General features: G+C 75.0%; 58 protein-coding genes and 2 riboswitches (1 of these 60 running past the window's edge). Of the genes, 24 read left to right on the top strand and 34 right to left on the bottom strand.

Going from position 1 to position 55067, the window contains the following annotated elements; genetic code table 11:
• Positions 1-978, top strand: the final stretch of a protein-coding gene (locus tag ACJTNH_RS09420; RefSeq protein ID WP_458174920.1) for a PTS mannitol transporter subunit IICBA. Its footprint begins 1101 nt before the window's first position; the window shows 978 of its 2079 coding nt (coding positions 1102-2079); its start codon lies off the left edge, out of view; its stop codon occupies positions 976-978.
• Between the two features lie 74 nt (positions 979-1052).
• Here the strand turns inward: ACJTNH_RS09420 and ACJTNH_RS09415 are convergent, their stop codons facing one another.
• Both ACJTNH_RS09415 and ACJTNH_RS09410 read right to left on the bottom strand, forming a co-directional pair.
• Positions 1053-1322, bottom strand: a complete 270-nt coding sequence (locus ACJTNH_RS09415) for a DUF2277 domain-containing protein (RefSeq protein ID WP_458174918.1) — start codon at positions 1320-1322, stop codon at positions 1053-1055.
• Positions 1323-1393: 71 nt separating this feature from the next.
• Positions 1394-2563: an acyl-CoA dehydrogenase family protein gene (locus ACJTNH_RS09410; protein ID WP_458174916.1), complete on the bottom strand. Its 1170-nt coding sequence runs from the start codon at positions 2561-2563 to the stop codon at positions 1394-1396.
• 129 nt (positions 2564-2692) lie between these two features.
• On the opposite strand from ACJTNH_RS09410, the gene ACJTNH_RS09405 reads away from it, so the two are divergent.
• A complete protein-coding gene (locus ACJTNH_RS09405; RefSeq protein WP_458174914.1) occupies positions 2693-3286 on the top strand; it encodes a TetR/AcrR family transcriptional regulator in 594 nt (197 codons plus the stop codon).
• Positions 3287-3323: 37 nt separating this feature from the next.
• Here the strand turns inward: ACJTNH_RS09405 and ACJTNH_RS09400 are convergent, their stop codons facing one another.
• Positions 3324-4334 (bottom strand): endonuclease/exonuclease/phosphatase family protein, encoded by a 1011-nt coding sequence (locus tag ACJTNH_RS09400; protein ID WP_458174912.1) that lies wholly within the window; start codon positions 4332-4334, stop codon positions 3324-3326.
• 96 nt (positions 4335-4430) lie between these two features.
• On the opposite strand from ACJTNH_RS09400, the gene ACJTNH_RS09395 reads away from it, so the two are divergent.
• The 3 genes from ACJTNH_RS09395 to ACJTNH_RS09385 are packed head-to-tail and all read left to right on the top strand — an operon-like array spanning position 4431 to position 7470.
• Entirely contained in the window at positions 4431-5555 is a 1125-nt protein-coding gene (locus tag ACJTNH_RS09395; protein ID WP_458174910.1) for a FecCD family ABC transporter permease, read from the top strand.
• On the top strand, positions 5552-6646 hold the full coding sequence (locus tag ACJTNH_RS09390) for a FecCD family ABC transporter permease (RefSeq protein ID WP_458174908.1): 1095 nt from the start codon (positions 5552-5554) through the stop codon (positions 6644-6646). Before ACJTNH_RS09395 ends, ACJTNH_RS09390 begins: the two co-directional genes overlap by 4 nt.
• A complete protein-coding gene (locus tag ACJTNH_RS09385) occupies positions 6643-7470 on the top strand; it encodes an ABC transporter ATP-binding protein (protein ID WP_458174906.1) in 828 nt (275 codons plus the stop codon). Before ACJTNH_RS09390 ends, ACJTNH_RS09385 begins: the two co-directional genes overlap by 4 nt.
• A gap of 64 nt (positions 7471-7534) precedes the next feature.
• Here ACJTNH_RS09385 and ACJTNH_RS09380 read toward each other — a convergent pair whose 3' ends face one another.
• Positions 7535-9373, bottom strand: a complete 1839-nt coding sequence (locus tag ACJTNH_RS09380) for a BCCT family transporter (RefSeq protein ID WP_458174904.1) — start codon at positions 9371-9373, stop codon at positions 7535-7537.
• Between the two features lie 212 nt (positions 9374-9585).
• On the opposite strand from ACJTNH_RS09380, the gene ACJTNH_RS09375 reads away from it, so the two are divergent.
• Together ACJTNH_RS09375 and ACJTNH_RS09370 are read left to right on the top strand one after the other, a co-directional pair.
• Complete coding sequence (locus ACJTNH_RS09375) at positions 9586-10515, top strand: mechanosensitive ion channel family protein (protein WP_458174902.1); 930 nt, start codon at positions 9586-9588, stop codon at positions 10513-10515.
• Positions 10512-11057 carry a hypothetical protein gene (locus tag ACJTNH_RS09370; RefSeq protein ID WP_458174900.1) on the top strand — a complete coding sequence of 182 codons (546 nt, stop codon included), beginning with the start codon at positions 10512-10514 and terminating at the stop codon, positions 11055-11057. Before ACJTNH_RS09375 ends, ACJTNH_RS09370 begins: the two co-directional genes overlap by 4 nt.
• Before the next feature lie 5 nt (positions 11058-11062).
• Here ACJTNH_RS09370 and ACJTNH_RS09365 read toward each other — a convergent pair whose 3' ends face one another.
• Positions 11063-12091 (bottom strand): zinc-binding dehydrogenase, encoded by a 1029-nt coding sequence (locus ACJTNH_RS09365; protein ID WP_458174899.1) that lies wholly within the window; start codon positions 12089-12091, stop codon positions 11063-11065.
• Positions 12092-12275: 184 nt separating this feature from the next.
• Here ACJTNH_RS09365 and ACJTNH_RS09360 point away from each other — a divergent pair, with 184 nt between their 5' ends.
• On the top strand, positions 12276-13337 hold the full coding sequence (locus ACJTNH_RS09360; protein WP_458174897.1) for a threonine aldolase family protein: 1062 nt from the start codon (positions 12276-12278) through the stop codon (positions 13335-13337).
• A gap of 149 nt (positions 13338-13486) precedes the next feature.
• Here the strand turns inward: ACJTNH_RS09360 and ACJTNH_RS09355 are convergent, their stop codons facing one another.
• Positions 13487-13744, bottom strand: coding sequence for a DUF167 domain-containing protein (locus tag ACJTNH_RS09355; RefSeq protein ID WP_458174895.1), 258 nt, complete (start codon positions 13742-13744; stop codon positions 13487-13489).
• Between the two features lie 46 nt (positions 13745-13790).
• A riboswitch (SAM riboswitch) is annotated at positions 13791-13907 on the top strand.
• A gap of 43 nt (positions 13908-13950) precedes the next feature.
• Between ACJTNH_RS09355 and ACJTNH_RS09350 the strand changes: the two genes are divergently transcribed.
• The 3 genes from ACJTNH_RS09350 to ACJTNH_RS09340 all read left to right on the top strand — a co-directional run bounded on the left by ACJTNH_RS09350 (position 13951) and on the right by ACJTNH_RS09340 (position 17624).
• Positions 13951-15243, top strand: coding sequence for a bifunctional o-acetylhomoserine/o-acetylserine sulfhydrylase (locus ACJTNH_RS09350; RefSeq protein ID WP_458174893.1), 1293 nt, complete (start codon positions 13951-13953; stop codon positions 15241-15243).
• 1 nt (position 15244) lies between these two features.
• Complete coding sequence (gene metX, locus ACJTNH_RS09345; protein ID WP_458174891.1) at positions 15245-16354, top strand: homoserine O-acetyltransferase MetX; 1110 nt, start codon at positions 15245-15247, stop codon at positions 16352-16354.
• Positions 16355-16517: 163 nt separating this feature from the next.
• The gene (locus ACJTNH_RS09340) at positions 16518-17624 is read left to right on the top strand and encodes a fatty acid desaturase family protein (protein ID WP_458174889.1); all 1107 of its coding nucleotides are present in this window, start codon (positions 16518-16520) and stop codon (positions 17622-17624) included.
• 118 nt (positions 17625-17742) lie between these two features.
• Here ACJTNH_RS09340 and ACJTNH_RS09335 read toward each other — a convergent pair whose 3' ends face one another.
• From ACJTNH_RS09335 to ACJTNH_RS09300, 8 genes are all read right to left on the bottom strand, one after another.
• Positions 17743-18414 (bottom strand): sigma factor-like helix-turn-helix DNA-binding protein, encoded by a 672-nt coding sequence (locus tag ACJTNH_RS09335; RefSeq protein ID WP_458174887.1) that lies wholly within the window; start codon positions 18412-18414, stop codon positions 17743-17745.
• Positions 18411-18899, bottom strand: a complete 489-nt coding sequence (locus ACJTNH_RS09330; protein ID WP_458174885.1) for a hypothetical protein — start codon at positions 18897-18899, stop codon at positions 18411-18413. The genes ACJTNH_RS09335 and ACJTNH_RS09330 overlap by 4 nt, the downstream gene beginning before the upstream one ends.
• Before the next feature lie 4 nt (positions 18900-18903).
• On the bottom strand, positions 18904-19434 hold the full coding sequence (locus ACJTNH_RS09325) for a gamma carbonic anhydrase family protein (protein WP_458174883.1): 531 nt from the start codon (positions 19432-19434) through the stop codon (positions 18904-18906).
• A 55-nt stretch (positions 19435-19489) separates the two neighbouring features.
• Positions 19490-19816, bottom strand: coding sequence for a hypothetical protein (locus tag ACJTNH_RS09320; protein ID WP_458174881.1), 327 nt, complete (start codon positions 19814-19816; stop codon positions 19490-19492).
• 31 nt (positions 19817-19847) lie between these two features.
• Positions 19848-20045, bottom strand: a complete 198-nt coding sequence (locus ACJTNH_RS09315; RefSeq protein WP_458174879.1) for a helix-turn-helix transcriptional regulator — start codon at positions 20043-20045, stop codon at positions 19848-19850.
• Positions 20046-20059: 14 nt separating this feature from the next.
• On the bottom strand, positions 20060-20464 hold the full coding sequence (locus tag ACJTNH_RS09310) for a hypothetical protein (RefSeq protein WP_458174877.1): 405 nt from the start codon (positions 20462-20464) through the stop codon (positions 20060-20062).
• An 85-nt stretch (positions 20465-20549) separates the two neighbouring features.
• The gene (locus ACJTNH_RS09305; protein WP_458174875.1) at positions 20550-21440 is read right to left on the bottom strand and encodes an NAD(P)H-hydrate dehydratase; all 891 of its coding nucleotides are present in this window, start codon (positions 21438-21440) and stop codon (positions 20550-20552) included.
• On the bottom strand, positions 21421-22173 hold the full coding sequence (locus tag ACJTNH_RS09300; RefSeq protein WP_458174873.1) for a histidine phosphatase family protein: 753 nt from the start codon (positions 22171-22173) through the stop codon (positions 21421-21423). Before ACJTNH_RS09300 ends, ACJTNH_RS09305 begins: the two co-directional genes overlap by 20 nt.
• Positions 22174-22295: 122 nt before the next feature.
• On the opposite strand from ACJTNH_RS09300, the gene ACJTNH_RS09295 reads away from it, so the two are divergent.
• Positions 22296-22877, top strand: coding sequence for a YdeI/OmpD-associated family protein (locus tag ACJTNH_RS09295; RefSeq protein ID WP_458174871.1), 582 nt, complete (start codon positions 22296-22298; stop codon positions 22875-22877).
• A gap of 77 nt (positions 22878-22954) precedes the next feature.
• On the opposite strand, the gene ACJTNH_RS09290 is transcribed toward ACJTNH_RS09295, so the two are convergent.
• The 4 genes from ACJTNH_RS09290 to ACJTNH_RS09275 all read right to left on the bottom strand — a co-directional run bounded on the left by ACJTNH_RS09290 (position 22955) and on the right by ACJTNH_RS09275 (position 26613).
• Positions 22955-23959, bottom strand: coding sequence for a C40 family peptidase (locus ACJTNH_RS09290; RefSeq protein ID WP_458174869.1), 1005 nt, complete (start codon positions 23957-23959; stop codon positions 22955-22957).
• A 132-nt stretch (positions 23960-24091) separates the two neighbouring features.
• Positions 24092-24571 (bottom strand): hypothetical protein, encoded by a 480-nt coding sequence (locus tag ACJTNH_RS09285; RefSeq protein ID WP_458174867.1) that lies wholly within the window; start codon positions 24569-24571, stop codon positions 24092-24094.
• Positions 24572-24662: 91 nt separating this feature from the next.
• On the bottom strand, positions 24663-24968 hold the full coding sequence (locus ACJTNH_RS09280) for a hypothetical protein (protein ID WP_458174865.1): 306 nt from the start codon (positions 24966-24968) through the stop codon (positions 24663-24665).
• A 202-nt stretch (positions 24969-25170) separates the two neighbouring features.
• On the bottom strand, positions 25171-26613 hold the full coding sequence (locus ACJTNH_RS09275) for a glycine hydroxymethyltransferase (RefSeq protein ID WP_458174863.1): 1443 nt from the start codon (positions 26611-26613) through the stop codon (positions 25171-25173).
• 17 nt (positions 26614-26630) lie between these two features.
• Positions 26631-26723: riboswitch (ZMP/ZTP riboswitch) on the bottom strand.
• 153 nt (positions 26724-26876) lie between these two features.
• Between ACJTNH_RS09275 and ACJTNH_RS09270 the strand changes: the two genes are divergently transcribed.
• Positions 26877-27164 (top strand): hypothetical protein, encoded by a 288-nt coding sequence (locus tag ACJTNH_RS09270; protein ID WP_458174861.1) that lies wholly within the window; start codon positions 26877-26879, stop codon positions 27162-27164.
• A 45-nt stretch (positions 27165-27209) separates the two neighbouring features.
• Here the strand turns inward: ACJTNH_RS09270 and ACJTNH_RS09265 are convergent, their stop codons facing one another.
• From ACJTNH_RS09265 to ACJTNH_RS09255, 3 genes are all read right to left on the bottom strand, one after another.
• Complete coding sequence (locus ACJTNH_RS09265) at positions 27210-28601, bottom strand: metallopeptidase TldD-related protein (protein WP_458174859.1); 1392 nt, start codon at positions 28599-28601, stop codon at positions 27210-27212.
• 79 nt (positions 28602-28680) lie between these two features.
• Positions 28681-30192: a TldD/PmbA family protein gene (locus ACJTNH_RS09260; RefSeq protein ID WP_458174857.1), complete on the bottom strand. Its 1512-nt coding sequence runs from the start codon at positions 30190-30192 to the stop codon at positions 28681-28683.
• A 76-nt stretch (positions 30193-30268) separates the two neighbouring features.
• Positions 30269-30607, bottom strand: a complete 339-nt coding sequence (locus ACJTNH_RS09255; protein ID WP_458174855.1) for a UBP-type zinc finger domain-containing protein — start codon at positions 30605-30607, stop codon at positions 30269-30271.
• A 165-nt stretch (positions 30608-30772) separates the two neighbouring features.
• On the opposite strand from ACJTNH_RS09255, the gene ACJTNH_RS09250 reads away from it, so the two are divergent.
• Together ACJTNH_RS09250 and ACJTNH_RS09245 are read left to right on the top strand one after the other, a co-directional pair.
• Positions 30773-31579, top strand: coding sequence for an MBL fold metallo-hydrolase (locus ACJTNH_RS09250; RefSeq protein WP_458174853.1), 807 nt, complete (start codon positions 30773-30775; stop codon positions 31577-31579).
• Positions 31580-31701: 122 nt separating this feature from the next.
• Entirely contained in the window at positions 31702-32169 is a 468-nt protein-coding gene (locus ACJTNH_RS09245; RefSeq protein ID WP_458174851.1) for a hypothetical protein, read from the top strand.
• Positions 32170-32231: 62 nt separating this feature from the next.
• Here ACJTNH_RS09245 and ACJTNH_RS09240 read toward each other — a convergent pair whose 3' ends face one another.
• Positions 32232-33524 (bottom strand): amidohydrolase family protein, encoded by a 1293-nt coding sequence (locus ACJTNH_RS09240; protein ID WP_458174849.1) that lies wholly within the window; start codon positions 33522-33524, stop codon positions 32232-32234.
• Positions 33525-33596: 72 nt separating this feature from the next.
• Between ACJTNH_RS09240 and ACJTNH_RS09235 the strand changes: the two genes are divergently transcribed.
• From ACJTNH_RS09235 to ACJTNH_RS09225, 3 genes are read left to right on the top strand one after another with little or no spacing between them, the layout of a single operon-like run.
• Entirely contained in the window at positions 33597-34274 is a 678-nt protein-coding gene (locus ACJTNH_RS09235) for a DedA family protein (RefSeq protein WP_458174847.1), read from the top strand.
• A complete protein-coding gene (locus tag ACJTNH_RS09230) occupies positions 34271-34951 on the top strand; it encodes an HAD family hydrolase (protein ID WP_458174845.1) in 681 nt (226 codons plus the stop codon). The genes ACJTNH_RS09235 and ACJTNH_RS09230 overlap by 4 nt, the downstream gene beginning before the upstream one ends.
• Positions 34948-35571 (top strand): alpha/beta hydrolase family protein, encoded by a 624-nt coding sequence (locus tag ACJTNH_RS09225; protein WP_458174843.1) that lies wholly within the window; start codon positions 34948-34950, stop codon positions 35569-35571. The genes ACJTNH_RS09230 and ACJTNH_RS09225 overlap by 4 nt, the downstream gene beginning before the upstream one ends.
• An 87-nt stretch (positions 35572-35658) precedes the next feature.
• Here ACJTNH_RS09225 and ACJTNH_RS09220 read toward each other — a convergent pair whose 3' ends face one another.
• The 6 genes from ACJTNH_RS09220 to ACJTNH_RS09195 all read right to left on the bottom strand — a co-directional run bounded on the left by ACJTNH_RS09220 (position 35659) and on the right by ACJTNH_RS09195 (position 43752).
• Complete coding sequence (locus ACJTNH_RS09220) at positions 35659-36852, bottom strand: IS30 family transposase (protein WP_458174841.1); 1194 nt, start codon at positions 36850-36852, stop codon at positions 35659-35661.
• 71 nt (positions 36853-36923) lie between these two features.
• A complete protein-coding gene (locus tag ACJTNH_RS09215; protein ID WP_458174839.1) occupies positions 36924-38183 on the bottom strand; it encodes an SRPBCC domain-containing protein in 1260 nt (419 codons plus the stop codon).
• Between the two features lie 210 nt (positions 38184-38393).
• Positions 38394-39251: an FAD binding domain-containing protein gene (locus ACJTNH_RS09210; protein WP_458174837.1), complete on the bottom strand. Its 858-nt coding sequence runs from the start codon at positions 39249-39251 to the stop codon at positions 38394-38396.
• On the bottom strand, positions 39248-41755 hold the full coding sequence (locus tag ACJTNH_RS09205; RefSeq protein WP_458174835.1) for a xanthine dehydrogenase family protein molybdopterin-binding subunit: 2508 nt from the start codon (positions 41753-41755) through the stop codon (positions 39248-39250). Before ACJTNH_RS09205 ends, ACJTNH_RS09210 begins: the two co-directional genes overlap by 4 nt.
• The gene (locus ACJTNH_RS09200; protein WP_458174833.1) at positions 41752-42306 is read right to left on the bottom strand and encodes a (2Fe-2S)-binding protein; all 555 of its coding nucleotides are present in this window, start codon (positions 42304-42306) and stop codon (positions 41752-41754) included. The genes ACJTNH_RS09205 and ACJTNH_RS09200 overlap by 4 nt, the downstream gene beginning before the upstream one ends.
• Positions 42307-42609: 303 nt before the next feature.
• Complete coding sequence (locus tag ACJTNH_RS09195) at positions 42610-43752, bottom strand: MFS transporter (protein ID WP_458174831.1); 1143 nt, start codon at positions 43750-43752, stop codon at positions 42610-42612.
• Between the two features lie 176 nt (positions 43753-43928).
• Here ACJTNH_RS09195 and ACJTNH_RS09190 point away from each other — a divergent pair, with 176 nt between their 5' ends.
• On the top strand, positions 43929-44723 hold the full coding sequence (locus ACJTNH_RS09190; RefSeq protein ID WP_458174829.1) for a hypothetical protein: 795 nt from the start codon (positions 43929-43931) through the stop codon (positions 44721-44723).
• Between the two features lie 75 nt (positions 44724-44798).
• Here the strand turns inward: ACJTNH_RS09190 and ACJTNH_RS09185 are convergent, their stop codons facing one another.
• Positions 44799-46133 (bottom strand): multidrug effflux MFS transporter, encoded by a 1335-nt coding sequence (locus tag ACJTNH_RS09185; RefSeq protein ID WP_458174827.1) that lies wholly within the window; start codon positions 46131-46133, stop codon positions 44799-44801.
• A 254-nt stretch (positions 46134-46387) separates the two neighbouring features.
• Between ACJTNH_RS09185 and ACJTNH_RS09180 the strand changes: the two genes are divergently transcribed.
• Positions 46388-47086 (top strand): hypothetical protein, encoded by a 699-nt coding sequence (locus ACJTNH_RS09180; RefSeq protein ID WP_458174825.1) that lies wholly within the window; start codon positions 46388-46390, stop codon positions 47084-47086.
• Here ACJTNH_RS09180 and ACJTNH_RS09175 read toward each other — a convergent pair.
• Genes ACJTNH_RS09175 through ACJTNH_RS09165 form a run of 3 tightly spaced genes read right to left on the bottom strand, consistent with a single transcriptional unit; the run spans position 47037 to position 50606 of the window.
• The gene (locus ACJTNH_RS09175; RefSeq protein ID WP_458174823.1) at positions 47037-48584 is read right to left on the bottom strand and encodes a glycosyltransferase; all 1548 of its coding nucleotides are present in this window, start codon (positions 48582-48584) and stop codon (positions 47037-47039) included. The genes ACJTNH_RS09180 and ACJTNH_RS09175 overlap by 50 nt on opposite strands.
• A gap of 37 nt (positions 48585-48621) precedes the next feature.
• Positions 48622-49131 carry a cysteine hydrolase family protein gene (locus ACJTNH_RS09170; RefSeq protein ID WP_458174821.1) on the bottom strand — a complete coding sequence of 170 codons (510 nt, stop codon included), beginning with the start codon at positions 49129-49131 and terminating at the stop codon, positions 48622-48624.
• Complete coding sequence (locus ACJTNH_RS09165; protein WP_458174819.1) at positions 49128-50606, bottom strand: purine-cytosine permease family protein; 1479 nt, start codon at positions 50604-50606, stop codon at positions 49128-49130. Before ACJTNH_RS09165 ends, ACJTNH_RS09170 begins: the two co-directional genes overlap by 4 nt.
• A 137-nt stretch (positions 50607-50743) precedes the next feature.
• Between ACJTNH_RS09165 and ACJTNH_RS09160 the strand changes: the two genes are divergently transcribed.
• A complete protein-coding gene (locus ACJTNH_RS09160) occupies positions 50744-51070 on the top strand; it encodes a PadR family transcriptional regulator (RefSeq protein WP_458174817.1) in 327 nt (108 codons plus the stop codon).
• Entirely contained in the window at positions 51067-52047 is a 981-nt protein-coding gene (locus ACJTNH_RS09155; RefSeq protein ID WP_458174815.1) for a hypothetical protein, read from the top strand. Before ACJTNH_RS09160 ends, ACJTNH_RS09155 begins: the two co-directional genes overlap by 4 nt.
• A gap of 65 nt (positions 52048-52112) precedes the next feature.
• Here the strand turns inward: ACJTNH_RS09155 and ACJTNH_RS09150 are convergent, their stop codons facing one another.
• Positions 52113-52364 (bottom strand): type B 50S ribosomal protein L31, encoded by a 252-nt coding sequence (locus ACJTNH_RS09150; RefSeq protein WP_299953223.1) that lies wholly within the window; start codon positions 52362-52364, stop codon positions 52113-52115.
• Positions 52365-52533: 169 nt separating this feature from the next.
• Between ACJTNH_RS09150 and ACJTNH_RS09145 the strand changes: the two genes are divergently transcribed.
• The gene (locus tag ACJTNH_RS09145; RefSeq protein ID WP_458174813.1) at positions 52534-53535 is read left to right on the top strand and encodes an ABC transporter substrate-binding protein; all 1002 of its coding nucleotides are present in this window, start codon (positions 52534-52536) and stop codon (positions 53533-53535) included.
• A gap of 54 nt (positions 53536-53589) precedes the next feature.
• Here ACJTNH_RS09145 and mftE read toward each other — a convergent pair whose 3' ends face one another.
• On the bottom strand, positions 53590-54285 hold the full coding sequence (mftE, locus tag ACJTNH_RS09140) for a mycofactocin biosynthesis peptidyl-dipeptidase MftE (RefSeq protein WP_458174811.1): 696 nt from the start codon (positions 54283-54285) through the stop codon (positions 53590-53592).
• Positions 54286-54342: 57 nt separating this feature from the next.
• Here mftE and ACJTNH_RS09135 point away from each other — a divergent pair, with 57 nt between their 5' ends.
• Positions 54343-54822 (top strand): pyridoxamine 5'-phosphate oxidase family protein, encoded by a 480-nt coding sequence (locus ACJTNH_RS09135; RefSeq protein WP_458174809.1) that lies wholly within the window; start codon positions 54343-54345, stop codon positions 54820-54822.
• Positions 54823-55067 lie beyond the last annotated feature (245 nt).

The following is a 55067-nucleotide window of genomic DNA, read 5'->3' as shown; positions in this document are numbered from 1 at the left end:
CTGAAGCTGGACAAGGACGACGACGGTGACCTGACCGCGGCCACCGCAGCGATGGAGGCGAACAAGGGCAAGAAGTCCTCGGTCGCCTCGTCCCTCACCGGCGGGGCGCTCACCGGCTCGGGTGCCGCCCGCACCGACGGCCCGATCCACTCGATCGTGTTCGCCTGCGACGCCGGCATGGGCTCCTCGGCCATGGGCGCCTCGGTGCTGCGCAAGAAGGTGCAGGGCGCCGGGTTCACCGACGTCACCGTGGTCAACAAGGCCATCTCCAGCCTGACCGACTCCTACGACCTGGTGGTCACCCACGAGGACCTGACGGAGCGGGCCGAGCAGAAGACCCGGTCGGCGGTGCACGTGTCGGTCTCGGACTTCATGTCCAGTCCGCGCTACGACGAGATCGTCGAGATGCTCAAGCGCACCAACGCCGGCCCCGGTGCCGCGGACGCCACCGCGGCCGCCGCGCCGGACGGCGCCGCCGTGCCCGGCCGGGAGGCCACCGCGCCCGCCGCGGCCGGGGGTGTCGCCCGGCTGAGCGACGAGGGCGCCGACGTCCTGGCCGTGGAGAGCATCGTCCTGGACGGCAGCGCCGCCACCCGGGACGGCGCGATCGCCGAGGCCGGCGAGCTGCTGGTCGCGGCCGGCGCGGTGGACGCCTCCTACGTGCAGGCGATGCACGAGCGGGAGATGTCGGTCTCGACCTACATGGGCAACAGCCTGGCCCTGCCGCACGGCACGAACGAGGCCAAGCCGGCCATCCACCGGACGGCGATCTCCTTCGTGCGCTACTCCCGCGGCATCGACTGGAACGGCAAGGAGGTCTCGTTCGTCATCGGCGTCGCCGGTGCGGGTGACGACCACCTGAAGCTGCTCGGCCGGATCGCGGAGGTCTTCGTCGACCCCGAGCAGGTCGCCCGCCTCGAGGCGGCGCAGAGCCCGGCCGACGTCCGCGCCGTGCTGGGTTCGATGCAGCCCGCCTGATCGGACACACCCCGCCTCGGGCGGGACGTCACGACACCGGCCCGGTCCCCCGCGTGGGGGCCGGGCCGGTGTCGTCAGCGGCCGTAGCGGGCGGCGGCGCGGGCGCGGGCCTGGGCGGCGAGCACCTCGCGGTCCTTCGGCGGGGCGGTGGTGACCAGGTCGGCGAGCAGGTGCTCGGTGGCGTGCGCGATCTCCTCGACCGCCCGGTCGAACGCCGCCTGGTTCGCCTGCGACGGCTTGGCCGACCCGCTGACCTTGCGCACGTACTGCAGCGCCGCCGCCCGCACCTCGTCGGCGGTGGTGGCGGGCTCCAGGTTGTGCAGGACGTGGATGTTCCGACACATGCCCCGCAGCGTAAGGGCCAAGATCGCGACTTTGGCCCTCCCTGGTCGGCCCCGCTCGCCGCCGAGTGCCCCTACGGGGCGACGGTGGTGGTGGGGGCGCCGCCGCGGGCCAGGGCCCGGCTGATCACCAGGCGCTGGATCTGGTTGGTGCCCTCGAAGATCTGCATGACCTTCGCCTCCCGCATGTACCGCTCCACCGGGAAGTCGCGGGTGTAGCCGTACCCGCCCAGCACCTGGACGGCGTCGGTGGTCACCTTCATCGCGTTGTCGGTGGCCACCAGCTTGGCGATCGAGGCCTGCTGACCGTAGGGCTGGCCGGCGTCGCGCAGCCGGGCCGCGGCCAGGTAGGTCGCCCGCGCGGTCTCGACGGCGGCGGCCATGTCGGCGAGCAGGAAGCCCAGGCCCTGGTGCTCGATGATCGGCTTGCCGAAGGTCTCCCGCTCCTGCGCGTAGGCGACCGCGTCGTCCAGGGCGCCCTGGGCCAGGCCGGTGGCGACCGCGGCGATGCCCAGCCGGCCGGCGTCCAGCCCGGCGAGGGCGATCGAGAGCCCCTCGCCCTCCTCGCCCAGCCGGCGGTCGGCGTCGACCCGGACGCCGTCGAACCGCATGGTGGCGGTGGTCGAGCCGGTCAGCCCCATCTTGCGCTCGGCGGTGTCCGCGGAGAGGCCGGGGCTGTCGGCGGGCACCAGGAAGCAGGAGATGCCGCGGGCACCGTCGTCGGAGGTCCGGGCCATCACCTTGTAGAAGTCGGCGTGCCCACCGTGGGTGGTCCAGGCCTTCTCGCCGGTGAGCACGTAGGAGTCGCCGTCCCGGACGGCGCGGGTGCGCATCGCCGCGGGGTCGGAACCGGCGTGCGGCTCGGACAGGCAGTAGGCGCCCAGCTGCTCACCGCCGAGCATCTCCGGCAACCAGCGCTGCTGCTCGGCCGTGCCGCGGCTGGCCAGGCCGAAGCAGGACAGCCCGTGCACGCTCACCCCGACACCCACGCTGGCCCACGCCGCGGCGATCTCCTCGAGCACCTGCAGGTAGACCTCGTAGGGCTGCCCGCCACCGCCCAGCTCCTCGGCGTACGGCAGGCCCAGCAGCCCGGCCCGGCCGAGGGTCCGGAAGACCTCGCGCGGGAACTCCTCCGCCGCCTCCGCCGCGGCGACCCGGGGGGCGAGCTCGTCCCGGGCCAGTTGCCGGGTGAGGTCGAGCAGGTCGGCGGCCTCCTGGGTGGGGACCAGACGGCGAACGGGCACAGCGCACCTCCGGGAGGCCCGGGACGGCGTCGTCCCGGACTGGTTGCAGTACTGCCGAACGGTACGCAGTACTGAGCCGGGTACTCAACCGCGCGCCGTTGTTACCCTCCGGTACTCCGGAGGAGGGCCATGACGTCGCTGGACACCCGCAGCACCCGCAGCGCGACGCGGCGGGCGGCGCTGCTCGACGAGCTGGTCGCGGTGTTCCTGGCCGAGGGCTTCGCCGCCTTCACCCTCGACGAGCTGGCCCGCCGGCTGCACTGCTCCAAGACCACGCTGTACGGCATCGCGGCGAGCAAGGAGCAGCTGGTCGTGGCCGCGGTGAAGCGCTTCTTCCAGCGGGCGACGACCGCGGTCGAGCAGCGGGCCACCGGCCCCGGCGACCACCGTGAGCGGATCAGCTCGTACCTGCTGACCGTCGCCGAGCAGCTGCAGCCCGCCTCGCCGGCCTTCTTCGCCGACCTCGCCGCCTTCGCCCCCGCCCGGGAGATCTACCAGCGCAACACCCGCGCCGCGGCCGACCGGGTGCAGCAGCTGGTCAGCGAGGGCGTCGCCGCCGGCACCATCCGGCCGGTGCACCCCTCGTTCGTCGGCGTCGCGGTCGCCGCGGTGATGAGCGCGATCCACCGGGGAGACGTCACGGCGGCGACCGGCCTGGACGACGCCGCCGCCTACCGGGAGCTCGCCGACCTGGTCGTCGCCGGGATCGCCCCGCCCCGTTGACCGCCGCCTCCGGGCCCGTCGTCCGACCCCCTGCCGTTCAGGGCCAGGCGAGGTACGCGACCACCGGTGAGTGGGTGCTCGCCCCTCGGTCGCCTTCCACGCTGCGCAGCGGGCGCAGGCCGCTGACCAGCACGGCGTCCACCCGGGCGACCCCGGGGCCGGGCCCGCGGGTCAGCGCCGGCCAGGTGCCCACCGCCCGGTGCACGTCGGTCAGGCCGGCGCCGGTCAGCACGTGCAGCGGCCGGTTGAGCGGTGAGGAGTTGAGGTCCCCGCCGAGCACCACCGGCCGGCCCCGGTCGACCAGCCCGGCGACGACGTCGGCGTAGCGCCGGGCCTCGGCCAGCCGGGTCCGCGCCGCCTCTCCGGTGCCGCCCGCGGGGTTGGCCTCTCCACCGGCGGGGGTGCAGCCGACGCACGGCGACGCCAGGTGCACCGAGAGCACGTCGAGCTCCCGCCCCGCGACGTCCAGGGTGACCAGGTCGGTCGGGCGGGCGCCGGCCGGCAGCCCGGTCACCCGGTCGACCCCGATGATCGGGTGCCGGGACAGGACGGCGTCCCCGTCGCCCAGCCGGCCACCGGTCAGCGGCCCGAGGTGCAGGTACGGGTAGCCGGCCAGGGCCCGCAGCTCGGCCCGCCGGGCCACGGTGACCTCCTGGAGCAGCAGGACGTCGGGCTGCTCCTGCTCGATCAGGGCGCGCAGCCCGTCCAGCGGCCGCCCGTGCGTGACGTTGTAGCCGGCCACCCGGAGGTCGACGGCGCCCTCCTCGTCGGTGAACCGGTTGACCAGGTACGGCCCCTGCAGCACCAGGACGGCGACGGTGGGCACGAGGAGTGCCGCCACGGCCCACCAGGCCCGCCGGACGGCGGCCACGACCAGGAGCACCGGCGCCGGCGCGAGCCACCAGAACGAGAACAGCGCGGCGGTGTAGGTGGCCGCCGTCCGGTCCCCGAGGACGGCGATGGCCAGGAGCAGCCCGGTGCCGGCCACCCCGTAGACCGCGGCCAGCCGCCGCCAGGGCCGCCGCGGCCGGGGGTCTGGTCGCCACACGGGACCATCGTGCTGGCTGGGGGCGGCGGGCCGGTGACATCCGCCGACCCGGTGGAGTCGGGTTCGTCACGCCCACCGTCCAGCAGCATGGGTAAGGTGAGCCTCACCAATCTCGGCCGGGACCCGGCTGACCGCCGTCCCCAGGAGTCGCTCGTGGCGCAGCGCACGGCCACCCGGCCCCCCGAGGAGGCGACCACCGCACCCCCTCGGCGGGGGCTGCTGCGGGGTGCGGTCGGCCGCTCGCTGGGCCTGTGGCTGCTGCTCCTGCTGGCCGTGGCGGTCTGCGCGCTGAGCATCACCGTGGGCACCCGGCCGATCGGCCTGGGCACCGTCTGGCAGGCGCTCACCGACGCGTCCACCCCCGGCGACGAGACGGTGATCATCCGGGAGCTGCGGGTGCCCCGCACCCTGCTCGGGGTGCTCGCCGGGCTGGCCCTGGGCGTCTCGGGTGCGCTCATGCAGGGGCACACCCGCAACCCGCTGGGCGACCCGGGCCTGCTGGGGGTCACCGCCGGTGCCGCGTTCGCCGTGGTGCTGTCCATCTCGGTGCTGGGGCTGTCCACCCCCAGCGGCTACGTCTGGTTCGCCTTCGCCGGGGCCTTGCTGGGCAGCGTCGCCGTCTTCGCGATCGGCTCCGGCCGGGGCGGCGCCACCCCGGTCAGCCTGGCGCTGGCCGGCACCGCCCTCAGTGCCCTGCTGTTCGCGCTGGTCTCCTCGATCACCATCAGCAGCACCGACACCCTCGACGCCTACCGGTTCTGGATCGTCGGGGCACTGGCCGGCCGGGACGCCTCGGTCGCCACCCAGGTCGCCCCCTTCGTCGTCGTCGGCCTGCTGCTCGCGCTGCTCAACGCCCCGGCGCTGAACCTGCTCAACCTCGGCGAGGACGTCGCCCGCGGCCTGGGCCAGCGGATCTGGGTGGCCCGCACCGTCGGGCTCGGTGCGATCACCCTGCTCACCGGCGCGGCGACGGCCGCCTGCGGGCCCATCGCCTTCGTCGGGCTGGTCGTGCCGCACGTCGCCCGGGCGGTCACCGGCCCCGACCACCGCTGGCTGGTGCCGTACTCCGGCCTGCTGGGCGTGGTCTTCCTGCTGCTGGCCGACGTGCTGGGCCGGGTGGTCGCCCGCCCCGGCGAGCTGCAGGTGGGCATCGTCCTGGCCGTCGTCGGCGCCCCGTTCTTCATCGCCCTGGTGCGCCGCCGCCGGCTGGTGACGCTGTGACGCTCACCGCGCCCACCCGGGCCCCCGAGCACCGCAGCCGGCCCCGCCGCGTCCTGCGGGTGGGGTCGTACTCGGGCACCTACCGGCTCCGCCAGCTGGTCGTGCCGCTGGCGACGGTGGTCGTGCTGCTGCTGGCCGCCGCGGTCAGCTTGGGGCGCGGTGACTACCCGATCAGCATCCCGCAGGTGCTCGGCGCGCTGGTCGGGCTGGGCGATGACACCCAGCGGTTCATCGTCACCGAGCTGCGCGCCCCGCGGATCGCCGCCGCCGTGCTGGTCGGCGTGGCGCTGGGCACGTCCGGGGCGCTGATCCAGACCTTCGCCCGCAACCCGCTGGCCAGCCCGGACATCCTGGGCGTGAACGGCGGCGCGGCGATCGGCGCGGTCAGCGTGATCGTGTTCGCCGGCACCGGCACCACCGCCGCCGGGGTGCTCGGCGGCATCGGGCTGCCGCTGGCCGCCCTGCTCGGCGGGTTCGCGATCGCCTTCGCGGTGTTCGGGCTGGCCTGGCGCAAGGGCGTCGACGGGTACCGCCTGGTGCTCATCGGGATCGGCCTGTCGGCGATGGCCAACGCGGTGGTGCAGTACCTGCTCACCCGCAGCACCATCTGGGACGCCGCCGCGGCCAACGTCTGGGTCACCGGCTCGCTGAACGGGCGCGGCTGGGACGACGTCCTGCCCCTGGCGCTCGCCCTGGCGGTGCTGGTGCCGGCCGCGCTCGCGCTGGGGCGGGTGCTGAACGTGCTGCAGTTCGGCGACGAGACCGCCCGCGGGCTGGGGGTGCGGGTGCCGCTGGCCCAGGGCACCGTGGTCGTGGTGGCCGTCGCGCTGGCCGCGTTCGCCGTCTCCGCGGCGGGGCCGATCCAGTTCGTGGCCCTCGTCGTCCCGCAGATCGCCGTGCGGCTCACCGGGGGCTCCCGGCCCCCGCTGATCGCCTCCGGCCTCCTCGGCGCGCTGCTGCTGGTGGCCAGCGACCTCACCTCGCGCACCGTGCTCACCGAGGCCTTCCCCGTCGGGGTGGTCACCGCGGTGGTCGGCGCGCCGTACCTGCTCTGGCTCCTCGTCCGCGGAAGGCGGCGATCGACCCTGTGACCGCTCTCGACAGCCCCACCGCCACCGCGCCGACGGCACCCGTGCGCCTGGCCGCCGACCGCGTCCGGCTGGCCTACGGGGAGAAGGTCGTCGTCGACGACCTGGACCTCCAGCTCACCGAGGGGTCGTTCACCGCGATCGTCGGCCCCAACGGCTGCGGGAAGTCGACCCTGCTCAAGGCGCTGGGCCGGCTGCTGCGCCCCACCGCCGGCAGCGTGCTGCTCGACGGCCGGGCGATCACCTCGACGCCGACCCGCGAGGTCGCCAAGGTGCTCGGGCTGCTGCCGCAGACCCCGCTGGCCCCGGAGGGGCTGACCGTGGCCGACCTGGTCGCCCGCGGCCGGCACCCGCACCAGAGCTGGCTGCGGCAGTGGTCCTCCGACGACGAGGCCGTCGTCGCCGAGGCGCTGCGCTGGACCGACATGGCCGAGCTGGCCGACGCCCCGGTCGACGCGCTCTCCGGCGGCCAGCGGCAGCGGGCCTGGATCTCCATGGCGCTGGCCCAGGGCACCGACCTGCTGCTGCTCGACGAGCCGACCACCTACCTGGACCTCGCCCACCAGGTCGACGTGCTGGAGCTGGTGGCCCGGCTGCACACCGAGCGGGGGCGCACCGTCGTCGTCGTCCTGCACGACCTGAACCTGGCCGCCCGCTACGCCCAGCGGCTGGTGGCCATGAAGGACGGCGTCCTGGTCGCGGAGGGCACCCCGGCCGAGGTGCTGACCGAGCAGTTGCTCGCCGACGTCTTCGAGCTGGAGGCGCGGGTCGTGCCCGACCCGGTCACCGGCACCCCGATGGTCGTCCCCGTCCGCCGCCTCCGCTGACCCACGGCCCCGGACGGCAGTGGCCCCCTCGCCGGTCGGCGAGGGGGCCACTGGGTCGACCGGGTCAGGCCCGCGGTTCCTCGGGGGCCTTCGACGAGACCACGGTCCGCGGTTGACCGTCGCCGTCCTGACTGTGCTCCACGACCAGCGCGAAGTCGTCGCCGTGCCGGGTGATGCCCTCGACCACGGCCTGCTCGACGGCCTCGTTGGCGTAGGCGCGACGCAGCACCATCGGGTCCGAGCGCAGGTCCTTGGTGAGTGCGATCGCCAGGCCGATCATCACCACCGCGAACGGCAGGGCGCCGATGATCGTCAGGTTCCGCAGGCCCTGGAGTGCCTCGTCCCCGCCGACGAGCAGCATCACGGCGGCCACGCCACCGGTCAGCAGGCCCCAGAAGACGACCATCTTCGAGGTCGGCTCGCGGGTGCCCCGCTCGGACAGCGACGCCATCATGATCGAGGCGGAGTCCGCACCGGTGACGAAGAAGATGCCCACCAGCAGCATCACCAGCACGCTGGTGACCGTGGCCCAGGGCAGCCCCTGGAGCAGGTCGAACAGCTGGCCCTCGGGCGTCGACTGCCCGGCGATGTCCTCCCCGGACCGCTGGGCGCCGATCCCGGCACCGCCGAAGACAGCGAACCAGAACAGCGTCACGACGCTGGGCACCAGCAGCACGCCGGCGATGAACTCCCGGATGGTGCGGCCGCGGCTGATCCGGGCGAGGAAGACGCCGACGAACGGCGTCCAGGAGATCCACCAGGCCCAGTAGAAGACCGTCCAGCCCGACAGCCACTCGGCCATCGGGTCGCCACCGGAGGCGTTGGTCCGGGCGGCCATCTCCGGGAGGTCGGCGAGGTAGGAACCCAGGGCGGTCGGCACCAGGTTGAGCATCAGCACGGTCGGGCCGACGACGAAGACGAACAGCGCCAGCACGAACGCCAGGACGACGTTGATGTTGGACAGCCACTGGATGCCCCGGGCGATGCCGGAGAACGCCGAGGCGACGAACGCGGCGGTCAGCACGGCGATGATGCCGACGGTGACCGCGTTGCCCACCTCACCGAGCCAGCCCAGGATCTCCAGCCCGCTGCCGATCTGCAGCGCGCCGAGCCCGAGGGAGGCGGCGGTGCCGAACAGCGTGGCGAAGATCGCCAGGACGTCGATCACCTTGCCGGCCGGGCCCTCGGCGACCCCGCGGCCGAACAGCGAGGTGAACGCGGAGGAGAGCAGCTGGCCGCGGCCGCGGCGGTAGGTGCCGTACGCGACGGCCAGGCCGACCAGGGCGTAGAGCGCCCACGGGTGCAGCGTCCAGTGGAAGAGCGTGGTGGCCATCGCGGTGGTGACGGCCGCGTTGGTCTCACCCTCGACGGTGCCCGGCGGCGGGGAGACGAAGTGCGACAGCGGCTCGGAGACGCCGAAGAACATCAGGCCGATGCCCATGCCGGCGCTGAACATCATCGCGATCCAGCTGATCGTCTTGAACTCCGGCCGTTCGCCGTCGCCGCCCAGCGGGATGCGGCCGTAGGCGCTGGCGGCCAGCCAGAGCACGAAGACGACCACGGCCGAGGCGAGCAGCACGAAGAACCAGCCGAGGTTGCCCTCGATCCAGCCGAGCGCGTCGGCGCTGGCGGTGCCCAGGCCGGTGGGGCTGATGAACCCCCAGGCGAGGAAGGCCAGCGAGACGACCGCGGCGACGCCGAAGACCGTCTTGTCCAGCTGCGGCCGGCGCTCCTCCTCGTGCGCCGGCGGCTGGGCGATCGCCGGGTGCAGGTCGCTGGGCACCTCGGGGTCGAGGACGTCGTCGATCGTCTGGGCGGGCGCATCGGGCTGGTCGGGCGTCGCGGCTGCGCTGGTGACGCCGCGCGGCGGCTGGCCGGGTGGATCGGTGGGTGTCGTGGTCACGTGGTGTGGCGCCTGGTGGGCGCCCCTCCAATCGGGTCGGCGCACAGGTCGGACGGCGGCCCCGTGACTGGGGGCGCCGTCTCCACAGGACACCGTGCGCCCTGGGGGACGCACAGCGCAAACCAGGGTGATCACGATCGCGTCTCGAGGGGTTGCGTTCCGGAGCCCCCCGGGCACCCACCGGAAGCGCCGGCAGTCCACACTGGACGGCGATGAACGTGCTCGCAGCAGGCCCGGTCACCGACACCCTCTACTGGCTCCGCGGCCCCTTCCTGGACGCGCTGCTGATCGTCCTGGGCGCCGTCCTGCTGGCCCGCCTGGTGAGCTGGGCCGGCAACCGGATCACCGACCGGATCGACGCCGCGGCGACCGGTTCCGACGCCCTGGTGCGCTCCGAGGCGGCCAAGCACCGGCACTCGCTGACCCAGGTGCTGACCTGGGCGGCGATCGTGCTGATCTGGTCGGTCGCGGTCATCTTCGTCCTCGACCGGCTGGGCCTCCCGGTCACCGGCCTGGTCGCCCCGGCCACCGTGCTCGGTGTCGGGCTGGGCTTCGGCGCGCAGCGGGTGGTCGGCGACGTGCTGGCCGGCTTCTTCCTGATCACCGAGCGGCAGTACGGGTTCGGTGACGTGGTCGCCATCCAGGTGGTCGGCGGGATGGAGCCGGCGTCCGGGACGGTCGAGGACGTCACGTTGCGGATCACCCGGGTGCGCTCGGTGGACGGCGAGGTGGTGATCGTGCCGAACGGGCAGATCGTCAAGGTGACCAACCTCTCCCGCGACTGGGCCCGGGCCGTGGTCGACGTGCCGGTGCCCTCCACCGCGGACGTCACCCGCGTGCAGGAGGTGCTGCGCGAGGTCGGCAAGCAGGCCTACGACTCGCCCCGGCTGCACAAGCTGCTGCTCGACGAGCCCACCGTGATGGGCGTGGAGAGCCTCTCGCTGGACGAGGTGAACCTGCGCGTCGTGGCCCGCACCCTGCCGGGCAAGCAGTTCGACGTCGGCCGTGACCTGCGGGCCCGGGTGGCGCTGGCGCTGTCCCGCGAGGGCGTGTCCCTGCGTGCCACCAACGCGACCGACGGCGTGAGCGTCCAGGACGAGGCGCTGGCCGAGGACCGCGCCCGCAGCGGAGGTGCCGCATGACCACGCCCTCGGACGAGCAGCCCACCACGGTGCTGCCGCAGCAGACCGCCGAGCAGCCGGCCGCCACCGCCGCGCCGGCCACCCGCCGCACCTCGGTCTGGCACCGCCACGTGCCGGCCCGGATCGGCCGGGCGCGCACGTCGACGCTGGTGATCGGCGGCCTGTTCGTGGTGCTGTTCGTGCTGAACCTGCTGCTGCCCCGCCCGGACGGCGGCACGTCGACGGTCACCACGTCGGACGGCCGGACGATCGAGGTGCCGAACTCGCTGCTGCCCAGCGACGCCCGCACCACGACGACCCCGACGCCGACGAGCACCCCGACGGCGCCGAGCTCCCCGGTGCCGCAGGACGACGGCGAGGACGAGGAGCCGGTGCCCACCCCGACGCGGACCACCAGCCGCACGCCCGCGCAGACCAGCACCCCGGCCCAGACGACGACCCGCGCGCCGGCCACGACCAGCCAGCCCACCGAGGACGACACGACGGAGTCCGAGCCGACCGGCGGCACCGACGACGGGACGACGGCCACCCCGACCGGCTGAGCGGCTCAGAACGAGGTGACGACCGCGATGCCCGGCTCCCGGCCCACGGCGGCCAGCGCCGCGCCGGCGTCGTCCAGCCCGAGCTCGCGGGTGACCAGCAGCTCGGGGCGCAGCCGCCCGGCGGCGATCAGCGAGAGCATCGCCGGGTAGTCGGCGGCGGCCATCCCGTGGCTGCCCAGCAGGGCCAGCTCCCCGGCGATCACCAGCTCCATCGGGATCTCCGGGCGGCCGAGGGACGGCGGCAGCAGGCCCACCTGCACGTGCCGGCCGCGGCGGCGCAGGCTGCGGATCGAGTTCAGGCAGGTCACCGCCGCACCGAGGGCGTCCAGCGAGACGTGCGCCCCGCCGCCGGTCAGCTCGGCGACCTCCGCCGGGACGTCGCCCGCGCCGTCCACCACGTGCTCGGCCCCGGACGCGGCGGCCAGCTCGAGCGCACCCGGGGTGACGTCGACGGCGACCACCCGCGCCCCGGCGGCGACCGCGACCTGGACGGCGGAGAGCCCCACCCCGCCGCAGCCGTGCACGGCGACCCACTCCCCCGGCCGCACCTGCCCCACCCCGGTGACGGCCCGGTAGGCGGTGGCGAACCGGCAGCCCAGGCTGGCCGCGGTGGCGAAGGACATGCCCTCCGGCAGCGCGACCAGGTTGACGTCGGCGGCGTCCAGGGCGACGAGCTCGGCCAGCGACCCCCAGTGGGTGAACCCGGGCTGGGTCTGGTTGAGGCACACCTGCCCGGCGCCCTCCCGGCACGGCCCGCAGTGCCCGCAGGCGCAGACGAACGGCACGGTGACCCGGTCGCCCACCGACCAGTTGCGCACCCGGCTCCCCACTGCGGCCACCGTGCCGGCCAGCTCGTGGCCGGGCACGTGCGGCAGCACGACGTCCGGGTCGTGGCCGGACCAGCCGTGCCAGTCGCTGCGGCAGATCCCGCTGGCACCGACCCGGACGACGACGCCGTCCGGGGCCGGGGTGGGCTCGGGCACCGCCCGGACCGTCAGCGGACCACCGAACTCCTCGAACACCAGCGCGCGCACCCCGACAGCCTGCCCGCCCACCCCCGCCCCGGCCCACCGCCCCCGCTCGGCGCGGGCTCTCTGGCGAGAAGGCCCGTGGCGGAAGCGGGCTCTCTGGCGAGTAAGCCCGTGGCGGAAGCGGGCCTTCTCGCCAGAAAGCCCGTGGGGGCGGTCGTGGGAGGGGGCGTTGGGGGAGGGTGGACGGGTGGACGACCTCACCGCACTCCGTCAGTCCTGCGATCGGGCCCTGGCCGGGCACGGGCCGCAGACCGCCGCCGACCTGCTGGCCACGATCCCCACCGACACCGCGGTCGACCGGTACGGGGACGGCGGGGTGGTGGCCGAACTGGAGGGCGAGGTCGCCGAGCTGCTCGGCCAGCCCGCCGCGGTGTACCTGCCGAGCGGGATCATGGCCCAGCAGTCCGCGCTCCGGGTGCACGCCGACCGGCGCGGGCGCCGCACCGTCGTCTTCCACCCGCAGAGCCACCTCGACGTGCACGAGGGCCGCCCGCTGGAGCGGCTGCAGGGCCTCATCGGCCGCCCGGCCGGCGCCCGCGACCGGCTGCTGGCCCGCACCGACCTGGACGACGTGGCCGAGCAGCCCGCCGCCCTGGTCGTGGAGCTGCCCCAGCGCGACCTGGGCGGGCAGCTCCCGCCGTGGGACGACCTGGTCGCCCAGGTGACCTGGGCCCGGGAGCGCGGCGCGGCCGCCCACCTCGACGGCGCCCGGCTGTGGGAGGCCGCCGCCGGCTACGACCGGCCACCGGCCGACGTCGCGGCACTGTTCGACACCACCTACGTCAGCTTCTACAAGGGCATCGGCGCGCTGGCCGGTTGCTGCCTGGCCGGTCCGGACGACGTCGTGGCCGAGGTGCGGGAGTGGCGGCGCCGGCTGGGCGGCACGCTGTTCGGCATGTGGCCGGGGGCTGCCTCGGCGCTGAGCTGCCTGCGCCGGCGGCTGCCGCTGATGCCGAGCTACCTGGCGCGGGCGCGGGAGATCGCCGACGCCGTCCGCGACCTGCCCGGGGTCACCGTGCTGCCCGACCCGCCGCAGACGCCGATGCTGCACCTGCTGCTGCGCACCACCCCGGAGGCATTCGGTGTCGCCGTGCGCACGCTCGCCGCCGACCGGGGTCTGTGGACCTGGGAGCGGGCGATGCCCACCGCCGACCCGGGCGTCGTCCGGGTCGAGCTGCCGATCGGCGACGCCACGATGGCCCTGCCGGTCGCCGACGCCCGCGCCGCGATCGCCGCCCTGGCCGGCTGACCTCGGCGGTGGGCCCGCCAGGCTCGACCCGACGATGTACGTCCGTGGCGACTCCTGCGGCCAGGGCCCGCCACCGCTGCACACTGCTGCGGCCCACCGCCGGCGGACGAGCGACAGACTGGGTCAGGGCCGGCATGGGAGCACGCCGGTCAGGCGCTCCGCAAGGAGCGCAGCGCCGCATCGGTGCCGCCGTCGACCTCGACCAGCTTGCTGCGGGACGTCGCGCCGGTGACCAGCGTGACCGCGGACCGGCGGACGCCGAACGCCGCGGCGACCGCGGCGAGCGCCGCCTCGGTGGCCCGGCCGTCGACGGCGCGGGCGGTCACCCGGACGACGAGCGCGCCGTCGTGCTCGCCGCCCACCGCCGTCCGGCTCGCCCCCGGCCGCACCCTGATCGCCACCCGCACGCAGGGCAGTGTGCGCGGCCCGGGGCGTCGTCCTAGGATCGACCCGGCTCACGAGAGGCAGCGACAAGCACCTGGCTTGCTGCCCGGCAACCTCGACTCCGTCCGAGGTGCTCCCAGGGGAAGAGCTGGCTGGGCGGCGACCGCCGTCCGGCAAGGACGGAGCCCTCCGCGCCGTGGGTGCTCCGGCGATCCCAGGAGGTAGGCGCATGACCGAACCCAGCGGCTGGAGCTTCGAGACCCGGCAGATCCACGCCGGCGCGGCCCCCGACCCGACCACCGGCGCCCGCGCGCTGCCGATCTACGCGACGACCAGCTACCAGTTCCGCGACAGCCAGCACGCCGCGGACCTGTTCGCCCTCGCCGAGATGGGCAACATCTACACCCGGATCATGAACCCGACGCAGGACGCGCTCGAGCAGCGCGTCGCCTCGCTGGAGGGCGGCGTCGCCGCCCTGGCGGTGGCCAGCGGGCAGGCCGCGGAGACCCTGGCGATCCTGAACGTCGCCGAGGCCGGCAGCCACGTGGTCGCCTCCGCCTCGCTGTACGGCGGCACGTACAACCTGCTGCACCACTCGCTGCCGAAGATGGGCATCACCGTCTCCTTCGTCGAGGACCCCGACGACCCGGAGAACTGGCAGTCGCTGGTGCAGGAGAACACCAAGGCCTTCTACGCCGAGACGATCGGCAACCCGAAGGGCGACGTCCTGGACATCTCCGCGGTGTCGGAGGTGGCGCACCGCAACGGCGTCCCGCTGATCGTGGACAACACCGTCGCGACGCCGTTCCTCATCCGGCCGATCGAGCACGGCGCGGACGTCGTCGTCCACTCCGCCACCAAGTACCTGGGCGGCCACGGCACCGCGATCGCCGGGATCATCGTCGACTCGGGCAACTTCGCCTGGACCGGCGGCAAGTTCCCCGGCTTCACCGAGCCCGACCCGAGCTACCACGGCGTCGTCTACGCCGACCTCGGCGCACCGGCGTACGCGCTCAAGGCCCGGGTGCAGCTGCTGCGCGACCTCGGACCGTCGATCTCGCCGTTCAACGCCTGGCTGGTGGTGCAGGGCATCGAGACGCTGTCGCTGCGGATGGAGCGGCACGTGGCCAACGCCCAGCGGGTCGCCGAGTGGCTGGAGGCCCGGGACGAGGTGGAGTCGGTGCACTACGCCGGGCTGCCCTCCTCCCCCTGGCACTCCGCGCAGCAGAAGTACGCCCCGCGCGGGGCCGGCGCCGTGCTGGCCTTCGACATCAGCGGCGGCATCGAGGCCGGCAAGCGGTTCGTGGAGGCACTCGAGCTGCACAGCCACGTGGCCAACATCGGCGACGTGCGCAGCCTGGTCATCCACCCGGCGTCCACCACCCACTCGCAGCTGACCCCCGAGGAGCAGGCCACCACCGGCGTCACGCCGGGCCTGGTGCGGCTGGCGGTGGGGCTGGAGGGGATCGACGACATCCTCGCCGACCTCGAGGTCGGGTTCCGGGCCGCGAAGGGCGCCTGACGTGCTCCGGGAGCCGGCGCGCGCCGGCTCCCGGACCGGCGGTTGGCGCGAGGGCGACCCGCCGGGACGGCGCCGGTTCCTCGACCTGGACGGACCGGTCCGGCTCGACCGCGGCGGCGAGCTGCCCGCCGTCCGGGTCGCCTTCGAGACCTGGGGCACCCTCGCCCCGGACGGCGGCAACGCGGTGCTGGTCGAGCACGCGCTGACCGGCGACAGCCACGTGGTGGGCGACGCCGGGCCGGGCCACCCCACCCCCGGCTGGTGGCCGTCGCTGGTCGGCCCGGGCGCGCCGCTGGACACCGGTGAGCTGTTCGTCGTCTGCGCCAACGTGCTCGGCGGCTGCCAGGGCACGACCGGCCCCTCCTCGACCGCCCCGGACGGCGCCCCGTGGGGCTCGCGGTTCCCCGAGCTGACCATCGGTGACCAGGTGGCGGTGGAGGCGGCGCTCGCCGACGCGCTGGGCATCGGCCGGTGGCGGGCGGTGCTCGGCGGCTCGATGGGCGGCATGCGGGCGCTGGAGTGGGCGGTGTCCCGGCCCGAGCGGGTCGAACGGCTGTTCTTCCTCGCCTCGGCTGCCGTCGCCGGCGCCGACCAGATCGGCACCCAGACCACCCAGCAGGCCGCGGTGCGCAGCGACCCGGCCTGGGCCGGCGGCGACTACCTGCCCGGCGCCGGGCCGGTGGCCGGGCTGGGCGTCGCCCGGCGGATCGCGCACCTCAGCTACCGCAGCGCCGGCGAGCTGGAGGCCCGCTTCGGCGCCCGGGTGCAGGACGACGGCCGGTTCGCCGTCGCCTCCTACCTGGAGCACCACGCCACCAAGCTGGCCGCCCGGTTCGACGCCGGCAGCTACGTGCTGCTCACCGAGGCGATGAACACCTGGGACGTCGGCCGCGGCCGGGGTGGCGTCGCGGCGGCGCTGGCCCGGGTCACCGCCCGCGCGGTGGTGGCCGGCGTCGACTCCGACCGGCTGTACCCGCTGGCCCAGCAGCAGCAGGTCGCCGACGGGCTCGGCGTCCCGCTGCAGGTGATCGGCTCGCCCTACGGCCACGACGGGTTCCTGCTGGAGACCGCCGCGGTGGGGGCGCTGGTCCGCGAGCTGCTGGCCGGCTGACCCGCCACGCCGCCCGCTGGGGAGCACCCGCGTGGCAGTGACGGCATGCGTCGCCTACCGTCGGCCGCACGCGGTGCTCCATCCAGAGGTAGCGCGGCCCCCCGTCGTCGCCGGTACCCCCGGCCACCCCGGAGCAGCCCCGGGACCCAGCCAGAGAGAGCAGATGTCCGCATCCATCCTGGAGGGCTCCACGCCTCCCCCCGCCCGGGCCCCCCGCCCCGAGCGACCCCGTGACCGCCAGGTCAGCGTGTACGCCGAGCTCTCCCAGCAGGTCAAGGACGCCGGGCTGCTGAACCGCCGCCGCCCGTACTACGTCGTCTCGATCGCGCTGACCGTCGCCGCCTTCGCCGGCGTCTGGGTCGCGATCGTGGCGCTGGGCGACTCGTGGTGGCAGCTGGGCCTGGCCGTCGTGTTCTCCCTCATCTGCACCCAGTTCGGCTTCCTGGGCCACGACACCGCGCACCGGCAGGCCTTCGGGTCGCACCGGGCCAACGAGTGGAACGCCCGGGTGCTCTCCTGCGGCTTCGCCGGGATCGGCTACGGCTGGTGGATGCAGAAGCACAACAAGCACCACAACGCGCCCAACCAGATGGGCAAGGACCCCGACATCGAGTCGGCCGTGCTGGCCTTCACCCCGGACGACGCCGAGACCCGGATGACCGGCCTGCGCGGCTGGTGGACCCGGCACCAGGGGTGGGCGTTCTTCCCGCTGCTGTGCTTCGAGGGCGCGGCCCTGCACGCCAACAGCCTGGCCACCCTGATCCGCGACAAGACGATGCCGCACCGCCGGCTGGAGATCGCGATCATCGCCGCCCGGCTCACGCTGTTCGTCGTCGCGGTCTTCCTGATCATGCCGCCGCTGCTGGCCGTGGCGTTCATCGTCGTGCAGCAGTCGGTGTTCGGCCTGCTGCTGGGCGGGTCGTTCGCGCCCAACCACAAGGGCATGCCGATCGTGCCCAAGAACGCCAAGGTCGACTTCCTGCGCCGCCAGGTGCTCATGTCCCGCAACATCCGCGGCGGCCGGGTCACCGACTTCATGATGGGCGGCCTGAACTACCAGATCGAGCACCACCTCTTCCCGAGCATGCCCAGGCCGAACCTGAAGAAGGTGCAGCCGATGGTGCGCGAGCACTGCGCCAAGCACGGGATCAGCTACACCGAGACGTCGCTGGTGGGGTCGTACCGGATCGTCGTCCGGTACCTGAACCGGGTGGGCCTGGGCGAGCGCGACCCGTTCGTCTGCCCGCTGACGGCGTCGATCCGCAACTGAGGAAGGCCCCGCTGCCCCCCCACCACTGGCACGCTCGCGGCGGGACCCAGCAGCGGGGCCGACCAGGGCCCGGTCACCTCCACAGGGAGGTGACCGGGCCCTCGTCGTGCCGGAGGCCTCAGACGGTCAGCGCGACGAGCAGGACGACGGCGGCCATGAAGGCCAGCGCGGCCAGCAGGCCGGCGCGGTGCCGGCGCCGGCCGCGGGCCCGGGCCAGGACCTGGTCGGGGAGGCCGGCCGGGGCGGCGGTGACCTCGGCGGCCTGCACGGCGAGGTCGTGCCGCAACCGCCCCTCGGCGTCCCCACCGTCGGTCTGCGCGGCGTAGCGGGCCAGGCCACGATCGGCCGCCGCGACGACGTCCTCGACCGGGCGGGCCAGCTCGGCGGCCACCTCCTCCGCCGACAGCCCCTCGCCGTGGCGGAGCACCAGCACCGTGCGGGTCAGCGGCGGCAACCGCGCCAGGGCGGCGGCGGTCGGCGAGCGCCGGTCCGGCGCCGCCGCGGCGAGACCGGGGAGGCCGGCCGTCCCGGACAGCAGCGGGCTGTCGGCCAGCACCTCGCCCAGGTCGAGCCGGCGCCGCCAGCTCAGGTGCTCGGCCAGCAGCGCCCGGCGCGCCACCCGGGCCGCCCGCTCCGGCCCGGCCCACGGCCGCCGGGTGGCGTCCAGGGCGCTCAGCAGGAGGTCGTGCGCCTGCGCCGGGTCGCCGGTCAGCAGGTGCGCGGTGCGCAGCAGCCCCGTGCCCTGCGCCGCGACGAACGCCCGGAACGCCGCGTCGTCGCCCGCGCTCACGCGGTGGGTGCCGGGTCCGGCCAGCCGGCCAGGTGCCCGATCCAGGCCAGGGCCAGCCAGGCGCCGCTCAGCGACCCGGTCGTCGTCCCGTCGGTGAGCGTGAGCTGCCACTCCGCCTCCGGGTGCCGGGACCGGGCCGACCCCGTGTCCGGGACGGCCGCCACCACCCGCCAGCCCTCCACCGGCAGCCGGCGGGCCGGCCGCCCCTCCGGGGTCGCCCAGACGCCCTCCTGGGTCGCCTGCACCGGCTCGGCGGTCGCCCCGGCCGGCCAGCGCAGCCGGACGACGCCGAGGTCCAGGTACGCCGCCGGGTCGGCCGGCAGCGACCAGCCGACCCGGCGGGTGCCGAGCGCGGCGTCCGCGCCCAGGGTGACCACGGTGGAGACCGCGTGCAGCACCGAGCTCAGCGCGCGACCGGCCCGCACGCCGGGCGGCGGGTCCTGCACCGTCCAGTCGACCCGGCGGCGCAGCTCGTCGGCGCTCACCGGGTCACTGCACCCGGCGGACGGCGCGGTGCTGGTCGAGCCGGTCGGTGTAGCTCTTCGCGTTGGCGACGATCGCGGCGCGGTCGTCCTCGGTGGTCTCCCGGCGGACCTTGGCCGGCACCCCGGCGACCAGCGAGTTCGGCGGGATCTCCGCCCCCTGCATGACCACCGCGCCGGCGGCCACGATCGACCCGGAGCCGATGTGCGCGCCGTTGAGCACGGTGCTGCCCATGCCGACCAGCACGTCGTCGTCCACCCGGGCGCCGTGCAGCACCACGTTGTGGCCGACGGTCACGCCGCGGCCGATGACCAGCGGGGAGCCCGGGTCGCTGTGCAGGGTGGAGCCGTCCTGCACGTTGGAGTCCGCGCCGATCTCGATCACCTCGGCGTCGGCACGGGCGATCGCGCCGTACCAGATGCTGGCGCGCGGGCCCATGGTCACCTTGCCGACGACGACGGCGGTCGGGGCGACGAACGCCGTCTCGTCGATCTCCGGGGCACCGAAGTCGAGGGCTCCGATGTAGCTGTCAGCCACGTTGCTGCTCTCCTCACCGAGGTCGCGGGCGGTTCCCGCTGCTGTGCGCAGCAGATCACACCGGCTCGTCGGCGCCCCACTCGGCGAGGAACTCGGCCGGCGAGCACTCCTCCAGCAACCGCTGGACCACCGCCAGCATGTCGCCGGGCACGGCCGGGTCGCCGGCGGAGACCCGCAGCACCTCGGCACCGTCGGCCCGCCGGGTCACCACCACGTCGTGCAGCGACGGCCCGGGGAGCAGGCCCCAGGCGAGCTCGGCCACGAACGCGGCCGCCAGCCGGGCACTGCGCAGCACCCGCCCGCCGGGCTTGGGCTGCAGGGTCGCCTGGTACACGTCCGCGGCCCGGACGCCGTCCGTCGTCCCGCTCTCTGGGTCGGTCACCGCCCCAGCCTGGCGGAAGCGGGGCGCGCCGTCACCCACCGTGCGGGTCGAACACGTCCTCGATCCGGCAGCCGAACACCGCCGCGATCCGGAACGCCAGCGGCAGGCTGGGGTCGAACCGCCCCTTCTCCAGCGAGATCACCGTCTGCCGGGAGACGCCCAGTTCGTCGGCCAGCCGGCCCTGCGACCAGCCACGGGCCTGCCGCCGGTCGGCGAGGTCGTTGCGCACTCGGGGGCCCGCGGTCAGGCGGCGCGGCGGCGCAGCACGGTGAGCCGCACCGCGACGTCGGCGAAGGCGAACAGGATCAACCCCGCGAGCACCGAGGAGGCCGCCAGCTCCAGACCGGAGACCGCCAGGGCAGCCGACCCCAGGCCGGCGACGACCAGCAGGTCGAGGAAGGAGGCCGACGCGCTGCGCTGCCACCACTGGTGCTCGATCGTCTCCTCCACGTGCACCGGCGGGTCCTCCCCGGTCACCCCGGAGAGGAAGACCAGCCAGCCCAGGCCGTACGCGGGCCCGACCGTGCAGCAGGCGAAGACGACGGCGCGCAACCAGAACTGGTCGGGCTCGAACAGGCCGGCGACCAGCCCGATCCCGCCGGCGACGAGCAGGCCGGTGAGCGCGGCGGCGACGTGACGAGTGACCATGGACGACCCCCCGGGTGACAAGCGTGCTTGACATGCGCAGTCGACCAGCCGCCGACCACCCTGTCAAGCACCCTTCACATCCCGGTCAGAGGTCGACCTCCGCGATCACCCGCGGGATCTCCGGCGGCAGCTCCCGGGCCAGGAAGCCCAGCCGGCCCACGCCGGCGGCCAGCCGCTCGCCCGCCCGGCCGTGCAGGTGGGCGGCCCACACCGCGGCCTGCTCGGGGTCGGCGCCGCGGGCCAGCAGCCCGGCCACCACGCCGGCGCGCACGTCGCCCGAGCCGGACACGCCGAGCCCCGCACCGCCGCTCTCGTCCACCCAGAGCCGGCCGTCGGGCGCGGCGACCCAGCTGGTCGCGCCGCCGAGGCCGACCGTGGCCTGGGCCTGCTCGGCGAGCCGCTGGGCGGCGCCGGCCGGGTCGTCGTCCACCTCGTCCTGTTCCACGTGCAACGCGATGGCCAGCTCCATCGGGTTCGGCGTGAGCACCACCCGGCTCCCCAGGTGCCGCAGGCAGCTGGGGTCGGCGGTGACCGCGGCCAGCCCGAGCGCGTCCAGCGCGACCGGGCCGTCCAGCTCGGGCAGCAGCCGCTCCACCAGCTCCCGGGTCTCCGGCTCGTCGGCCATCCCCGGCCCGATCAGCACCGCCGAGGCGCGCTGCGCGAGGTCGAGGAACAGCTCGGCCGAGTCGCCCTTGATCGCGCCGGCCTCGGTGGACGGGACGCCCCTGACCAGCGCCTCCGGCAGCGAGATGGAGACGTGCGGGGCGACCTTCGAGGGGACGACGACCTGCAGCTTCCCCGCGCCCGACCGCAGCGCCGCCTCTGCGGCCAGCAGCACCGCGCCGACCGTCTCGGTGCTGCCGCCGACCACCAGGATCGAGCCGCGGGCCTCCTTGCCGCCGGTCGGCTCGGGCAGCCGCCAGCCGCGGAGCACCTGGGGGGTGACGAGCGTGCTGTCAGGCCGGGGACGGGACATCGGACTCCTCGGTCACGGGCGCACCGGCGTCCCGGTCGTCGGTCAGGTGGTGGACGTCGTTGAAGCCGAGGAGGGCGAAGCGCCCGCCCTCGGCGAGCTCGTAGCGGGTGACCGAGGTGTTGGCGACCTGCTCGGTGCGGTCGATCTCCAGCAGCTGCTGCTCGGTGAGCTCCTCGAGCACGTACCGGAACACCATGATCACCGCCTGGTGCGCGACGCAGAGCAGCCGGTCGCCGTCGTGCCGCAGCGCCTCGGTGGCCAGCAGGCTGCGCACCCGCAGGGCCACGTCGGCCCAGCTCTCCCCACCCGGCGGCCGGTAGTAGAACTTGCCCAGCAGCTCCCGGCGCTCGGCCTCCTCCGGGTGCTCCGCGCGGATCCCCGTCCGGGTCATCCCGTCGAACACCCCGAAGTCGCGTTCGCGCAGCCGCTCGTCGTGCCGGATCGTCAGGTCCAGCCCACTCGCCGCCACCGCCCGCTCGGCGGTGTCCAGGGCCCGGGTGAACGGTGAGCTGAGCACGGTGGTCGGCCGCTGGTCCGCCGGGAGCCCGGCCAGCCAGGCACCCAGCGCGTCGGCCTGCTGCTCGCCGGTCTCCGACAGCGGGACGTCGGGGTCGCGGACGTCGAGCTGCAGCCGCCCCGAGCCGGTCTCGTGCGCCTGCGCGTCGGCCAGGTTGCCCAGGCTCTCGCCGTGTCGCACCAGCCAGAGCGCCTGCGGCCCGGGTGCCTGTGCCATCGCCGTCCCGTCTCCTCGTGGAGCGCCCCTGCTGAGCGCCGTCCGGTCAGCGGTAGCCGACCACCTCCGCGACCAAACCGCGACCTCTGGACGTCGCCCGGCCGACTGCGCACGATGACCGGGTGGCCGACGAGAGCACCTTCGAGACCCGGGCGTTCGCCACCGCGGCGGAGTTCGACGAGTGGCTGGCCGCCGAGCACGACCGGGCGCCGGGGCTGTTCCTGCGGATCGCCAAGAAGTCCTCGGGCATCCCGTCGCTCACCGCCGCGGAGGCGGTGGAGGTCGCACTGTGCCACGGCTGGATCGACGGCCGCGCCAACCGGGTGGACGACGACTGGTTCACCGTCCGGTACACGCCACGGCGCCCCAGGAGCGTGTGGTCGCAGAAGAACGTCACCTCGGTCGGCCGGCTGATCGCCGACGGCCGGATGCGCCCGGCCGGGCTGGCCGCAGTGGAGGCCGCCCAGGCCGACGGCCGGTGGGACCGCGCCTACGCCGGCCCGGCCACGATCACCGTGCCCGACGACCTGGCCGCCGCACTGGCCGCGGAGCCCGCCGCGCAGCAGGCCTTCGCCGAGCTCGACGGGGCGAACCGCTACGCCGTCCTCTGGCGGGTGCACACCGCGGCCTCACCGCAGACGCGCGCCAAGCGGATCGCCGCCGCCGTCCAGCTCCTCGCCGAGGGCCGCCGCATCCACGAGTGACGAAGGACCTCGCTGCCCCCCACCACTCGCAAGCTCGCGGCGGGCCCCTGCAGCGAGGCCGACAGCGGGGGCCTTCCTCAGCCGGTGACGCGGCGGGCGCTGACGTAGCCGCCCTTGTCCACGCTGGTCACCGCGACCGGCTTGCCGGTGACGCTGGCGTGCACCATCTGGCCGTTGCCGATGTACATGCCCACGTGGCTGATCGGCGAGTAGAAGAAGACCAGGTCGCCGGGCTGCAGCTCGGCACGGGAGACCGGGACGCCGATGCCGGACTGAGCGCGGCTGGAGTGCGGCAGCGAGATGCCCGCCGCGGCGTAGGCGTACTGGGTGAGACCGGAGCAGTCGAACCGGTCGGGGCCACTGCCGCCGGGCAGGTACATGTCGCCGACCTGGGCGAGCGCGGTCTGCACGGCGACGCCGGCGGCCGCGGTGGGGGCGGGCGCGGGGGCGGCGGTGACGTCAGGGCCGGAGAGCACGTTGTGCACCCGCACCTGGTCGGTGGCCGAGAGCCGGGCGAAGTCGGCCTGGTAGCCGGCCAGCTCGTCTTCCAGCTGCTCCTTCTGGGCCTCCAGGTCGGCGGCCGCGGCATCGGCGGCGGCGGCCGCGGCAACGGCGTCGGCCTGGGCCTGGTCGGCGGCGGCGCGGGCGGCGGCCGCCTGGGCGACCACCGTGTCGGCGTGCGAGGCGAGCTGGTCGAGGGTGCTCATCTGCGCGATGAGGTCGTCGGCCGACCCGCTGGTCAGGAAGGCGGCGAGCCGGCCACGGGTGGTGCCGACCATGCCGGTCTGGGCGATGGACCGCAGCTGCGGCTCCATCGCGTCCAGCTGCGCCTGCGCCTGGGCGGCGGCACCGGCGGCGGCGGCGGCCGCGGCCTGCTGCTGCTCCGCGGCGGCGGTCGCCTCGTGCACCTGCTCGTCGAGCGCGCTGAGCTTCTGGCCGGTCTCGGTGACCGCCTGCCGGGCCTGCGCGGCGGTCGTGGGGGCGGCCGAGGCCGCCGTGGGGAGAAGCGCGACGCAGGCCCCGGCGCTCAGCGCGAGCGCGGCAGCACGGGTCCACCCCTGTCGCGTGGTCGTACGAGTCACCGGAACCTCCGAGTGCGCGCGTCGCGCCCGGGGAGGGGCGACACGTCCCGCGCGCGTCGGAACGGAAGGTAAGGAGACGGCTGCGAGGCGATGACACCGCCGCGCCGGGGGACGATCGGTCCGCTGACCTGCTCAGTCCCAGAGGCCTCGTGCGCCACTCCGGCCCCGTGCGTCACTGACGAGCCGGTCGGCGACGGCGCCGGTGGCGAGGGAGTACACGGTCTTGTGCAGGACGTCGACGACCTGGTCCCGGCGCGACCACGTCCACGGCGGGGACCCGACGCCGGTGACGTTCTCCAGCGTCTGGTCGACGGCCAGCCGCAACGGGGTGAACCAGGCCGAGGCGCGCACCCCGCGCAGGCCGGCGGCGGACCAGACGCCGCGCAGCGCGCCGACGGCGGCTCCGGTGCCCCAGTGCATGAGGTGGTTGCGCACCGGCGGGCGGGCGGAGCCCGGCAGCCGCCGGCCGGTGGCGAGCGCGGTCAGCGTCCGGGCCGGGACGTAGGAGTTCGGCCGCCCGGTGACCTGCTGCTCCAGCTTCTCCCCGGCGGTCATCACCGCCACGCCGGCCAGCCCCGCCACCGCACCACGCACCGCTGCTCGTCCCCACATGGGCTGCGGCCTACCCCCGCGGTCGACCCGGCAAAGACGACGAGCCGCCCACCGGTTCCCCGGTGGACGGCTCGTCCGGTGCTGGTGGCGGTCAGCCCGCGGCGGGCTCGGAGGACTCCAGCGCCTCGACCGCGGCGACGTCGCGCAGGATCGCGGCGAGCTCGGCCGACGTCCAGGCCTCGCAGCAGTCGCAGGTGCCGGTGGCGGAGAAGCTGCGCAGCCCGAGGCTGCCGCCGGCCTGGTCCTCGGCGAGGGCGAGCTGACCGTCCTCGGGGTTGCGGTGGCATCGGCACGACGAGGCGCACATGCCCAGCCCCCAGCCCGAGACGATCACGGCCGGGCCGTTCTCGTGCACCCGGCCGAGCTGGAAGATGGAGGGCTTCTGGCGGTACGACATGTCGGTCTCCCCTCGCCGTCCTGCCGCGGAGGCAGGGGGTCGTGTTCGGCGTTCGGGGAGAAGTAGACAGGAACCGTGTTTCATGTCCGCGCCACCGGGGCATGAAACGCGGTTCTCCGATTCTGTCGTGCACAACCGCACCACCGGGCGCGCCCGTTCCACCGGCCCCGCACGCACCTCCCACCCCGGCCGTGCCCGTGGGTCAGCCGCGTCCGCCCAGGTCCAGGGCCACCTCCGGGTAGAGCGGGTGGGCCTCGACCAGCTCGGTCGCCCGGGCCCGCACCCGCTCGGCCACCGCGGCGTCGAGCTGGTAGCGCACCTTCGAGTCGCCGTCGGGCCGGGTGGCGGTGAGGACGTCGACCAGCAGGTCGCCGACCTCGGCCAGCTCGCTCTCCCGCAGCCCGCGGGTGGTCAGCGCCGGGGTGCCCAGCCGGATGCCGCTGGTGTACCAGGGGCCGTTCGGGTCGGCCGGCACGGAGTTGCGGTTGGTGACCAGGCCGGCGTCCAGCAGGGCCGCCTCCGCCTGCCGCCCGGTGAGCCCGAAGCCACCGACGTCCACCAGGACCAGGTGGTTGTCGGTGCCGCCGGTGACCAGCCGGGCGCCGCGGCGCAGCAGCTGCTCGGCCAGCGCCCGGGCGTTGTCCACGACCTGCTCGGCGTAGCCGGCGAACTCCGGGCGCCGCGCCTCGGCCAGCGCCACCGCCTTGGCGGCCATCACCTGGGGCAGCGGGCCGCCGAGCACCATCGGGCAGCCCCGGTCGACCGACGGCGCGTACCCCTCGGTGCACAGCACCATGCCGCCGCGCGGCCCGCGCAGCGACTTGTGCGTGGTGGTTGTGACCACGTCGGCGTGCGGCACCGGGTCGAAGTCACCGGTGAGCACCTTCCCGGCGACCAGCCCGGCGAAGTGCGCCATGTCCACCAGGAGCGTGGCGCCCACCTCGTCGGCGATCTCCCGCATGGCGGCGAAGTCGACCCGGCGCGGGTAGGCGGAGTAGCCGGCGACCAGCACCAGCGGCCGGAACTCCCGCGCCCGCTCGCGCAGCGCGGCGTAGTCGATGAGCCCGGTGGCCGGGTCGGTGCCGTAGCTGGACTGCTCGAACATCTTCCCGGAGATGTTCGGCCGGAAGCCGTGGGTGAGGTGCCCGCCGGCGTCCAGCGACATGCCCAGCATCCGCTGGTCACCCAGCGCCCGGCGCAGCCGGGCCCAGTCGGCGTCGGTGAGCGCGTCGACGTTCTTCACCCCGGCCTCGGCCAGCGCAGGGGTCTCCACCCGGTGGGCCAGGATCGACCAGAAGGCGACCAGGTTCGCGTCGATGCCCGAGTGCGGCTGGACGTAGGCGTGGTCGGCACCGAACAGCTCGCGGGCGTGCTCGGCGGCCAGCCGCTCCACGGTGTCGACGTTCTGGCAGGCGGCGTAGAACCGGCGCCCGGGGGTGCCCTCGGCGTACTTGTCGCTGAACCAGTTGCCCATCGCCAGCAGCACGGCCGGCGAGGCGTAGTTCTCGCTGGCGATCAGCTTCAGGCTCGAGCGCTGGTCGGCGAGCTCCTGCCCGATCGCCTCGGCCACCCGTGGCTCGACCTGGGCGATGACGTCCAGGGCGCTGGCGAAGGCGGCGGTCTCGCGGGTGACGGTGCTGGTCACGGGGTCTCCTCGATCGCGACGGGAGCCCAGGCGCGCGGCAGACGTCAGGTCGACGAGGCCGCTCCCCGGTGGTCGTTCCCACCTGCGATGCGCCAGTCACGGCCCACGGCGAGCCTAGCGAGCCGACTGCCGGGTGCACCAGCGCGCCGGACGCCGCCCGAAGGCTGTCCACCGAACGCTTGAGCGCTGCCCCCCACGGAGGGCAGCGCTCAAGCGTCGGAGGTGACGTGACGGCCGGGCCGGGGTAGGGCGGGGCCATGTCCATGAGCGCACCGTTCGACCCGGTCCAGCCCAGCAACGACGACCAGGGCATCCCCGCTGCGGACGCCGGCCAGGGCTCCCCGCCGCCCGCGGAGGGTTTCGGCATCGGCGGGGAGGAGCCCGATGCCCCCGAGCAGGCCGACGAGGCCGGCGCGGCCCCGCAGAGCGACACCCCGTTCCGCACACCGGACCCCGACGAGGTCGGGCCCGAGGCGACCGGCAACCCGGTCGACCCGGCGGTGGCCACGAACTCCCCGGACCCGGGGCAGACCGGCCGCGACCAGCGCTGACCCGTTGCTCGGCCGGGGTGCCCACCAGGGCGCCCCGGCCGACGGTCAGCTCGCCGGGCTGACCGAGCTCATGTTGAAGTCGGGCACCCGGAGCATCGGCATCGCCGTGCGGGTGAACCAGTCGTTCCACTCCCGGGGCAGCGTCCGCTCGGTACGGCCGGCCTCGGTGGCCCGGCCCAGCAGGTCGACCGGCGACTCGTTGAACCGGAAGTTGTTCACCGCGCCGGTGACCTCGCCGCCCTCCACCAGGAAGACGCCGTCGCGGGTGAGGCCGGTGACCAGCAGGGTCTGCGGGTCGACCTCCCGGATGTACCAGAGCGTGGTGAGCAGCAGGCCGCGCTCGGTGCGGGCGATCATCTCCGCCTGGGTGGCGGTGGCATCCGGGCACTCGAGCACCAGGTTGTCCAGTGCGGCGGTCGCCGGTGCGGTGGTCTTCAGCGCCCAGGCGCGCGGCCGGATGAGGTTGGTGAGCACCCCGCCGGAGATCCAGTCGACGGCGGGGGTGGCCATGCCGTTGTCGAACACCGACGCGCTGCCCGACGAGCCGCCGACCACCTGGAACGGTGAGGTCTCCAACCCGGGGGCGTGCGGGTCGCTGCGCAGGGTCAGCGGCAGCTGGGCCAGCCGCTCGCCGATCCGGTTGCCGCCGCCGGCCTTGGCGTAGACGCTGCGGCCCTCGTCGGCGTCCCGGGCCTCCATCGACCAGTAGGCCACGATCATCAGGTCGCTGACCGTGGACGGCGGCAGCAGCGTCTCGTACCGCCCGGCCGGCAGGTCGATGCGGCGGGCCGACCAGGCCATCTTCTGCTGGATCTCGGCGGCGAGGTCGGCCACCGAGACGTCGGTGAAGTCGCGGGTGCCCACCCCCGCCCACACCGAGCGGCCGAAGTCGGCGCTCTTGCCGTTCAGCTCGACCCGGCCGGTGGGCTGGTCGTGCCGCAGCCGCAGCCCGGTGGAGGTGCCCAGCCAGGTGGTGGCCATCTGGTGCTCGGCGAAGCCGAACAGCAGCTGGTCGCGGCTGCGGGCGTCGCCGAAGGCCTCACCGAGGGCAGGGGAGAAGTCGCCGAAGACGTCGATGGAGGTGGTCGCGGCCGGCGCGTCCCAGTCGCCGGAGCCGGGTGGCGCCTCGCTGATCAGCGGCACGGCGTCCTCGGCGGGGCCGGCGTCCCGGGCGGCCTGCTCGCTCTGCCGCACCAGCTCGGCGACGTCCGGGGTGCCGGTGCGGGCGACCGTGCCGCTGGCCATGCCCGAGCCGCCGTCGACGAAGGAGACGACGACCACCTGCCGCGAGCGCATGGCCCCGTTGGTGGTCAGGCTGTTGCTCGCCCAGCGGAGGTTTGCCTCGGAGCTGTCGGTGACGTAGACGACTGCGCCGTCGGCCTGCGACGCCGCCAGCGCCCGCTCGACGATCTCCTGCGGGGACACCCTGCCGCTCATCGCTCCGCTCCTCGCTCGCCGGCGCTCGCTGCGGTGCTCACTCGCCGACTCGCTGACGCTCGCCGGCCGGGGTACCGGCTCATCGCCCACCCTCCTGCTTCGTGTTGAGGATGGTCGTGTTCTCGAACAGCGCGGTCGGGCAGCCGTGGCTGACCGGGGCCACCTGACCGGGCTGGGCCTTGCCGCAGTTGAACGCCCCGCCGAGGACGTAGGTCTGCGGCCCGCCGACCGCCGTCATCGAGCCCCAGAAGTCGGTGGTCGTCGCCTGGTAGGCGACGTCTCGGAGCTGACCGGCCAGCTTGCCGCCCTCGATCCGGTAGAACCGCTGCCCGGTGAACTGGAAGTTGTAGCGCTGCATGTCGATCGACCAGCTGTTGTCGCCGACCACGTAGACGCCGCGCTCGACCCCGCCGATGATCTCCTCGGTCGAGGGGCCGTCGGGCACCGGCTGCAGGGAGACGTTCGCCATCCGCTGCACCGGCACGTGGGCCGCGGAGTCGGCGAACGCGCAGCCGTTGGAGCGCTCCATCCCGCGCAGCCGCGCCATGTTGCGATCGACCTGGTAGCCGACCAGCACCCCGTCGCGGACGAGGTCCCACTGCTGGCCGGCGACGCCCTCGTCGTCCCAGCCCACGGTGGACAGGCCGTGCTCGGCGGTGCGGTCACCGGTGACGTTCATCAGCGGCGACCCGTACTGCAGGGTGCCCAGCTTGTCGACGGTGGCGAACGACGTGCCGGCGTAGGCGGCCTCGTAGCCCAGCGCGCGGTCGAGCTCGGTGGCGTGGCCGACCGACTCGTGGATGGTCAGCCACAGGTTGGAGGGGTCGACGACCAGGTCGTAGCGGCCGGGGTCGACCGAGGGGGCCTTGACCTTCTCGCGCAGCAGCTCGGGCAGCTCGGCGAGCTCACCGCGCCAGTCCCACCCCGCACCGGTCAGGTACTCCCAGCCGCGACCCACCGGTGGGGCCAGCGTGCGCATCGACTCGAAGCTGCCGGTGCTGCGGTCGACGGTGAGCGCGGTGAACTCCGGGTGCACCCGCACGCGCTGCTGCCGGGTGCGGGTGCCGGCCGTGTCGGCGTAGAACTTCTGCTCCTTGACCTGCATGACGCTGGTCTGCACGTGCTCGACGCCGTCGGCGGCCAGCAGCCGCTCGGAGAGCTCGGTGAGCAGCGCGGTCTTCTCCGCGTCCGGGACGGCGAACGGGTCGACCTCGTAGGCCGAGACCCACTCCCCGTCGTGGCTGGGCTCGGGCGCCAGCTCGACCCGGTCGGTGTTCATCGCCGCCGACACCTGGGCGACCGCGACGGCCTCCTCGGCCAGCCGCACCGCCTCGGCCGCGGTGAGGACGACGCCGGCGGCGAAACCCCAGGTGCCCTCGTGCACCACCCGGACGGCGAGGCCGAGGTCCTCCCCGTCGGCGAGGGCCTCCAGCCGGGCGTCGCGCAGCCGCACGGTCTGGGTGCGGATCCGCTCGACCCGCAGGTCGGCGTGCTCGCAGCCCAGGTCGGTCGCCCGGGTCAGCGCGGCCTCGGCGAGCGCGGACAGCGGCAGGGCGAGGAAGGACTCGTCGACGGAACGGGGCTGTGCCACGGGTCGTGTCTACCAGCCCGCGCCGACGGGACGCACCGGAGTTGCTGAGCCGCGCTACAGATCCCCCTGGGTGACGTCAGTGCAGGTGCCGCTGCCAGTCGGCCGGCACCCGGCCGGCGGGACCGGGCACCGGCTGACCTGCCGGCCGCGCGTGCGGTGGGGCGAGCACCGGGCCGGCACCGAACTGCTCGGCGCCGTAGTCCCAGAACCAGTCCTCGCCCGGCTCGTAGCTCTGCGCGATGCGGTGGCCGGTGTCCGCGGCGTGGTGCGACGCGTGCTGGGACGGCGAGGAGTCGCAGCACCCGACCTGCCCGCAGGCGGCGCAGCGGCGCAGGTGCAGCCACCAACCGCCGCTGCGGTCGCACTCGAGGCACCCGGCGCCGCTCGGCGGCACGGTCGGGTCGATCTGGTCCATCGGGGCTCCTCGGGTCCGTCGTCCGGGCGCGGTGATCGTGCCCCGCCGGGGGCGACGAGGGCAACGACGCCGCTGTGCAGGTACTGCTGGTCCCAGGGCGCCGGACCGACGATGCGCGCACACCGACCGGTTGCGGACGCCCGCCCGAGGGGTAACCCGCGACGCATGACCGCACCCGGGGACGACGACGTCACGCTCACCTTCGGCGGCACCGCCACGACGCTGCTGCGGATCGGGCCGTTCACCCTGCTGACCGACCCGAACTTCCTGCACCGCGGCCAGTGGGCGCACCTGGGCTACGGGCTGCGCAGCCGGCGGCTGACCGACCCGGCCCTGCTCCCGGCGCAGCTGCCGGCGCTGGACGCCGTCCTGCTCAGCCACATGCACGGCGACCACTGGGACCGGGTGGCCACGAAGGCGCTGCCGAAGGAGACGCCGGTGGTGACCACCCCGGAGGCCGCCGGCTGCCTGGCGAAGCGGGGCTTCACCGCGACGGCGGACCTGCGCTCCTGGCAGACTCACGAGCTCAGCCGGGGCACCGACACCCTGCGGGTGACCAGCGTCCCGGGCGTGCACGGCCCCGGACCGCTGGCCCGGCTGCTGCCGCAGGTGATGGGCAGCGTGCTGGAGCTGGTCCGCGGCGGGCAGGTGACCTGGCGCGGGTACGTCAGCGGCGACACCCTCTTCCGCCCGGTGCTCGGCGAGGTGCTGCAGCGGTGCGGGCCGCTCGACGCGATGGTCCCGCACCTGGGCGGCACCAAGGTCGCCGGCATCACCGTGACCATGGACGCCCGGCAGGGCGCCGACCTGGTCGAGCTGCTCACGCCCCCGGTGACCGTGCCGGTGCACTACGACGACTACGGCCTGTTCAAGAGCCCGCTGGGCGACTTCGTCGCCGAGGTGGCCGCCCGCCGGGCGCCGGGCGAGATCCGCACCGTGGGCCGCGGTCAGACGGTCTCGCTGCGCGCCTGATCCACCCCGGGGACGACCCGCCGAGCTGGGCAGATCACCCCGCGGGCCGACGACGGCTGACGACGTCCGGCCCGACGCTGTTCCTGCCACCGAACGGTGGCGGGAACGAGTGGAGGCACCCGGTGGTCAGCACGAAGAAGGTCGTCCTCGGCGCGGTGACGGCGCTGTTCGGGGTGATCGGGGCGGGTGCGGCCGCGCTCGCGGTCACCGTGCCCGCGGGGGTGCAGGGCCCGGGGGCGGTGCTCGCCGAGCTGCAGGGGCACACCGACACCGCCGACCACGCCACGGCCGAGGCCGCGCCCCGCGACGACGTGCCGGACTGGACCCGCGACGTGGGCACCGACGTCGTCGTGGTCCGCCCCGGGGACGCCGCCGGCGACGACGCCGGCAGTGTGCGGGCCGACATGACGCTGGCCAGCGGGACGACGCTGCCCGCGGACTGCACCGCACTGGACCAGGTGGGCATGCCCTGGGACGGCGGCGGACGGTGGCCGGACCTCGGCAGCAGCGCCCAGCTGTGCGACGGCTGGGTCACCGTCCTGCAGGGCGACCACCTCTACACCTGGACCGACGACCGGACACGCGGCTGATCCCGGCCGCCGGGCTCACGCGGGCCGCCTCCCGGGCACCCCGGCGGTGACCCGGGCCCGGTTCAGCGGCCGGCGAGGCGCATCGCCCGGGTCTGCACGTCGGCGCACAGCTCGGCCTCGTCGACCGTGGTCGAGATGCCGTCCCGGACCACCTGCCGGCCGGCGACCCAGGTGTCCCGGACGTGCCGGGAGCCGACCGACCACACCAGGTGGGTGAGCAGGTCGGTGACGTCGCCGACCGGCACGAAGGCGATGTCGTCGGTGTCCACGTGCACCAGGTCCGCGCGCCGTCCGACGGTCAGCTGGCCGAGGTCGTCGCGGCCGATCGCCGCGGCCGCCCCGCCGGTGGCCAGCCAGAACGCCTCCGGCGCGGTGAGCGCGGTGGCGTCCCGCTCGCGCAGCCGGGCCAGCTGGGCGGCCAGCCGCAGGTCCTCGAACAGGTCCAGGTTGTCGTTGGACGCCGGGCCGTCGGTGCCCATGCCGACGCGGATGCCCAGGTCGAGCATGTCCCGCAACCGGGCGGTGCCGCTGGCCAGCTTGGTGTTGCTGCCCGGGCAGTGGGCCACGGCGACGTCGTACTCGCGCCACAGCTCCAGGTCGCCGTCGTCCATGTGCACGCAGTGGGCGCCCAGCACCCGGCCGCCGAGCACGTCGTGCGCGGCGAGCAGCTGCGGCACGCTCTGGCCGTGCTGGGCCAGCAGGTCGGCGCCCTCCGTGGCGGTCTCCGCGACGTGGGTGGTCAGCAGCATCCCGTGCTCGCGGGCCACCTCGGCGGCCTGGGTGAGCACCGGCAGCGGCACGGTGTAGGCCGAGTGCGGGCCGATGCCCCACTCCACCTGGTCGTCGCCGGTGCCGGCCGACGCGGCCGCGGTGGCCAGCTGCTCGTCGAACGAGCCGAACCCGGGGAGGCCGATCAGCGCGTGGGTGATCAGCCCGCGCGCCCCGGTGCGCCGCACCGCGGCGGCCATCCGGTCGGGGTGGAAGTACATCTCCACGCTGGTGGTGACGCCGTGCCGCAGCATCTCCGCCGACGCCGCGGTCATCGCGACCTCGACGTCCTCGGGGGTGAGCCGGGCCTCCCGCGGCCACATGACCTCGTTGAGCCAGCGGTCCAGCGGCAGCCCCTCGCCCTGACCGCGGAACAGCACCATCGGCGCGTGCGAGTGGGTGTTGACCATGCCCGGGGTGAGCACCCCGGGCAGCGCGGTCACCTCGGCGTCGGGTGCCTCCGGCGCCTCGGCGGCCGGGCCGACCCAGGTGATCAGGCCGTCATCGACGTCCAGCACGGCATCGGGGACGACGGTGCCGGCGCGGTCCCCGACCACGACGGCGCGGGCCGAGAAGCGCTGCACCATGGCTGCAGACCCTACGGTCGCCCCGGCCCGCCAGCAGCACGGCGCACAGCCTGCGCCGTTACCGTGTGGGCCATGTCCGTCCTCGCCGCCGCTGCGTCCGACGAAGGCGGGATCACCGGCTTCCTGCTCGACCTCATCGACAAGCTGGGCGCGTTCGGCGTCGGGCTGACGATCCTCATCGAGACGGTCATCCCGCCGATCCCCAGCGAGGCCGTGCTCGGGGCCGCCGGCGTGCTGATCAACGACGGCCGGATGTCGATCGTCCCGGTGATCATCTGGGCCACCGTCGGCTCCGTCGCCGGCGCCACCGTCCTCTACTGGGTGGGCCGGCTGCTCGGGCCCCGCCGCTCGCACGCGTTCCTCGACCGGTTGCCGCTGGTGGAGACCGCCGACGTCGACCGCTCCTTCGAGTGGTTCGCCCGGCACGGGCGCGGCGCGGTCTTCTTCGGCCGGATGGTGCCGATCGTGCGCAGCTTCGTCTCGGTGCCCGCGGGCGTGGTCAAGATGCCGTTCTGGCAGTTCCTGCTGTTCACCGCCGGCGGGAGCCTGCTGTGGAACTGCCTGCTGATCGGGCTGGGGGTGGCCGCCGGCGACTTCGTGCAGGCCAACCTGCACTACCTGGACTACGCGGTGGTGGCCGTGGTCGTCATCGCCGTGGCCTGGTTCGTCTACAAGAAGGTGACCGGGCGGTACCGCCGCCCACCGCAGGCGGGCCAGCACCTCCCGCTGGAGCACGAGGACCAGGGGTGACCGACCCGCGCACCCGCCCGGACGTCGTGGCCTTCGACGTCAACGAGACGCTGCTGGACATCGCCCCGGTCGGCGCGGCCCTGGCCGAGCAGGGCAGCTCGACCGACCAGCTGCCCGCCGTCTTCTCCCGGGCCCTGCTGACCGGCTTCGCCGGTGCGGCGGTCGGCAGCTGGTTCCCCTTCCGGGCCGCGTTCGAGGCCTCGGTCGCCCAGGTGACCGGGCTGCCGTCGTCGGCGTGCACGGCGGTGGCCGACGCGTTCATGGAGCTGTCCCCGCACCCGGACGTCGAGCCCGCGTTCCGCCGGCTGACCGGTGCCGGCGTCCGGGTCGTGACGCTGAGCCACGGGTCGTCCGGGGTCGCCGAGGCGGGGCTCACCCGGGGCGGGCTGACCGCGCTGGTGGAGCAGACGCTGACCTCCGAGTCGATCCATGCGTGGAAGCCCGCCCGAGAGGCCTACCTCTGGGCGGCCGGGGTCTGCGGCGTGGCACCGGACCGGATGGCGATGGTGGCGGCGCACTCGTGGGACGTGCTGGGCGCCGGTCGCGCCGGCCTGACCACCGGCTTCACCTGCGGCCGCTCGGAGCGGGTCTTCGCCGACGTGTACGACCCGCCGCACGTGCAGGGCAGCTCGCTGGTCGAGGTGGTCGAGGCGCTGCTCGCGCTGCCCCCGGCGTGACCCGGCACCTCCCCACCCCGCTGGGCCCGGCCCAGGTGCACCGCAGCGCGCCGGACGGCGACGTGCGCGGCACCCTCCTGCTGGGCCACGGCGCCGGTGCCGGCAGCGGCACCGCCGACGTGCTGTCCGTCGCGGACGCCGCCTGCTCGGCCGGCTGGGCCGTGTTGCGGGTCGACCAGCCGTGGGTGGTGGCCGGCCGGCGGATCGCCCCGGCACCGGCCCGGCTGGACGAGGGCTGGACGGCGGTGCTCACCCACCTGCAGGCCGACGGCGCACTCGTCGGGCCGGTCGTCGTCGGCGGCCGCAGCGCCGGCGCCCGCGTCGCCTGCCGCACCGCCGCCGCGGTCGGCGCCGACGGGGTGGTGACGCTGGCGTTCCCGTTGCACCCGCCGGGCAGGCCGGAGAAGAGCCGCGCCGCCGAGCTGCGGCAGGTCGGCGTCCCGCTGCTCGTGGTGCAGGGCGAGACCGACGCGTTCGGGCGGCCGGCGGAGGTCGAGACCGCGCTCGCCGGTCACCCGGGGCGGGTGCAGGCGGTCCCCGGCGACCACGGCCTGAAGAAGGACCCGGCCGCCGTCGCCACCGCCGTCGTGGACTGGCTGCAGGCGTTCCCTCCGGCCTGAGGCCCAGGGCCGTCCCCCCGCACCCACGACTGTCCCCCTGCACCAACGCTGGTGCAGGGGGACAGCCGGTGATCAGGTCAGGTGAATTCACGTGGTGGACGCAACGCCGTCGTTGTGAGGCGCTGACAGTAGCTTGGCCATGGCCTCGGCTGGGGTGTCCCAGCCGAGGGTCTTGCGTGGGCGGCCGTTGAGTTCATCGGCGACGGCGGCCAGGTGCTCGGGGCTGTGGGTGGAGAGGTCGGTGCCCTTGGGGAAGTACTGGCGGAGCAGGCCGTTGGTGTTCTCGTTGCTGCCGCGCTGCCAGGGTGAGCGGGGGTCGCAGAAGTAGACCGGCAGGTCAGCGGCGACGGTGATCTCGGTGTGCCGGCGCATCTCCAGGCCCTGGTCCCAGGTCAGGGAGCGGCGCAGCGCCTCGGGCAGGCCGCCGATCTGGTCGATGATGGCGTCGCGGACGGCGATCGCGTCGGCTGGTCCGGGCAGGTGCAGCAAGATCGTGAACCGGGTGGTGCGCTCCACCAGGGTGCCGATCGCGGACTTGTTGCCCTTGCCCAAGATCTGGTCGCCTTCCCAATGCCCGGGCACCGCCCGGTCCTCGGCCTCGGCGGGGCGTTCGCTGATCATGACCTTGTCCGGGATGCGCCGGTCGGGATCGGCGCGGCCATCGACCCGTCGGCGGGGCTTGCGGACCGCCCGCCCGGTGCGCAGGCAGGCGGCCAGCTCGCGGCGCAGTGATCCGCGGCCTTGCACGAAGAGGGCCCGGTAGATGGTCTCGTGCGAGGCGCGCATCTCCGGGTCGTCGGGGAAGTCGCGGGTGAGCCGGGCCGCGATCTCCTCCGGAGACCACTTGCTTCCCAGGTCCGCCTGCACCCGGTCCCGCAGCGGCTCGTGCTCCAGCTTGCGCGACTTGGGCCGCCGAGCCCGGCCCTCGGCGGCCTGCTGCGCGGCCACCGCCCGGTAGGGCCGCCCGGGCCGGGCAGGCCCGTTGAGGGCGATCTCCCGGCTCACCGTGGAGGGAGCCCGGCCGATCTGGCGGGCGATGGCCCGCAAGCTCAGCCCAGCGGCCAGCCCGACGGCTATCTCCTCCCGCTCCGACAGTGACAGATACCGGCCGGACAGCTCATCCAGGTCCAGAGGCGTCACCCCACCACGGTCCCGGAACCACCGCCGCGCCGTCGACCCCGTCACCCTCGCCGACGCCGCAGCCGCCGACGTCGACGCGCCCTCCCGGACCACCGCCCGCCAGAACAACCGCTCCTTCTCCCGCGTGACCGCCACCAGCACACCCCTCCATCAGGGTGTTGCGACCACCACCTGAGCCCGAGTCACCTGATCGACGTCAGGGGCACGGGAGGTCAGTGCTTGCGGCGGCGGCGCACCAGGAGGGCGATCAGCAGCGCGACGACGGTGACCCCGGCGGCCGGGGCCGCGTAACGGGTCATCGCGGCCGACCCGGCCACCTCGAGCAGGTCGATCGGCTCGGGCTCGGCCGCCGGCTGGGGGCGCGGGCCCGCTGCCGGGGTGCTCTTGGCCGGGCTGCCGCCGGCCGGCCGGTTCGGCGGGGCGGTGGTGCGCACCGGCGGGCGGCTCGGGGCCTTCTTGGCCGGGGCGCCGGCGGAGACGTCCGGTGCCGTCGTCGACGCGGGCTCGGCGGTGATCTCCTGGTCCTCCACCGTGCCGGTGCCGGAGAACGGCGCAGCGCCGGTGGCCGCGGGTGCGGTGTCCTCGGCGGCCGGCGCGGTGTCCCCTACTGCGGGGGCGGTGGAGGCAGCGGCCGGGGCGTTCTTGGCCGGCGGGGCCAGCGGGTCGGGCACCTGCGCGGTGACCGGGGCTGCCTTCGCCGGGGCGGCCTTGGCGGGTGCTGCCTTCGCCGGCGCGCTCTTGGCCGGGGCGGCCTTCTTGGCCGCCTTGGCCGGGGAGGCGGCCTGCTCGGCGTCGGCGGCCTTGTCGGCAGCCGCAGCGGCGGTCTTCTTAGCCGCCGCACCGGCCTTCTTCGCCGCCGCGGCCGCGGGGGTGTCGGCGGCCGCGCCCTCGACGGACATGGCGGCCTCCTCCACGACCCCCGCGGTGGTGGCAGCGGCCTTGGCGGCCGCGGCGGTGACCTTGCCCGTCACCGTCGGCTCCTGCGGGCCCGTCGCCGCGGCGGCCCGGGCCGCGTCGCCCTGGGCGTCACCGCTGGCCAGCTGGGCGGAGAGCTTGTCGGCGAACTGGCCGAGCAGCTTGTTGCCCACGTCGGTCATCACGCCGCGGCCGAACTGGGCCGGGCGGCCGGTGATGTTCAGGTCGGTGAGGACGTCGACGCGGGTGGTGTCGCCCTCGGCGGCCAGCGTCGCGGTGATCACCGCCGCGGCCGTGCCGTTGCCGCGCTGGTCCTTGCCCCGGGCGTCGATGACGGCGCGGTGCGCGGCCTCGTCCTTCTCCACGAACTCGGCCTTGCCCTGGTAGGTCAGGTTGATCGGGCCGAGCTTGACCTTGACCCGGCCGGTGAACTCGTCGCCGGTCACCGAGTCCAGGGCCGCCCCGGGCATGCAGGGCGCGATGCGCTCGATGTCCAGCAGCACCCGCCAGGCCTCGTCGATGGGCACCGGGACGGTGAACGCGTTCTCCAGCTGCACTGCAGGACCTCCGAGTGTGGACGGCCCGGGTGGGAGGCGACGAGTCGGCGACAGCCCGTCCGGGTCGTGCGGTGATCACGGCGAGACGGCGACGCTACCGCGCCGCGCCGCGCCCGTTGCCGACATCCGATCACGACCGGCGGCACGGCGCAGGTGGGAGGCCGGCGGCGCGCCGGGCCGGCCGTGACGGACCGGTCCGGCGCGCCCTCGTCACAACCCGGCTGCGGCCGCCACGGCCCGCCGGGTCAGCACCTGGGCGAGGTGCTGCCGGTAGTCGGCCTGCGCGTTGAGGTCGTTGCTGGGGCTGGTGCCCTCGGCTGCCTGGGCGGCCGCCGCGGTCACCGTCTCCATGCTCACGTCCACCCCGACCAGCGCCGCCTCGGTGGCCCGGGCCCGCAGCGGGGTGGGCCCCATGTTGGTCAGCCCGATGCGTGCCTCCGCGATCCGGCCGCCCTCCCGGCGCACCGCGGCCGCCACGGCGACGATCGACCACGCCTGGGCCACCCGGTTGAACTTCTCGTACCGCACTCCCCAGTCCTCGCCGAGCTTGGGCAGCCGGATCTCCACCAGCAGCTCCCCCTCCTCCAGTGCGGTGGTGAGGTAGTCGACGAAGAAGTCGGCCGCAGCGACCGTCCGCCGTCCGCCGGGCCCGGCGATGACGAACTCGGCGTCCAGGGCGAGGGCGACGGCGGGCAGGTCACCGGCCGGGTCGGCGTGGGCGAGGGCGCCGCCGAAGGTGCCGCGGCGGCGCACCTGCCGGTCGGCCACCGTCTCGGTCGCCTGCACCACCAGCTGCCCGTACCGGGCCAGCAGCGGGTCGGCCAGCACGTCGGCGTGGGTGGTCATCGCCCCGACCACGAGCTGGTCGCCCTCCTCCCGCACCCCGCGCAGACCCTCGACCCGGGTCAGGTCGACGACGGTCTCCGGCGCGGCCAGCCGCAGCCGCATGACCGGGATCAGCGACTGCCCGCCGGCGAGGACCTTGACGTCCTCACCGCCGTCGGCGATCGCCTGCAGCGCCTCCTCCACCGTCGTCGGGCGGGCGTAGTCGAACGGTGCGGGAATCACAGGTGACCTCCGGAGGACGACGGGTCGGTGGACGCGGCAGCGGCCTCGCCGGACGAGGCACCCTGCGCGTTGGAGCGGGCCGCGGCCCGGTCGCCGCCGTCCGTGCCCTCGTGCACGGCCCGCCAGACCCGTTCGGGGGTCAGCGGCATCCGGATGTCGGTGACGCCCAGGTGCCGGACGGCGTCCAGCGCGGCGTTGACGACGGCCGGGGTGCTGGCGATGCAGCCGGCCTCCCCCACGCCCTTGGCACCCAGCGGGTTGCTGGTCGCCGCGTGCACGGTGTTGCCGGTGTCGAAGTGCGGCAGGTCGGAGGCGGCCGGGACGAGGTAGTCGACGAAGCTGCCGGTGGTCAGGTTGCCGTCGGCGTCGTAGATCGCCTCCTCGTACAGCGCCTGCGCGATGCCCTGGGCCAGGCCGCCGTGCACCTGCCCCTCCACGATCAGCGGGTTGACGATCGTGCCGACGTCGTCCACGCAGGCGTACTTGCGGATCGTGACGGACCCGGTCTCGGTGTCGACCTCCATCGCGCAGATGTGCGTGCCGTGCGGGAAGGAGAAGTTCTCCGGGTCGAAGGTGGCCTCGGCGTCGATGGTCGGCTCGACGCCCTCGGGGTAGTCGTGCGCGGCGAAGATCGCCAGGGCGACCTCCTGGATGCCGATCCCGGCCCCCGGCGTCCCGCGGACGGTGAACTTCCCGCCGGTGAACTCCAGGTCGTCCTCGCTGGCCTCGAGCAGGTGGGCGGCGATCACCCTGGCCTTCTGCACGACCTTCTCCGCGGCCTTGACGACGGCGGTGCCGCCGACGACCAGCGAGCGGGAGCCGTAGGTGTCCAGCCCGCGGGAGGAGATCGAGGTGTCGCCGTGCAGCACCTCGACGTCCTCGAACGGCACACCGAGCTGGTCGGCGACGATCTGGCTCCACGCCGTCTCGTGGCCCTGCCCGTGCGGTGTGGAACCGGTGACCACCTCGACCTTGCCGGTGGGCAGCATCCGGATCGACGCCTGCTCCCAGCCGCCGGCGCCGAACGCCAGCGAGCCCAGCACCCGCGACGGCGCCAGCCCGCACATCTCGGTGAAGGTCGAGAAGCCGATGCCCAGCTGGACCGGGTCGTTCGCCTCCCGGCGGCGCTGCTGCTCGGCGCGCAGCTCGTCGTAGCCGATCAGCTGCAGGGCCTGTTCGGTCGCCTGGTGGTAGTCACCGGAGTCGTACTCCAGGCCGGCGACGGTGGTGAACGGGAACTCCTCCGCGCCGATCCAGTTCTTCCGGCGCAGCTCGAGGGGGTCCATGCCCAGCTCGACGGCGAGCTCGTCCATGATCCGCTCGATCGCGAAGGTGGCCTCCGGCCGGCCGGCGCCGCGGTAGGCGTCGGTGGGCACCTTGTTGGTGAAGACGCCGTCGCACTCGAACCGGTAGGCGGGGAACTTGTAGATGCCGGGGAACATGAACGCCCCCAGCGCCGGCACGCCCGGGGTGATCAGCCGCAGGTAGGCGCCCATGTCGGCCAGCAGCCGCACCCGCAGGCCGCGCACCGTGCCGTCGCGGTCGGCGGCGATGTCGATGAACTGCACCTGGTCGCGGCCGTGGTGGGCGGTCATCAGCGACTCGCTGCGGGTCTCGGTCCACTTGACCGGCTTGCCCAGCCGCCGGGCGATCAGCAGGCAGAGGATCTCCTCGGGGTTGACCTGCAGCTTGCCGCCGAACCCGCCGCCGACGTCGGGGGCGATCACCCGCAGCTTGTGCTCCGGGATCCCGGTGACCATGGCCGCCATGACCCGCAGGATGTGCGGGATCTGGGTGGCCGACCACATCGTGTAGTTGTCGCCGGAGGGCTGGACGACGACCGACCGGGGCTCCATGAACGCCGGGATGAGCCGCTGCTGGACGAAGCGGCGGCTGACCGTGACCTCGGCGTCGGCGAAGGCACCGTCGGTGTCGGCCCCGGTGCCGGCCTCCCCGGCGTCGAAGACGAAGTGGTAGCTGGTGTTCGAGGTCGTGGAGTCGTGCACCAGCGGTGAGCCCTCCTGCACCGCCTGCTCCATGTCCAGCACCACCGGCAGCGGCTCGTAGTCGACGTCGATCGCCTCCAGGGCGTCGGCGGCGGCGGTGCGGCTGCGGGCCACGACCACCGCGACGGCCTCACCGACGTGGTTGACCCGGTCGACGGCGATCGAGGGGTGCCCGGGGTTGACCATGTCCGGGGTGACCGGCCATGCGCAGGGCAGCGAGCCCTGCTCGTCGGCGAGGTCGCGGCCGGTGTAGACGGCGACGACGTTCGGCCGCTCTTTCGCCGCACTCACGTCCAGGTGGGTGATCCGGCCGTGCGCGACCGGGCTGCGCAGCACCGCCAGGTGCAGCATCCCGGGCAGCACCATGTTGTCGGTCCACGTCGTCTTCCCGGTGATCAGCCGGGCGTCCTCCTTGCGGCGGCGCGCCTGCCCGACCTCCTTGGCCGGAGCGAGGTCGACGGGGGTGCCCGGGACGGCCGGGTCGTCGGTGACGGTCATGCCTGCACCGCCACGTGCTCGGCGGCCGCGGTGTCGACGACGGCGGGTGAGGCCTCCGGGTCGTCGGCGGCCGTGCCGTTCATCTCGGCGGCGGCCTGGCGCACCGCCCGGACGATGTTCTGGTAGCCGGTGCAGCGGCAGAGGTTGCCCTCGATGCCCTCCCGGACCTCCTCGTCGCTGGGGTCGGGGTTCTCCTTGAGCAGGTCGATCGAGGCCATGATCATCCCCGGGGTGCAGAAGCCGCACTGCAGGCCGTGCATCTCGTGGAAGGCCCGCTGGACCGGGTGCAGGGTCGCGGTCGGGCCCTCACCGGTGACCACGCCCTCGATGGTGGTGACCTGGCAGCCGTCGGCCTGGACGGCGAGCACCGTGCACGACTTCACCGCGTTGCCGTCGAGGTGGACCGTGCACGCGCCGCAGTTGCTCGTGTCGCAGCCGACCACCGTGCCGACCTTGCCGAGCTGCTCCCTCAGGTAGTGGACCAGCAGGGTCCGGGGTTCGACGTCGTCCTGGTAGGACGCTCCGTCGACCCGCACGTTGATCTGGGTCACCGAGTCCTCCGCTCCGTTGCAGGGCAGGTGTGGCCGGCATCACCCCGGCCTCGGCGTGAGTGTGTCAGCGGACACACGCCGCACGCCAGAGCGAGCCGGACGGCGGCCCCGCCGACGACCGAGGGCAGCCGAACGCGACTGCGTCCGGCTGCCCTCGTCGTGCTCACGTGCAGGTCAGAGCTGGCCGACCACCGTGCCGTCATCCCGTGCCGTCGGCCCGGACCGTGCGCGCACCCCGCTGCCGGGCCCGGCCCGGCCGACGTGCGACCCGGCCGGGCAGCTGGGCACCAGCTGTGCTCGCCGTCAGACGGCGGCGAGCTCCCGGCGGCGCAGCACGGCGGAGGCCAGCAGGAACCCCAGCCCCAGCACCGCCAGGCCGACGCCGACCGCGCTGGGTGCCCGATAGCCGTAGCCGGCCGCGATGACCAGCCCGCCGAGCCAGGCACCGAGGGCGTTGGCCGCGTTCAGCGCGGAGTGGTTGAGCGCCGCGCCCAGCATCTGCGCGTCGCCGGCGACCTCCATCAGCCGCAGCTGGAGCAGCACGACCATGGTCGAGGCCGCGGCCGCGATGGTGAACACCGTCGCGGTGAGCGTGAACGCGTTGCCGGCGGCGACGACCATGACGGCCAGCAGCACGCCGGTGGCGATCGTGGCCCCGACCAGGGAGCGGAACAGCGCCCGGTCGGCGAGCTTGCCGCCCAGCACCGTGCCGAGCACGCCACCGATCCCGAACGCCAGCAGCACGATCGGCACGAAGCTCGCCGGGCGCCCGGCGACCTCGGTGACGATCGGGGCGATGTAGCTGTACATGGCGAACATGCCGCCGAAACCGACGGTGGCCACGCCCAGGGTCAGGATCACCTGCGGCCGCCGGAGCGCGCCCAGCTCCGACCGGATGCTCGCCTCCGACCGCCCAGGCACCGACGGGACGACGATGAGCACGGCGAGCACCGTCAGCGCCCCGATGAGCACCACGGCCCAGTAGGCCGACCGCCAGCCCAGGTGCTGCCCCAGCCAGGTGCCGGCCGGCACCCCGGCGACGTTGGCCACGGCCAGCCCGAGCATCACCGAGCTGACCGCCCGGCCGCGCAGGTGCGCCGGCACCAGAGAGGCGGCGATCAGCGAGGCGACGCCGAAGTAGGCGCCGTGCGGCAGGCCGGCCACGAAGCGGGCCAGCACGAGGCTGCCGTAGCCGGAGGCGAGGGCGCTCAGGGCGTTGCCGACGACGAAGGCGGTCATCAGCGCCATGGCCATCGCCCGCCGGGGCAGCCGGGCACCCAGCGAGGCGATCACCGGGGCGCCCACCACGACCCCGAGCGCGTAGGCGGAGATCAGGTGCCCGGCGGAGGGGATGCTCGCGTCGATCCCCGCGGCGATGTCGGGCAGCAGGCCCATGGTCACGAACTCGGTGGTGCCGATGGCGAAGCCCCCGAGGCCGAGCGCCACCGTCGCCAGCACCGCAGTCCGGGCGGAGGGGAGGGGCGGGGCCTGCGTCGTCCTGACCGTGGGGGGTGCGCTCACAGTGGGGCCAAGACGGTGCCCGCGCGCCGCATTCCCCGCGACTGCACCCTCTTCGGGTGTTTCGGCACAAGTCGCGGGGCCGGCCTGCCGATGGTGGACCGATGACCGGCACGCGGGCCGCCACGGCCGACCAGCGACGACGCCCGGCGGGGAGCCGCCCCGCCGGCGCGCGGCGCGCCCCGGCCCGCCGCCGTCGCGACCACACCCGCTGGTTGGTGCCGCTGCTCGCGGTGACCGTCGGCGCGGTGGTGCTGGCGCCGCAGGTGACGCCGGCGCTGGTCGACCTCACCGCCTCGACCGAGACCGTCGCCCCAGAGCCGGCCACCACGCCGCCGCCCACGCCCACGCCCACGCCCACGCCCACCCCGGTGCTGGCCCAGGCGCAGGGCGTCGACACGCTGGCCGACGTCGCCGACTCCCGCGCGACCGCGGCCTCCCGCGCGGCGGTCGCGGCCGAGGGCGGGCTGGCCATCCCGCAGCCACCCCGCCCCGGGCGGATCACGATCATGCCCAACGCCGCCGTCGGGCGGGCACCGCAGTACGAGCAGCGCCCGGACCCCTGCGGCGGGGCCGGCACCACACCGCGCCGGATCGTGCCGGGGGTCGTGCCCGGGGCGGGATCGGCGACCCTCGACTGGATGTCGGACCCCCGGCCCGAGGTGCTCGGCTACCGGGTGCAGGCGGTCAGCCAGCGGCTCGTGGGCGGCGTGCAGCCCCCGCCGGTCGTGCAGGCCGTCGCCCAGGTCCAGGGCTGCCAGCCGATGACCGTGACGATCGCCGGGCTGACCTCCGGCGTCCCCTACGTCTTCTGGTTCGAGGAGCAGGTGACCAGCGCCAGCACCGGGGTGACCCGGCTGGTGCAGGTGGGCACCACCGAGGCCGTCGTCATCGGCTGACACTGGCTCCCCGGGCCCGGCGCCGGGGCCTCACCTCGCGGGAGACCCCGGCGGGACCGGTGTGGCCGTCGGCCGTCAGTGGACGGCGACCGCGGCGTCCGTGGTGTCGACGTCGGCCAGCTGCCACGGCCGGACGACGGTGACGAGCACGACGATCGCCAGCCCCAGCGACCCGACGATCACGGTGCCCATCGCGACCGCGTCGTTGCCGAGCAGGCCGACCAGCGGCGAGACGGCCGCGCCGACACCGAACTGCACCGCGCCGAGCAGCGCCGCCGCGGTGCCGGCGGACTCGCCGTGCCGCGACAGCGCCAGGGCCGGGGCGTTGGGCAGCGCCAGGCCGCAGGCGAACAGCACCGCCCACAGCGGGATCGCGACGGCGAACAGCCCGCCGGTGTCCGTGGCGGCCAGCAGCAGCAGCGCCAGCCCGGAGAGCGTGCCGGCCACGGTGCCGGCGACCAGCACCTGCGCCGGGGAGAACCGGCGCAGCAGCACCGGGTTCAGCTGGGTGGCCGCGATCAGCCAGAAGGCGCCGGCGCCGAAGAGCAGCCCGAACTGCTGCTCGTCCAGGCCGAACTGGTCCTGGTAGACGAAGGAGGAGCCGGAGACGTAGGCGAACAGGCCGGCCATGGTCAGCCCGGCGACCAGCACCAGACCGACGTAGGCGCGGTCACCGAACAGCGACCGGTAGCCGCGCAGCGTGCCGGCGACCCCGTCGGTGCTGCGCCGCTCGGGCGGCAGCGTCTCGCGGATCAGGAAGAAGCCGACGGCCAGCAGCGCCAGCCCGTACAGCGCCAGGATCACGAACACCCCGCGCCACGAGGTGAAGCGGAGCACCTCACCGCCGATGGTGGGCGCGAGCACCGGTGCGGCGCCCAGCACCAGGAACAGCCGGGAGAGCATGGTGGCCGCCGCGCGGCCGTCGAACAGGTCACGGACGACGGCGATGGCGATCACCGCGCCGGCCGCGGTGCCCACGCCCTGCAGCACCCGCAGCGCCCCCAGGACGGCGATGTTCGGCGCGAGCAGCACCAGCAGCGACGCGACGACGTGCACCGCGGTGCCGGCCAGCAGCGGGCGGCGGCGGCCGAACCGGTCGGACAGCGGCCCGAGCACCAGCTGACCCAGCGCGAGGCCGATGAGCGTGCCGGTGAGGGTGAGCTGCACCGCCGCCGACGTCGTCTCCAGCTCGGTGGTGATCGTCGGCAGGGCCGGCAGGTACATGTCGATGGTCAGCGGCCCGAGGGCGACGAAGGCGCCCAGGGTCAGCGCGAGGCGCGCGGTGCGCGGCTTCTCGATCGTCGGTTCCGGCCGCTGCGTCGCGGCGGGCCCGGCCTGGGCGGTGGCTGCCACGGGGGCGGCGGCGCCCACGGGTGGGGCGGCGGTTCGGCTGTCCTGGGTGGCGGTCATCGGGTCCCCCTGGTCGGTGCTGTGCTCACGCAGGACCGACGCTGGCCACGCTCGCGGTACGGGGGGAGAAGGCTGCACGGTGCAACCGCATTCCACGTCGTCGGACAGTTCACCCGTCAGTCACCTCGCGGACGACCTCGGTGGTCGACACGCAGCGCACTCGGCAGGCCAGGGGAACGGGCGCGGATCGGGCCCGGCCGCGGGAAGCCGGTCGCTACGGTGCCGCTCTGGCACCAGCTCCCCCGGAGGCCGCCATGACCAGCGAGCTGCCCGACCCTCCCGCGGTGAAGTGGCCCGGGGACGCCGCCTACGCGGCCGACGGTGGCGATGTCGGGGAACCGATCCGTTCCCTGCTGCAGGGGCTCCGCCTGCTCGAGACCCCGGCCCAGGAGCGGGAGGGGGTGAAGCTCACCCAGGGGACCCCGGTGAGCCTGCAGGTCCTGACCTCCGGGGCGACGTCGATCGCGAAGTGGTGGACCGGCCTGATCGCGACGATCGGCGGTGGTGGCACCGTCCTGGCGGCCATCGACAACTGGCAGGCCGACCCCGCCAACGACACCGCGCGCTCGGTCGCGATCCTCGGGGTGGCGCTGCTCGGTTCAGCGGTGGTCCTGTCCATCGCGCTCATCGTCCGGGCGGACGTGTCCGGGCGAGCGGCCGCCACGACGGCGGAGTACGCGGCACGGGCACAGGTGGCCGAGGCGATGTTGGACAACATGCAGTACGGGCGGCCGGCGCCGGCCGCACCGCCGCCCCGGTCCTACTACTGGGCACAGACGGACTACGGCTGGTTCCCGGTCACGGACTTCGCCTGGCGCAACGGGGCGCTCGTGGCGGTCCTGGACGACGGGCGGGGCGACGCGGGCGGCGGGACGGTGGCCACCCCCGCCGACCTCCGCTCGCTCATGCCCTACCCCCCGAACGCCGGGACCGGGAGCTCCCGGGTGGGCTGACCGGCTCCGGCGCGGCGGGGAGCAGTGCCCGCACCGAGCGGGCCCGCAGCGCACCGGCCCACAGCCCCGCGCCGTACCCGAGGTCCTCCAGCCGGCGCCCGGCGGCGAAGGCACGGAGGTCGATCTCCCGGCGGTGCGGCCACCAGGCGAGGACGGCGTCCCCCGCAGCGACCGCCGCGACGGTCCACCGCGCCCGGCGGGAGACCGCGGCCGCCGCCAGGGCCAGCGGCCAGTGGTGCCGGGTGACCGTGCGGGCCAGCGCCCGCCCGGACGACGCCGTCCCCCGCACGACCAGCGACGCCGCCCAGCCGATCGGGAGTGGCTGCCCGGGTGCGGCGACCCGGCGGGCCAGCAGCACACTCGCCCGGCCGAGCACCCCGACCGCGCCCACGACGCCGAGCCGGCCCCCGAACACCGGCAGCGCCCACGCGGCCAGCGACCACGGCGAGATGACCAAGGGGGCGACCAGCGCTCCGTGCCGCTCGGCGAGCAGCGCCGCCCCGGTGCCGTAGAAGGCCCGCCGGCGCAGCCAGTCGCCCAGGGCGACCCGGTGGTCGTGCGCCACCCTGGCAGCCGGCTCGTACCGCACCCGCCAGCCCGCGCCGGTCAGCCGCCAGACCAGGTCGACGTCCTCGGCGACCGGCATGGTCTCGTCGAACCCGTCGCCCAGCGCCACCCGGCGGGCCAGCAGCGCGGCGCTGGGCACGTAGGAGACGGCGGTGCCCGGCGCGACCCGCACCGCGGCCGGCCCCATGTCGAGTGCGCTGCACAGCCCCTCGTAGCGGGCCACCCAGCCGGGCTGTACCGACCCCAGCGCGGTGCCCCCGGGCGCCGGGTCCAGCGCGGTGATCCGTGGCGCCGGGTCCAGCGCGGTGCCCCCGGGCGCCGGGTCCAGCGCGGTGATCCGCGGCGCGACCAGCGCCAGCCGGGGGTCGGCCAGGTGCCCGGCGAGGACGGCCAGCCACCCCGGCTCGGGGACGCAGTCGGAGTCGACGAAGGCCACCAGCGCGGTGCCGGCCGCCCGCAGCCCGGCGTTGCGGGCAGCTGCCGGGCCGCGGGCGGTGTCGTGCCGGACCACCCGGGCGTCACCGGCCGCGGCGACGACCGCGGACGGTTCCGCGGAACCGTCGTCGACCACGACGACCGGGCAGCCGGCGGTGCCCGGGTCGGCCCGCAGCGCGGTGAGCAACCGGGCCAGCCCGGCGGTGCGGTTCCGCACCGGGACGACCACGGTCACGTCCGGCCGGGGCACCGGGTGCACCTCGGGCCCGGCCACCCCGGCGTCCAGCAGCCGCGCGGCGAGCGCGGCGGACCGGCCGTCGGTGACCACCAGCCGGTCGCCGGTCAGCAGCTCCCGGGCGGCCGGGGCGAGCCGCAGCAGCCGGGCCGGGGAGCCGCCGAGCAGCGCCGTCCCGCCGTCCCTCCGCTGCACCCCCGGGGCCAGCCGGACGGCGAACCCGTCGGGCAGCCGGTCGCCGGGCGGCGCGGGCAGGCTCATCGGCCGGCGAGCACCGCGTCGGTGGTGGTGAGCGTGATCAGCGGCGCGTACAGCGCATCGCGGCCAGCGCCCGCTCGTGGTCGGCGTCGGTGGCCCCGGCGCAGGCGTCGGCGACCACGTGCACCGGCACCCCGGCGTCGGCAGCCGGCAGTGCGGTGGAGAGCACGCAGCAGTCGGTGGAGACGCCGGCGAGCACCAGCGGCCCCTGCCCGACCAGGGCGGCGAGCTGCGGGCCCCACTTGCCGAACGTCGTCGCGGTGACCACCGGGGCCCCGCCCGGGTCGTCGACCAGCGCGTACAGCGGGGCGTCCGGGGAGGTGAGCGCGAACGGGAACTCGGCGTAGTAGGGCACCCACGCCCCGGCCGGCTCCGCCGGGGCGACGAACCGGGTGTGCACCACCCGCCCGGCGAAGGCGGCCGTCAGCCGGCGGATCGCCGGGTGCACCTCGGCGAACCGCGGCGCGCCCCAGGGAGAAGCGGCGTCGGCGAAGACGTGCTGGACGTCGACCACGACGAGGACGCCGCCGGTCACCGGCACCCCGGTCACCCGGCCTCCTGCTGCCGGACGGCCCCGCGCCGCAGCAGCAGCGTGCCGGCGAAGCCGACCACCAGCGCGACGAGGACGCCGAGGTTCGCGAACGCCCAGTCGCCGTCCTTGCCGCCCAGGCCCAGCGGCCCGAGGAGGTAGCCCTGCCACTGCAGCCACCCGGCGTAGGTGTTGGTGACCAGCCCCCAGCCGAGCACCGTGCCGGCGGCCAGCAGCGCCAGCGGCACGGGCGGGACGGCGCCGTAGCGCCCGCGCGGGTCGTAGAGCGCGGCCTCGTCGTAGTCGCGGCGGCGCAGCAGCAGGTCGGCCAGGACGATGCCGCACCAGGCGGCGACCGGCACACCGAGGGTGATCAGGAAGCCCTGGAACTGGGTGAAGAAGTCGCCCTCGGCGAGGAAGACGACCCAGACGGTGCCCAGCACCATGAGCGCGCCGTCGATCGAGGCGGCGACCGGGCGCCGGATGCGCACCCCGGCGGCCAGCAGGGCCAGGCCGGAGGAGTAGATGTCGAGCAGCGCGCCGCCGATCAGTCCGAGCACCGCGACCACCGCGAACGGCACCAGGAACCAGGTGGGCAGCAGCGTGGCCAGCGCCCCGATCGGGTCGCCGCCGATCGCCCCGGCCAGGTCGGGCGAGGAGCCGGCCAGCAGCAGCCCGACCACCAGCAGCACCGCCGGGGCGAGCGCGGAGCCGAACGTCGTCCAGCCGACGACGCCGCGGGTGGCGGCGGTGCGTGGCAGGTAGCGGGAGTAGTCGGCGGCGGCGTTGACCCAGCCGAAGCCGTAGCCGGTCATCACGAAGACCAGCGCCCCGATGAAGGCGGCGGTCGACCCGGCCGGGACGTCGCCGACCGCGGACCAGTCGATCTCGTCGGCGACCAGGAGCAGGTAGACGACGGTGAGCACGCCGGTGACCACGGTGATCACCGCCTGCATGCGCATGATCAGGTCGAACCCGAGCACACCGCCGGCGACGACCAGCGCAGCGACCACGACCAGCGCGACCAGCTGGGTGGCCGTGCCACCGCCCCAGCCCAGCTCGGTGAAGACCGTCGCGGTGGCGAGGGTGGCCAGCGAGCAGAGCACCGTCTCCCAGCCGACGGTCAGCACCCACGACAGCACCGCGGGCACCCGGCCGCCGGTGACCCCGAACGCCGCACGGCTGAGCACCAGGGTGGGCGCCGAGCCACGCTTGCCGGCGATGGCGATCAGGCCGCAGAGGGCGAAGCTGGCCACGATGCCGACCAGGCCGGCGACGACCGCCTGCCAGAACGAGATGCCGAAGCCGAGCACGAACGCGCCGTAGGCCAGGCCCAGCACGCTGACGTTCGCGCCGAACCACGGCCAGAAGAGCTGCCGGGGCGTGCCCTTGCGCTCGGCCTCGGCGATCACGTTGATGCCGTTGGTCTCCACCGCCACCCGCGGGGTGGGGGCCCCCGCCGGCGCGCCCGTCTCCCCCGCCGCCTGGTGCGCCATCGGTGCTCCGTCCTCGCCGGCGGGGTGCTGGTGCCCCGCTCCCGGAGCCGGACCATAACCGCGGTCACCGACACGGCCACCGCACTCCGCGCGCCGATGCATCGACACCCGATGCATGCGCGCGCTAGCGTCCCGGCATGGACGCCCGGCCGCTCACCGAACCCACCTTCCTGGTGCTCGCCGCGCTCGCCGACCGTCCCCGGCACGGTTACGGGGTGATCGGGGAGGTCGAGGCGCTGTCCGGCGGCCGGGTCACGCTGCGGGTGGGCACGCTCTACGGCGTCCTCGACCGGCTGGTCGCCGAGGGCCGGGTCGAGCCCGACCGCGAGGAGGTGCACGCCGGCCGGGTGCGCCGCTACCACCGGCTCACCGCGGCCGGCCGGCAGGCGCTGGAGGCCGAGCTGGCCCGGCAGGAGTCCAACGCCCGCGCCGTCCGGGCCCGGCTCGCGGTGCGGCCGGCATGAGCCCGCTGGAGCAGCGCTACCGGCGGCTGCTGACCTGGCTGCCCGAGCCGGCCCGCTCCCGGTGGGCCGACGACATGACCGAGACCTGGCTCGAGGCGACCACCGCCGACGACCCGGAGTACGCCGAGTTCGGCAGCCCGACGCTCGCCGACCGGCTGGACGTCGCCCGGCTGGCCCTGCGATTGCGGCTGGGGGCACCGGGCGCGTCGGTGCGGGCGGTGGCCACCGGGCGGACGGTGCGGCTGGTCGCCGTGGCCGGCACCCTGGCGCTGGCCTCGATGGCGCTCGTCGGCCTGGTGTCGACGGCGTGGCTGCACGGCCTGCTGCCCCTGGTCGACGCCCCCGAGCCCGGACCGGTGGAGTGGGGACCGCGGGCCGCCGTCCACACGGTGGGCAGCGGGCTCACCGTTGCCCTGGGCGCCTGCGCACTCCGCGGGCTGCGCGCCACCCGCCCACTGGCCCTCGCAGTGCTGGCCACGCTGCTCGTCGAGGTGGTGACGACGGTGGGCCCGGGCGTGCTGCCGACCCAGCTGACCGTCGCCGTGCCGCTGCTCGCCGCCGCCCTGGCGCCGACCGGGCCGCCGGTGCGCCGCCCGAGGTGGCCGGTCTGGCTCGGCCTGCTGGTGCTCGGCCCGTGGGCGGTCGGGCTCGCACTGCTGACGCTGCTCCCCGGGGACCCGGCCGGCGGGCTGCTCGCCCTGGGCGACCCGTTCGTCCAGCTGGGGATCGCGCTGGTGGCCACGGCCGGGATGCTGCTCGTCCGCCGCCGGCCGGAGCGGGGGTCCGCCGAGCTGGCCGCCGCCGTCCTGGGCCTGGCCCTGCTGCCCGCCCTGGCGAGCCGGCTGCCCTACGACACCCCCGCCGGCTACGCCCCGACCGTGCTGACGGTCACCGTCGGCGTGCTGCTGTCGGCGGCGGCCACCGGGGCGGTGGGGGCGCGGGCACTGCGCGCCCTGCCGGCCGACGTCCCGGCCTGACCCGGACACGACGACGCCGCCGGGCCCACGCGGGCCCGGCGGCGTCGATCAGGGAGTGCGGGCGCTCAGCCGCGGGTGCGGGCGCCGTACCGCTGGTTGAACTTCTCGACCCGGCCGGCGGTGTCGAGCACGCGCTGGTTGCCGGTCCAGAACGGGTGCGAGGACGAGCTGATCTCGACCGGGACCACCGGCAGCGTCTCGCCGTCCAGCTCGATCGTCCGGGTCGTCTCGACCGTCGAGCGGGTCCGGAAGGTCTCGCCCGTCGAGGTGTCCTGGAACACGACGGTGCGGTACTCGGGGTGGATGCCGTTGCGCATGGTGGTCTCCTCGGTCTGCGCGGGACGTCCGCCCCCGGTGGGGCGGGCTGATCGCGACTGTCCTGGTCAACCGCGGGAGGACGTCGGCTGTTCCCGGCCCGGACGGTGACCGGACCGTGACCTCGATGTGGTTAGGTCAGCCTCACCTGACCATCTCGAAGGAGCTCGCATGACCCGCCTCACCCTCCGCGGCGCCGCCCTCGTGGCGACCGCACTCGTCGTCACCAGCTGCGGCGGCACCGACGCCAGCGACGACACCGGCGCCGAGGGCGGTGGCAGCACCAGCAGTTCCTCGGGCGCCTTCCCGGTCACCGTGAGCACCGCCTTCGGCGACGTCGAGGTCCCCGAGGAGCCGACCCGCGTGGTCGCCCTCGGCTGGGGTGACGCGGAGACCGCGCTCGCGCTGGGCGTGCAGCCCGTCGGCGCCAGCGACTGGCTCGGCTTCGGCGGCGAGGGCGTCGGCCCGTGGGCCGAGGGCGAGTACGACGAGGCCCCGGAGATCATCGAGACGCTGGAGCCCAGCATCGAGGCGATCGCGGCGCTGGACCCCGACCTGATCCTCGACACCAAGTCCCCGGCCACCCAGGAGCGGTACGACGCGCTGAGCGAGATCGCCCCGACGATCAGCCAGCCCGAGGGCACCGACCCCTACGTCGTCTCCTTCCAGGAGCAGATCGACCTGATCGGCCAGGCCCTGGGCAAGACCGAGGAGGCCGAGGCGATCAAGGACGAGGTCGACCAGGCCTTCGCCGACGCCGCCGAGGCGCACCCGGAGTTCGACGGCACCGAGGTCGCCGTCGCCGCCTACACCGCCGAGGGCTTCGGCGCCTACGTGCGCGGCGACTCCCGCGTCGACTTCATGGAGCAGCTCGGGTTCACCAACGCCCCGGCCGTCCAGGACCTGGCCGGGGAGAGCTTCTACGTCACGGTCAGCGAGGAGCAGCTCCCGCTGCTGGACGCCGGCCTGACCGTCGCCTTCCCGATCTTCGTCGAGGCCAGCGAGATCACCGGCAACCCGCTGTGGCAGTCGATCCCGTCGGTGCAGGCAGGCAACTCCGTGGTGCTGGACGACGAGACGCTGACCAGCGCGTTCTCCATCGGCACCCCGCAGGGCATCCAGTACGCGCTGGACAACGCGGTCCCGCTGTTCGCCGACGCGCTGGCGGGCTGAGCACCGGCACTCCCTGCACGACCGCACCACCGGCGCCGCCGGGTGCGCACCTGGTCAGCCCAGGAGCCGCCCGGCGGCGTCGGCGTCCCAGCCCCGGACGGCGACGACCAGCCGGTCGACCAGGTCGGCGAGCATCGCCGCCCCCTCCGCCGCCGAGGCGCCCGACGGGTCGCCGAGCACCCCGAGCGGGCTGACCGCGCGCACCCCCTCGGCCCGCAGCCGGGGCAGCAGCTCGCTGATCGGCGCGGTCTCCCCCGCCTCGGCCAGCTCCGCCCGCACCCGCGCCGGTTCCACGTGCAACAGCAGTGACGTCTCGGTCCGCCCGGCGTGGGCATCGCCGCCGGGCACCCCGCACGGGAACCAGGCGACGTCCCGCCCCTCGTGCCGCAGCCGGGGCACCGCCGTGCGCAGCGCGTCGAGGTTGCCGCCGTGCCCGTTGACCACCAGCAGCCGGCCCGCCCAGCGGCCCACCGAGCGCCCGTACTCGACCAGCAGCTCGGTCAGCGCCTCGGTGCCGATCGAGATGGTGCCCGGGAAGCCCTCGTGCTCGCCGCTCGCGCCGTAGGCCAGCGCCGGCGCGAGCACCGCGTCGGCCAGCTCGGGGACGACGCCCTCCGCCACGGCCTGCGCGATCACGGTGTCGGTGGTCAGCGGCAGGTGCCGGCCGTGCTGCTCGACCGACCCGAGGGCGACGACGACCAGCGGCGACCGCCCGTCCAGGTCCGGCCAGGTGGCCTGCTGCAACCTCACGGCGGGAACCCTGTCAGACGGGGTGTCACCGTGCGCCGGACCGGGCACGGGCACCCCATGGCCACAGACGAGACCCGCAAGGTGGCGGAGCTGCTCAAGGACGAGCGCATCGCCGTGTTCACCACCACCGCCCCGGACGGCACGCTCATGAGCCGGCCGATGGCCATGCAGGAGATCGAGTTCGACGGCGACCTGTGGTTCTTCGCCAGCCGGGGCTCCCGCAAGGTCGCCCACGTCACCGCCAGCCCGCAGGTCAACGTGGCCACCTCCGGCAGCGACAGCTGGGTGTCGCTGACCGGGCACGCCGTGGTGATCGACGAGCTGGAGCGGAAGAAGAAGTTGTGGAACAAGGCCGTGGAGGCCTGGTTCCCCGACGGCCCGGAGGACCCGGACATCGTGCTGCTGCGGGTGGAGGCCGCCTCCGCGGAGTACTGGAACTCCCCCGGCGGGCGGATCGCCTCGGCGATCAGCTTCGCCAAGGCCAAGGCGACCGGGCAGCCGTACTCCGGCGGCGAGAACGAGCGCGTCGACCTCTGAGCCGCAGCCGAGCACCGTCGCCGTCCGGCTGCGCGGCGTCGGTGCCGGCAACCTCCGCCGTCCCCCCGCACCAACGGCTGTCCTCCCGCAGCAACGCTGGTGCGGGGGGACAGCCGGTGATCAGGTCAGGTGAGTTCAAGCGGTCGTTGCATCACCTGTTGGTTGAGGTGGTGAGAGTAGGTCGTTGAGGGCTTCGGCGGGGGTTCGCCAGCCGAGGGTCTGGCGGGGTCGGCCGTTGAGTTCGG

This window comes from Modestobacter lacusdianchii, from assembly GCF_054177765.1.
The sequence above is the reverse complement of the archived record's forward strand: the minus strand, read 5'-3'. Positions and strand labels throughout refer to the sequence as shown.

Excerpts from the sequence above, each read along its gene's own strand:
- ACJTNH_RS09305 (WP_458174875.1), bottom strand. The coding sequence starts at position 21,440 with ATGTCCCGTCCCCGGCCTGACAGCACGCTCGTCACCCCCCAGGTGCTC.
- ACJTNH_RS09255 (WP_458174855.1), bottom strand. The coding sequence starts at position 30,607 with ATGGACCAGATCGACCCGACCGTGCCGCCGAGCGGCGCCGGGTGCCTC.
- ACJTNH_RS09150 (WP_299953223.1), bottom strand. The coding sequence starts at position 52,364 with ATGCGCAACGGCATCCACCCCGAGTACCGCACCGTCGTGTTCCAGGAC.
- ACJTNH_RS09160 (WP_458174817.1), top strand. The coding sequence starts at position 50,744 with ATGGACGCCCGGCCGCTCACCGAACCCACCTTCCTGGTGCTCGCCGCG.
- ACJTNH_RS09175 (WP_458174823.1), bottom strand. The coding sequence starts at position 48,584 with ATGAGCCTGCCCGCGCCGCCCGGCGACCGGCTGCCCGACGGGTTCGCC.
- ACJTNH_RS09280 (WP_458174865.1), bottom strand. The coding sequence starts at position 24,968 with ATGTCGTACCGCCAGAAGCCCTCCATCTTCCAGCTCGGCCGGGTGCAC.
- ACJTNH_RS09340 (WP_458174889.1), top strand. The coding sequence starts at position 16,518 with ATGTCCGCATCCATCCTGGAGGGCTCCACGCCTCCCCCCGCCCGGGCC.
- ACJTNH_RS09415 (WP_458174918.1), bottom strand. The coding sequence starts at position 1,322 with ATGTGTCGGAACATCCACGTCCTGCACAACCTGGAGCCCGCCACCACC.
- ACJTNH_RS09135 (WP_458174809.1), top strand. The coding sequence starts at position 54,343 with ATGGCCACAGACGAGACCCGCAAGGTGGCGGAGCTGCTCAAGGACGAG.
- ACJTNH_RS09145 (WP_458174813.1), top strand. The coding sequence starts at position 52,534 with ATGACCCGCCTCACCCTCCGCGGCGCCGCCCTCGTGGCGACCGCACTC.
- ACJTNH_RS09250 (WP_458174853.1), top strand. The coding sequence starts at position 30,773 with ATGACCGCACCCGGGGACGACGACGTCACGCTCACCTTCGGCGGCACC.
- ACJTNH_RS09285 (WP_458174867.1), bottom strand. The coding sequence starts at position 24,571 with ATGTGGGGACGAGCAGCGGTGCGTGGTGCGGTGGCGGGGCTGGCCGGC.
- ACJTNH_RS09265 (WP_458174859.1), bottom strand. The coding sequence starts at position 28,601 with ATGAGCGGCAGGGTGTCCCCGCAGGAGATCGTCGAGCGGGCGCTGGCG.
- ACJTNH_RS09205 (WP_458174835.1), bottom strand. The coding sequence starts at position 41,755 with ATGACCGTCACCGACGACCCGGCCGTCCCGGGCACCCCCGTCGACCTC.
- ACJTNH_RS09310 (WP_458174877.1), bottom strand. The coding sequence starts at position 20,464 with ATGGTCACTCGTCACGTCGCCGCCGCGCTCACCGGCCTGCTCGTCGCC.
- ACJTNH_RS09240 (WP_458174849.1), bottom strand. The coding sequence starts at position 33,524 with ATGGTGCAGCGCTTCTCGGCCCGCGCCGTCGTGGTCGGGGACCGCGCC.
- ACJTNH_RS09300 (WP_458174873.1), bottom strand. The coding sequence starts at position 22,173 with ATGGCACAGGCACCCGGGCCGCAGGCGCTCTGGCTGGTGCGACACGGC.
- ACJTNH_RS09370 (WP_458174900.1), top strand. The coding sequence starts at position 10,512 with ATGACCACGCCCTCGGACGAGCAGCCCACCACGGTGCTGCCGCAGCAG.
- ACJTNH_RS09270 (WP_458174861.1), top strand. The coding sequence starts at position 26,877 with ATGAGCGCACCGTTCGACCCGGTCCAGCCCAGCAACGACGACCAGGGC.
- ACJTNH_RS09165 (WP_458174819.1), bottom strand. The coding sequence starts at position 50,606 with ATGGCGCACCAGGCGGCGGGGGAGACGGGCGCGCCGGCGGGGGCCCCC.
- ACJTNH_RS09155 (WP_458174815.1), top strand. The coding sequence starts at position 51,067 with ATGAGCCCGCTGGAGCAGCGCTACCGGCGGCTGCTGACCTGGCTGCCC.
- ACJTNH_RS09405 (WP_458174914.1), top strand. The coding sequence starts at position 2,693 with ATGACGTCGCTGGACACCCGCAGCACCCGCAGCGCGACGCGGCGGGCG.
- ACJTNH_RS09190 (WP_458174829.1), top strand. The coding sequence starts at position 43,929 with ATGACCGGCACGCGGGCCGCCACGGCCGACCAGCGACGACGCCCGGCG.
- ACJTNH_RS09185 (WP_458174827.1), bottom strand. The coding sequence starts at position 46,133 with ATGACCGCCACCCAGGACAGCCGAACCGCCGCCCCACCCGTGGGCGCC.
- ACJTNH_RS09235 (WP_458174847.1), top strand. The coding sequence starts at position 33,597 with ATGTCCGTCCTCGCCGCCGCTGCGTCCGACGAAGGCGGGATCACCGGC.
- ACJTNH_RS09350 (WP_458174893.1), top strand. The coding sequence starts at position 13,951 with ATGACCGAACCCAGCGGCTGGAGCTTCGAGACCCGGCAGATCCACGCC.
- ACJTNH_RS09375 (WP_458174902.1), top strand. The coding sequence starts at position 9,586 with ATGAACGTGCTCGCAGCAGGCCCGGTCACCGACACCCTCTACTGGCTC.
- ACJTNH_RS09180 (WP_458174825.1), top strand. The coding sequence starts at position 46,388 with ATGACCAGCGAGCTGCCCGACCCTCCCGCGGTGAAGTGGCCCGGGGAC.